This is a genomic window from Azospirillum oleiclasticum (assembly GCF_013423485.1).
In the GTDB taxonomy this organism is placed as follows: domain Bacteria; phylum Pseudomonadota; class Alphaproteobacteria; order Azospirillales; family Azospirillaceae; genus Azospirillum; species Azospirillum oleiclasticum.
The window spans coordinates 1-41,265 of the sequence record NZ_JABFFR010000049.1 but is presented as its reverse complement, the minus strand read 5'-3'; the positions used below and the strand labels follow the sequence as shown (position 1 = coordinate 41,265).

The window sequence follows — 41,265 nt, the reverse complement described above, 5'->3', positions numbered from 1 at the left end:
CGTCGACGATGGGGGAGGGCCGGGGTGGGGGCCCCGCGCGACGACTTTCAGCCGGTCGCGTCAGGCCGACTTCCACCAGCGGCGCGGCTCGACGTTGACCACCGGCTTGTCGGCCGGGATCTCGCGCGCCACCGCATGGATCTCCTTGTAGATGTCGACGCCGCCGGCCCATTCGCCGAGGCGGTCGCGCCACACCTTCCAGGGCTCCGGGTTGGACATCGGCGAGGCGATGTCCTCGGCCTTCTTCATCTCCTCGGCCGGCAGCTCGACCACGCGCACGCCGTGCTTGTGGAACAGCGTGCCGGGGCGCGGCGGGTTGGTGGCGCCGATCACCTCGTGCAGCGCGGCCTCGTGCGTGCCCTGGACATGGACCTGCGCGGTGTAGGCGGACTCCATGATGGCGTCCTGCAACCGGCCCTCGACGCGGTCGAAGACCTTGGCGTTCATCGCGGTGTGCTCGGTGCCGCAGAAGAAGCGGAGGTCGACCGCCTGCGAGACCACCGGCGTCATGTTGGCGTAGGCGACCGCGCCCATCCACGTCTCGGCACCGTCGATCAGGCCCTGGCGCAGGCCGTCCAGCGTCTCCTCCCAGGCGATCGGCACGGGGTTGAGCTTCAGCAGCTCCATCGCGATGCGGCCGAGCTGGGTGCCGGTGACGCGGTTCTTGGTGCCGGCGAGCTGCTCCAGCTTGGTGACGTTCGGCCGGTCCGCCCATTTCTTGCCCAGCATGATGCCGCGCAGTTCGCAATGGGTGAACAGGAACTGGATGTTGTGGCGCCGCTTCAGCGGCTCGCGCAGCAGCTTCTGGCTCGCTTGGCTGTAAAAGAAGTGATACTGGGACGCCCGCGACGGGAACATGAACGCGAAGTCGAGAACGTTGTAATAGGGCGCGTTGCCCGCCGAATTCTGCGTCGAGGCGGAGAAGATCTGGGTGATCTCCTGCTGCGTCTTCTGCACGCAATCAAGCTGGCCGCAGATCTGGTTGCTGCCGAGGAACTCCACGCGGATCTCGCCGTCGGTGCGGTCTTCGAGGTCGCGGGCGAAGAAGAGTTGGCCCGACTTCTGAATCTGCAGATTCTGCTCGTTGAAGCCGGACGCGCCGAACTTGAAGGTGTGCTTGGCCGGCTTGGAGAAGCGGCGGTTCGCCGTCGCCTCGGCCGCCTGCGCCAGGCGCGGCAGCGTCACCGGCCCCACCAGCCCGCCGAGCGCCAACAGCGTGGACGTCCAGCCGAACTGGGCGGCCAGCCGGCCCAGATCGCGACGCGAGAATTGCAGAGACTGTCTCATCGGTTTCCCTCCCATACCTGTGGACCAACCATATGCGTTGCCAGCGAACCATGCGAGCGACACATTTTGCTTATTTTGAAACGCTGTATTTCATCTTTACACAAACAGGTTCCCCGTGCAAGGATCGCGTTGTGAAAAGTTTCGCTGCAACGCAGCATCGCGAAAGAAGCTTTCGGGAGGGAGTGGAAGGCATGTCCAGCGACACAGCCTACGATTATGTCGTCATCGGTGCCGGATCGGCCGGCTGCGTCCTCGCCAACCGTCTGTCCGCGGACCCCGGCGCCCGCGTGCTGCTGCTGGAGGCCGGACCCAAGGACAGTTACCCGTGGATCCACATCCCGGTCGGTTACTTCAAGACCATGCACAACCCGGCCACCGACTGGTGCCTGAAGACCGAGCCGGACCCCGGTCTGAACGGGCGCAGCCTCGCCTGGCCGCGCGGCAAGGTGCTGGGCGGATCAAGCTCGATCAACGGGTTGCTGTACATCCGCGGACAACCGCAGGATTACGACCAGTGGCGCCAGCTCGGCTGCACCGGCTGGTCGTGGGAGGATGTGCTGCCGCTGTTCAAGCGCTCCGAGCACCAGGAGCGTGGCCCCGACGAGTTCCACGGCACCGGCGGACCGCTCAGCGTGTCCGACATGCGGGTGCGGCGCGACATCTGCGACGCCTACATCGCGGCGGCCGAGGAGCTGGGCATCCCCCGCAACCCCGACTGCAACGGGGCGATGCAGGAAGGGGCCGGCTATTTCCAGCTCACCGCCCGCAACGGGCGGCGCTGCAGCTCCGCCGTGGCCTTCCTGCGGCCGGTGCTCGACCGCCCGAACCTCACCGTGATGACCGGGGCCACCGTGCAGCGCCTTGTGCTGACCGGCAAGCGCGTGACCGGGGTCGAGGTGTGGGTGGACGGTGCCGTGAAGCGCATCGAGGTGCGGCGGGAGGTGGTGCTCTCCGCCGGGGCCATCCACTCCCCGCACATCCTGGAGCTGTCCGGCATCGGCCGCGGCGAGGTGATGCAGCGGGTCGGCATCCCGGTCGTCCACCATCTGCCGGGTGTGGGCGAGAACCTGCAGGACCACCTGCAGGCCCGCTCCATGTACCGCAGCAGCGTGCCGACCCTGAACGACGAGGTGAACAATTTCTTCCGCAAGATGCTGATCGGGGTGGAATACATCCTGTTCCGCCGCGGCCCGATGAGCATGGGGGCGAGCCAGGCCTACATCTTCGCCCGCACCTCGCCGGCCATGGACACGCCGGACGTGCAGTTCCACATCCAGCCGCTGTCCAGCGACAAGCCGGGCGAGGGGCTGCACCGCTACTCGGCCTTCACCGCGTCGGTCTGCCAGCTCCGCCCGGAGAGTCGGGGGAGGCTGGAGCCGCGCTCGTCCGACCCGCGGCAGGCGCCGGCCATCCACCCCAACTACCTCGCCACCCACACCGACCAGCGCACCATCGTGGAGGGCATGAAGCTGGCCCGCCGGCTGGCCGCCACCAAGGCGCTGTCGCCCTTCATCGTCGAGGAGCTGGACCCCGGCGCCAAGGTGAAGACGGACGAGGAACTGCTGGTCCACGCCCGCAACACCGCCACGACCATCTACCACCCCGCCGGCACCTGCAAGATGGGGGTGGACGCGATGGCGGTGGTGGATCCGGCGCTGCGCGTGCACGGCATCGAGGGGCTGCGGGTGGCCGACGCCTCGATCATGCCGACGCTGGTGTCGGGCAACACCAACGCGCCGACCATCATGATCGGCGAGAAGGCGTCCGACCTGATCCTCGCCGCAGCCCGGCACGCCAGCTACGCGGCGGCGGCGTAGGGGGGGCTGCGTCCGGCCCCCACCCAACCCTCCCCCATCTGGCGACGGGGGAGGGCTTTTCTTCCCCCTCCCCCGCGCAGTGGGGGAGGGCCGGGGCGGGGGCCCCGCGCTTAACCTCACCCCAACTCGAAACTGGTGATTCCGAACACCCGGTCATCCCGGATCGGCCGCACCGGGCCGGTGTACATGCGCGCCGTCTCGAACGCCGGCGCCAGCCCGCGCGACCGGGCGAGGTCCACCGCGGCGGCGTTGGGCTCCGGCACGTCCAGGAAGACCGGGCCGTCGCCCGGCGTGGCGGCCAGCGCGTCGAACAGCGCCCCGGCGGCGGTCCCGTCCAGCGCGAACAGCGGCCCGACCTTGCGTCCGGTGACGCTGGGGCGGATCACCCCGAACCCCGCCAGCGCCCCATCGCGCAGCAGCGCCAGCGCGTGATGCCCCGGTGCCGACACCCAACCCTTCAGGAACGCCGCCCGCTCCGCCGGAAAGCAGGCCGCGTCGAAGGCCAGCACCGCCTCCCACGGCACCGCGGCCAGCGGCACCACCGTCCCGGCCCCGGATCCGGGCGCGGCGCCCGCCGGCACCCCGCCGAATCGCACGTTGCGGTGGGCGTAGGCGAAGCCGGAGCGGCGGTAGTTGTCCTGCTGCGCCACCACCCCGTCCAGCCCGACCGTGCGCGTTCCGGCATGCGCCAGCCCGGCGCGCCAGGTCGCCATGCCCAGCCCGGACCCGCGATGCTCCGGCCGCACGATGTAGAGGCCGAGGAAGGCGAAGGCGTCGCCGTAGGTCACCACCGACACGGCCGACACCGGCACCCCGTCCAGCAGCCCGACGAAGAACCCCTCCGGATCCTGCGTCCGGAAACAGGCGGCGTCCCCGGCACCGGGGTTCCACCCCTCCGCCTCCGCCCAGGCGAGGATGGTGCCGACCTCGTCGGCCGTCGCCGTCCGCACCGTGAAACCATCCACCGCCATGCCGTTGTCCTCCAACGCTCAGAGCAGATCGCGCAGCATCGCCACCAGCGGCACGTCGGCCGGCGGCATCGGGTAGTCGCCCATGCGGTTGGGATAGACCCAGGCGAGCGTTTGTCCCTCCAGCGGCGCCACGTCCCCCTCCCACACCCGGCAGACGTAGAGCGGCATCAGCAGGTGGAAGCTCTCGTAACCGTGCGAGGCGAAGGTGAAGGGGGCAAGGCAGCTCGCCGCCGTGTCGATGCCCAGCTCCTCGCGCAGCTCGCGCACCAGGGCCGCCTCCGGCGTCTCGTCGGCGTGCACCTTGCCGCCGGGGAACTCCCACAGCCCGGCCAGCGCCTTGCCCGGCGGCCGCTGCGCCAGCAGCACCCGCCCGTCGGCATCCACCAGCGCCACCGCGGCGACCAGCAACACCGGCTTCGACCCGGCGGGAGGGGTGGAGGAGGGATCGAAGCAGGACATGGGGGTTCCGTGTGCGTCGAGGGTGCCTAGGCCCGGTGGGCAACGCTCAGCTCGCCACCTCGCCGTTGAGCGCGCGCCAGCGGGCGGCGCTCAGGACGTAGAGGTGGCCGGGCTGGACGCCGCCGCGCAGCATGAAGTCGTAGTCGTGCACGCCGCGGTGCTCGAAGCCGGCCTTCAGCAGCAGCCGGCGGGATGGCCGGTTGTCCAGCAGGGTGGCGGCGTTGAGCGACGGCAGGCCCAGCACGGTGAAGCACAGGCGGATCACCGCGGCCACCGCCTCGCTGGCGTAGCCCATGCCCTGATAGGGCACGCCGATCCAGTAGCCGATCTCGCCGCGCTCCAGATTGACCTCGATGCCGCCGATGGGAAGATCCTCGTCGGCCTCGGCGATCAGCAGGCAGAGCGCGCGGCGCTCGACGCGGTAGGCCTCGGCCGCCTCCACCCACTCCCGTCCGTAGGCCGGGCTGTAGGGGTGCGGCACGTTGGCGAGCCACTGCGCCACCGCCCAGTCGCCGATCAGCGGCGCGAAATGCTTCACGTCCTCCACCCGGTAGGAGCGGAGCACGAGCCGCGGCGTCTCGATCCGGGCGGGGAGGGGCGGAACGGGGATGGGGTGGTGCATGCGGGGGCTGCCGGTCAGCTTCGGTAGCTGCCGTTGATGTCGATGTAGCCGTGCGTCAGGTCGCAGGTCCACACCGTCGCCTTGCCATTGCCGAGCCCGATGTCCACCAGGATGTCGATCTCCTTGCCCTTCATGTGGGCGGCCACCGGCGCCTCGTCATAGCCCGGCACCTCCATCCCGTCGGCGCAGATCAGCGTGCCGCCGACGGAGATCTTCAGCAGGTCGCGCTCGGCCCGCTCGCCGGCCTTGCCCACCGCCATCACGATGCGGCCCCAGTTGGCGTCCTCGCCGGCGATGGCGGTCTTGACGAGCGGCGAGTTGGCGATGGTCAGCGCGATGCGCTTGGCGGCGGCGTCGCTGTCGGCCCCCACCACGTCGATGGTGACGAACTTGGTCGCCCCCTCGCCGTCGCGCACGATCTGGTGCGACAGGTCGCGCATCACCTCTTCCAGCGCCCGGCGGAAGTCGGCGAGTGCCGGGTCGGCGGCGTCCGTCACGACGGGGTTGCCGGCCTTGCCCGTCGCGAACAGCAGCACCGTGTCGCTGGTGGAGGTGTCGCCGTCCACCGTCAGGCTGTTGAAGGTGCGCTCGGTCAGCGCCGACAGCATCGCCTGGAGCGCCGGGGCCGGGATGGCGGCGTCGGTGAACAGGAAGCCCAGCATCGTCGCCATGTCCGGCGCGATCATGCCGGAGCCCTTGCAGAAGCCGCTGATGGTCACCGTGGTGCCGCCGATCTCGGCGGTGCGCACCGAGCCCTTGGGGAAGGTGTCGGTGGTCATGATGGCGCGGGCCGCCGCCTCCCACACCGCGCTGGTGTTGGCGAGCGTGTCGGCCAGCCCGCCCAGGCTGCGGGCGATGGCGTCGGGGGCCAGCGGCTGGCCGATCACGCCGGTGGAGGCGGTGAAGACCGCCAGCGGGTCGCAGCCGGCGATGCCGGCCGCCGTCTCTATGGTGGTGCGGGTGGTGACGTCGCCCGCCTTGCCGGTGAAGGCGTTGGCGTTGCCGGCGTTGACCACCAGCGCCCGCGCGGTGCCGCCCTTGAGCGAGTCGCGGCACATCACCACCGGGGCCGAGCAGGTCAGCGACTTGGTCAGCACGCCGGCCACGGTGGTTCCCTCGTCCAGCACCGCCAGCAGCAGGTCGTCGCGCCCCTTGTAGCGGATGCCGCTGTTGGTCACGGCCAGACGCACGCCGGGGATCGGCGGCAGTGTCGGGAAGGCGGCGGGGGCGAGCGGGGAGACGGGGAGGGCCATGGCGCGCGGTCTCTCGGGCGAGGGGTCGAACCGCAGCACCATAGCAAGCTGGCGGCGCCTGTCACGCGTGCCGTTGGCGGGGCCGGCCTGCGGCCTTGTTCAGGCAAAATTTACCAGCGCCGGCCATACCGTGGGGCCCAGTCCCCGCAAGCCGGCCGGAGCGATGATCGACCCAAGGACCGCGGCCGCCCTTCAGGAGTTCCTCGCCAACCCCGGCCTCGACCCGTCGCTGCTCGACCTGTTCCTGCTGTTCGGCCCGAGCTACGGTCAGCGGCAGACCAGGGCGCCGCTGACCGTCGCCTTCCATGATTTCTGGCCGGAGTTCGACAAGCGCGAGAATTTCTTCACCGAGATCCTGTCGCACCGCTTCGCGGTGACGGTGGTGGAGGACGGGTGCGACCTCGCCATCGTCTCGGTGTTCGGCACCCGCCACCGCGAAATGCGCGCACGCCGCAGCCTCTATTTCACCGGCGAGAACCGCCGGCCGCCGCTGGACGCCTTCGACATGGCGGTGTCCTTCGACCGCATCGATGACCCCCGCCATTTCCGCCTGCCGCTCTACGTGATGCACGCCTTCGAGCACATGCGGGAGGGGGCGACCGCGCATTTCTGCCAGCCGCTCCTGCCGCCGGTGCCGCCGACGCGCGACGAGTTCGCGGCGCGCAAATTCTGCGCCTTCCTCTACAAGAACCCGCACGGCACCCGCCGCAACGACTTCTTCCAGGCGTTGCACGCGCGCCGTCATGTCGATTCGGTGGGCTGGCACCTGAACAACACCGGCAGCGTGGTCAAGATGGGCTGGCTGCCCAAGATCCGCGTCTTCGCCAAGTACCGCTTCGCCTTCGCCTTCGAGAACAGCAGCCACCCCGGCTATCTGACCGAGAAGATCCTGGACGTGTTCCAGGCCGGCGCCGTCCCCCTCTACTGGGGCGACCCGGACGTGACGCGCGACGTGGTGCCGGGCAGCTTCATCGACGTGTCCCGCTTCGCCGACGACGAGGCGGCGGTGGCCGCGATCCTCGCCCTGGACGACGATTACGACGCCTATCGCCGCTGCCGCGGCGTCTCGCCCTTCGTCGGCGCCCCGGATTTCCACTTCGACGCCTACCGGCTGGCGGAGTTCATCGAAAGCCGCCTCTAGGCGGCCATGCAGGGGGTGCGGCGATGAAGCGTGTGCTGCTCAACTACGCCGACGGCGCCTTCACCCAGGCGCAGGCGCACAACAGCCGGACGGGGCTGGAGGTCGGCGGCTTCGACGGGGTGGCGTCGCTGGGGCGGCAGCACCTGCCGGCCGATTTCGTCGCCCGCAACCGCCACATCCTCGACCAGCCGCGCGGGGCCGGCTACTGGCTGTGGAAGCCCTTCCTGATCTGGACGCTGCTGCGCGAGCATCTGGACGACGGCGACATCCTCTTCTACAGCGACAGCGGCGCCCACTTCGTGCACAGCGTCGATCCGCTGGTGGAGGTCTGCCGGCAGAGGCACGACCTGCCCATCCTGCTGTTCACGCTGGAGGACCAGCACCGCGCCCGCGTCTGGACCAAGCGCGACTGCTTCCACTACATGGGCCTCGACCACCCCGGCTTCACCGAGGCGCCGCAGATCCTGGGCAGCTTCGCCGTGATCGAGCGGGCGCCCTCCACCATGGCCTTCGTCGCCACCTGGCTGCATTTCGCCGAGGACGAACGGCTGATCACCGACGCCCCCAACGCCTGCGGCCTGCCCAACCACCCCGGCTTCCGCGACCACCGCCACGACCAGAGCATCCTCAGCCTGCTCGGCCACAGCCGCGGGGTGGCGACGCTGCCCGACATCTCCCAATGGGGCGACGGCCGCCGCCCGCCCGGCATCCCGCGCATCATGGAGCACACGCGCTGGCGCGAGTAGCCGGCGTTGACGCTGCCGCGCGTCCGGCGGCATCTTGCGCCGGCCCGCCCACCGCCCGCGTTTGGATAAGGACCCGATGACCGACACCGCCGGCCGCAGGCTCAACATCGTCGTGCCCTACCGCGACCGGGAGGCGCATCTGCGCCGCTTCGTGCCGGCGATCGCCGCGTGGTTCGCCGGGCTGGACCGGCCCATCGACTACCGCGTGACCATCGTGGAGCAGGACGTGGGCCTGCCCTTCAACCGCGGGGCGCTGAAGAACATCGGCTTCCTGCTGGGCGAGCGGACCAGCGACTACACCTGCCTGCACGACGTCGATTACCTGCCCCTCGACGCCGACTATTCCTGGGCCGAGGTGCCGACGCCGATCCTGTGGTACGGGGCCGAGCGCCGGCCCGTCGCCCCCGGCACCTCCGACCGCACGGTGACGACCGACCTGGACAGCAGCATGGGCGGGGTGCTGCTGATGCCCAACGCGGTGATGCGGCAGGTGGACGGCTACTCCAACGCCTATTGGGGCTGGGGCTTCGAGGATTTCGACTTCTCGCTGCGCATCCGCGCCCGCCGCATCCCCACCGACCGGCGCAAGGGCCGCTTCGAGCCGCTCGACCACGAGAACGACGGCTTCACGCCGGACGCCGCCCCGTCGGAGATCGCGCTGGTCAACCGCCAGCTCTTCCAGGCGCTGTGGTCCACCGGCTCCATCCCCAAGGGCGACGGTCTGTCCACCCTGACCTACAACGTGCTGGAGCGCCGGCTGTGCGATCTGGCCGGCGAGGCGGTCGCCGACCGCTTCCAGATCGTCCGCGTCCGCCTCGGCCATCGGCCGCGGCCGGACCAGCTCGCCGCCGCGCGGACGGGCTGACCGCCCGCGCGGCCACCACCCACCGCGGTAACCCGGCCGCGCCGGGGCGCCCCCAAGGCGTCGTGTCGGCGGCTCGATTGCCCGGCTTCAATCGGGGGCCAGCGGGTTTCCGTCCGGTTCTCGGGGATGGTCATGGCTGTGGCGACACGACTCCAGTCGAAATGGTTCCGCGACAACAGCAGGCTCCAGCACTGTCTGGTCAGCGACCCGCACCATGTGCTGCGCGGGGCGACCGGCGAGCATGTCTCGCTGATCCAGGGGGCGCTGTCGATCCTCGACGGCAGCCGCATCGCCGACGATGAGCAGAAGCGCCACCTCTACGGCCCCACCACCGAGAACGCGGTGCTGGAGTACAAGAAGCGGCGGCGCATCATCAACCTGCTCTACCAGACCCAGGCCGACGCCATCGTCGGCAAGATGACGATCCGCCGCCTGGACGAGGAGATGAAGGCGCAGGAGCGGTCGCGCTCGCACCTGATGTTCGCCGTCGGCGTCAGCCTGCCCGAGCCGCGCATGGTCATCCTGTCGGAGACCGCGAACCGCGACTTCGTCGGCTGGGCCAACCAGATGGTCAAGCTCTACAGCGGCAAGGTGGTGAAGGTCGACGCCGCCACCGACCCGGCGGAGGAGGTGAAGCGCATCCGTCAGGCGGTCAACACCGCCGGGGCCGGCGGCCTGCTGATCCTCAGCGTCGGCCACGGCGTCTGCATCCCGCAATTCGGCGAGCAGGGGACCTTCGACCTGGCGCCCAACGCGGCCATGCGCGTGCTCGGCAAGAACTACAACGAGAACGAACCGAAGGACTTCGTCAGCCCCTATTACGACGACAAGCCGGCTGCCAACACCGGCCTGAAACCCCTGTCGCAGAAGGACAAGGACGAGCGCGACCAGACGCCCGGGGCGCAGCGCCGCCTGAAGAACTGGGCCCTGTGGCAGGAGGTCTGCAAGATCTTCGTGGACGGCAAGCTCAGCGCCGTGGTGCTGCTGACCTGCCGCATCGGCGGGGCGCCGCTGTTCCTGCAGAAGATCGCCGGGCAGTGGCGGACGAAGATGATCGCCTACAAGGATCAGGTCGGCTGCTACCAGACGGCGTCGGGACGTTTCCGCACCATCCTCGGCAAGGACAAGGACAAGACGGCTCCGCCGCCGCCGCCCCACACCAACACGCCCTGGGGCGAGATCACCATCCCGCTGTCGATGACCGACATGGTGGTGATCGACCCGCCGGCAGCGCCGAAGACGCCCTGAGGCCAAAGACGCCGCAGCGCCCTTGCGCCCTCCGTTCCCCGCCGCGATGATCGCGCGCGGAGGTGGCGATGTCCCTGGTGGGTGTGTGCGTGCTGGCCAGCGTGGTGGGGGTGCCGGCGCTGCTGATGCTGGCGGCCCTGGTGCAGGGTGCCCGCGCCGCGCGGTCGGTGCGCGTGGAGGCCCTCCGGTCCGGGGCGGAGCCGCAGCCCGCCCCGGACCGGAGGTCGTGATCACTTCGCCGGAGCGGGCGCCGGGGTCTGGGCGGGCGCCGGGGCGGCGGGGGCCGCCGGGATCGGGCTGCCGTCCATCTGGAAGGTCTCGATGGTGGCGCCGTTGCGCAGGCCGTCCACCAGGGCGGTGACGATTTCCTTGCCCAGCTCCTGCTCGAGCTGCGGCTTCACCTCGTCCAGCGTCGGCTGCGGCTGGGTGCGCTTGTCCTCGACGCGGATGACGTGCCAGCCGAACTGCGTCTGCACCGGGTCCTTGCTGGTCTCGCCCTTGGCCATGGCGAAGGCGGCGTTGGCGAAGGGCTCCACCATCGTCTCGCGGGTGAAGTAGCCGAGGTCGCCGCCCTGCGCCGCGGCGGTCGGGTCCTTCGACTTCTCGCGCGCGATCTTGGCGAAATCGCCGCCCTTGGCGAGGTCGCCGATGATGGTCTTGGCCTCGGCCTCGCTCTCCACCAGGATGTGGGAGGCCTTCACCTCCTCCTGCGGCGGGTTGTGGGCGACATACTCCTTGTAGGCGCTCTCCAACGCCTGCGGGGTGATCTTGGCCTGCACCTGGCTCTGGATGTAGGCGCGCTGCACCGCGCGCTCCTCCGCCTTCTTGACCTCGTCCTTCACGTCCTGGGTCTGCTGCAGGTTGGCCTTGTAGCCGGCATCAGCCACCAGCTTCTGGTTGACGAGCTGCTCGACCAGCGCCGGGAAGATCATCTCCATCGGCATCTGCTGGACCTGCGGGGGAAGCTGGGCCAGCATGCGCGAGACGTCGGACCGGCGGATCTCGCCGCCGTTGACGCGCGCGACCACCGGGTCCGCGGGCTTGGCGGCCTGCTCGGCGGCCGTTGCGGGTGCGGTGGCGGGTGCGGGCTGCGGGGCGGGGGCCGGCTGCTGGGCGAAGGCGGCGGTGGCGATGCCGGCCGCCGTCATCGACAGCAGCACGGCGCGCAGGGAACGGTTCAACATCTCGGCGTTTCCTTGACGATTCACAGGTCGCGAACACGGCCTCAAGGGGCCATCCGCAGGCGGCCCGGTCCCGACTGGGCCGCGATTTAGCCGCATATGGTGGCGGCGGGCAAGCGGGCTGCATGAAATCGACGTCACCTGATGGTGAACGGCGCGCGATGGCGCATGCCGCACGCGATGGTGTGCCGCAGGACGGGGGGCTTGTCCGGCACCGGCGCTTCGCCACACTATGGGGGCATTGCCGCCGGCACCCGGACCGGCCGGCGTGCGTTACCGGTGTGACGGGCGGGCGTGCCACGCGTGGCAGGGACGGATCGGATGATGGCGGCGAGCTTCGACACCCATGCCTTCGTGAAGCGCCTGACCGCTGCCGGAATGCCGGAAGCGCAGGCCGAAGCCGTCACCACCATGATCCGGGAAGCGCGGGATGCCGACCTTTCGCAGATGGCCACGAAGGCGGACGTCGCCCAGTTGCGGAGCGACCTGCGCGCCGACGTCTCCGATCTGAAAGCCGACCTGATGAAGTGGCTGGTGCCCTTGCTGTTGGGCCAGGCCGCCCTGATCGCGGCCCTGGTCAAGCTGCTGTAGCCGGCCGCGGGCCCGCCGGTGCCGCCGCCGGGCAGGGTCTCGTTGACAGTTTCGGCCCGTGGGCCTATGTGAGACCGGTTCCAGGCCGGCCCTGATCTTAGCACTGCCCGAGGTTTGTTCATGTTCGGCGCCATCGCCCGAAAGCTGTTCGGCAACGCCAACACGCGCGTCGTCAAGTCGCTCCAGAAGACGGTCGCCCAGATCAACGCGCTGGAGCCGGACCTCGTCAAGCTCTCCGACGACGACCTGAAGGCCCGCACCCCCTGGCTGCGCGACCGGCTGGAGAAGGGCGAAAGCCTCGACGACATCCTGCCCGACGCCTTCGCCACCGTGCGCGAGGCGGCCAAGCGGGCGCTGGGGCAGCGGCATTTCGACGTGCAGCTGATGGGCGGCATGGTGCTGCACCAGGGCAAGATCAGCGAGATGCGGACGGGCGAGGGCAAGACGCTGGTCGCCACGCTCGCCGTCTATCTGAACGCGCTCAGCGGCAAGGGCGTGCACGTCGTCACCGTCAACGACTATCTGGCCAGCCGCGACAGCGAGTGGATGGGCCGCGTCTACCGCTTCCTGGGGCTCAGCGTCGGCTGCATCGTTCACGGGCTGGACGACGACGAGCGACGGCAGGCCTACGCCGCCGACATCACCTACGGCACCAACAACGAGTTCGGCTTCGACTATCTGCGCGACAACATGAAGTTCCGGCTGGAGGACATGGTCCAGCGGCCCTTCAACTACGCGATCGTGGACGAGGTCGACTCGATCCTGATCGACGAGGCGCGCACCCCGCTGATCATTTCCGGCCCCTCGACCGACAGCTCGGAGCTGTACATCGCCGTCAACCGGCTGATCCCGATGCTCGCGGCGGAGGATTACGACAAGGACGAGAAGCACCGCGCCGTCAGCCTGACCGAGGCCGGGCAGGAGAGGATCGAGGCGCTGCTGGCGGAGGCCGGGCTGCTGAAGACCGGCGGCCTTTACGACATCCAGAACGTGGCCCTCGTCCACCACGCCCAGCAGGCGCTGCGCGCCCACACGCTGTTCCAGCGCGACAAGGACTACATCGTCAAGGACGACAAGGTCATCATCATCGACGAGTTCACCGGCCGCATGATGGAGGGCCGGCGCTACTCGGAGGGCCTGCACCAGGCGCTGGAGGCCAAGGAAGAGGTGACCATCCAGCGCGAGAACCAGACGCTGGCGTCCATCACCTTCCAGAACTACTTCCGCATGTACCCCAAGCTGGCCGGCATGACCGGCACGGCGATGACGGAAGCGTCGGAATTCGGCGAGATCTATGGTCTGGAGGTCGTCGAGATCCCGACCAACGTCGGCGTCCTGCGCAAGGACCACGACGACGAGGTCTACCGCAAGGCCAAGGAGAAGTACGAGGCCATCGTCACCCTGATCGACGAGGCGCGCTCCCGCCAGCAGCCGGTGCTGGTCGGCACCACCTCGATCGAGAAGTCGGAGCTGCTGTCGGACTTCCTGAAGAAGAAGAAGATCCCGCACAACGTCCTGAACGCCCGCTACCACGAGCAGGAAGCCACCATCGTGGCCCAAGCGGGGCGTCCGGGGGCGGTGACCATCGCCACCAACATGGCCGGCCGCGGCACCGACATCCAGCTCGGCGGCAATGTCGACATGCGCATCCGTATCGAGCTGGCCGACGTGCCGGAGGGGCCGCAGCGCGAGGAGCGCATCGCCCGGATCCGCCGCGAGGTTGAGGAGGCGCGCGAGCTGGTGCGCCAGGCCGGCGGCCTCTACGTCATCGGCACCGAGCGGCACGAGAGCCGGCGCATCGACAACCAGCTCCGCGGCCGGTCCGGGCGCCAGGGCGATCCGGGCGCGTCCAAGTTCTTCCTGTCGCTGGACGACGACCTGATGCGCATCTTCGGGTCGGAGCGCATGGACGGCATGCTCCAGCGCCTCGGGCTGAAAGAGGGGGAGGCGATCATCCACCCCTGGATCAACAAGGCCCTGGAGAAGGCGCAGCAGAAGGTCGAGGCGCACAACTTCGAAATCCGCAAGAACCTGCTCAAGTTCGACAACGTGATGAACGACCAGCGCAAGGTCGTCTATGAGCAGCGCCGCGAGATCATGGATTCGACCGACCTCGCCGACACCGTGAAGGAGATGCGGCACGAGGTCGTCTCGGCGATGGTCGGCAAGGCGATCCCCGCCAACGCCTACGCCGAGCAGTGGGACATGGCCGGGCTGCACGAGGAGGTGCGCCGCATCCTCGCCCTCGATCTGCCGGTGCTCGACTGGCAGAAGGAGGAGGGCATCGCCGAGCCGGAGGTCGAGGAGCGCATCCGCGACACCGCCGACCGCAAATACGCGGAGAAGGTGGCGAACTACGGCCCGGAGATGATGCGGCATGTCGAGAAGAGCTTGGTTCTCCAGATCCTCGACCAGGAGTGGAAGGACCATCTGCTCCAGCTCGACCATCTCCGCCAGGGCATCAACCTGCGCGCCTACGCCCAGCGCGACCCGCTGAACGAGTACAAGCGCGAGGCGTTCGAGCTGTTCGAGACCATGCTGGTCCGCCTGCGCGAGCAGGTCACCAGCGTGCTGATGCATGTGGAGATCCGCGTCTCCGAACCGCCGCCCCCCGACCTGTTCGGCCAGGCCTCCGTGCCCATGCAGGAGGGCCGCACCGACCCGGCGCTCGTCATGGCCGGCGCGGCGGAGGCCGATGGCGCTGCGGCGCGCGCGGCCGGCGGTGGCGACCCCTGGGCCAACACCCCGCGCAACGCCCTGTGCCCCTGCGGCTCGGGCAAGAAGTACAAGCACTGCCACGGCAAGCTGGCGTGACGCTGTTCCGAAGCCCTCTCCCCTCGGGGAGAGGGTTGGGTGAGGGGGAAACGCGGCCACCGGTTTGCTTCCGGGCCGACGGATTCTTTGTCCGGTCCTGAAGGGCCGTAACGCCCCCTCACCCGGCGCTTCGCGCCACCTTCTCTCCGGAGGGGCGAGGGTTTCCTTGTCACCCCCGTTCCTTGACCGAAAGGACTACCCCCTATACCGTCGCATGCGCGATAAAACCGCGGTGCGCGCGGTAAGGGGAATGGTCGATGGACATTCTGATCACGCTGCTGGCCGGCCTCGGCTTCATCTTCATCGGCACGCATTATCTGACCGTGAACATGAAGCAGGCGGCCGGGCCGCGGTTCCGCCGCGTGGTCCGGCAGGCGACGGTCAGCCCGTGGCGCGCCGCGGCGGTCGGCATCGGCTCCGGCGCGATGATCCAGAGCACCAACGCCGTGACCTTCATCGTGGTCGGGCTGGTGTCGGCCGGCGCGGTCACCGTGCAGGCCGGCATGCCGATCGTCACCTGGTGCTACGCCGGCACCACGCTGCGGCTGCTGCTGGTCTCCATCGACGTGGCGCTGCTGACCTACGCGCTGGTGGCGGCGGTCGGCATCGCCTACTTCCTGGAGTATCACAAGTCCGCCTCCTACGGGTATCTGATCAACGCCATCATGGGGCTGGCGCTGCTGATGGTGGGCGTCGACCTCACCGCGCACGCCGCCACCCCGATCGGCCAGTCGCAGACCATGCGCGACGTTCTGGCGGTCGCCGACCAGTTCTATTACTGGGGCTTCATCGCCGGCACGCTGTTCGCCACCTTCATGCAGGGCATGACGGTGTCGATCATCGCCGTCGCCCTGTCGCAGGCCGGGGTGCTGGGGGTCGACCAGACCATGCTGATCGTGGTCGGCGCCAACGTCGGCTCCGGCATCATGAGCTGGATGCAGGGCTCCGCGCTGAAGGGGACGGAGCGTCAGCTCTCCGTCTATCAGGTGCTGCTGAAGGCGTTGGGCGCGCTGATCCTGCTGCCGCTGCTGTCGCTGGAGCATTTCGCCGGTGTGCCGACGGTGGCGGCGCTGGTCGGTGCCGTCACCGCCGACGCGGCCTTCCAGGTCACGCTCGTCCACTGGCTCTACCAGATCGTGGCGGCGCTGGCGGCCAGCCTGCTGAACGGGCCGATGTACGCCATCGTCCACCGCCTCAGCCCGCCGTCGGTGGAGGAGGAGCTGTCGCGGCCGGAGCATCTCTACGCCCCGCCGGTGGAGGATCCGGTGGCGGTGGCCGGGCAGGCCGACCGCGAGCAGCGCCGCCTGCTGCGCCGCCTGCCGGATTTCCTGGGCGAGCTGCGGCCGGAGGAGCATGACGGGAAGCCGACGGCCATGGCGGTGCTGCAACGCTCGGGCAAGGCGCTGGCCGGCGAGATCCGCGGCTTCCTGACCGAGGCGATGGCCTGCACCCCGCATGGCAGGGCCACCGACCGGCTCTACCAGCTGTGGAACGCCAACGAGGTGCTGGTCACCCTGCACGACGAGCTGGCCGCCTTCGTCAAGGCCATGCCCAAGCGCGGCAAGGACCCGGCGGCCGACCGGCTGATCGTCAATCTGACGGAGGGGCTGCACGCGCTGCTCGACGTGGTGGCGCTGGAGCTGGACGGCGACGAGCCCTTCGACCCGGAGATGCTGGCCCGGCTGACCGCCGACCGCTCGTCCATGATGCTGCGCGTGCGCGACGGCATCGCCAACCAGGACCCGCCGCTGCCCACCGACATCCGGCTCGCCCTGTGGAAGGCGACCGACCTGTTCGAGCGCATCAACTGGCTGCTGCGCCGCTACGCCTGGAGCCTCGGCAGCATCGCCCCCGCGGCGGAGGAAACGACCCCTGCCGCCCAGCCGGTGCCGGCCTGACAGGTCATCGCCCGAGGGATCGTCACGGCCGCCCGCGCGTTCCGTTCCGGTGACCAAGCCGAAGCGGAGCAGCAGGATGGCCGTGTTTCAGGAATTCCGCACCTTCATCAATCGCGGCAACGTGGTGGATCTCGCCGTCGGCATCGTCATCGGTGCCGCCTTCACCGGCATCGTCAACTCCCTGGTCCAGGACATCCTGACCCCGCCCATCGGCTGGGTCATGGGTGGCATCGACTTTTCCAACTATTTCATCGACCTGTCCGGCGGCCAGTACGAATCGCTGGCGGCGGCGCAGCGGGCGGGCGCGGCCACCGTCAACTACGGCAAGTTCCTGAACACGCTGATCAACTTCCTGATCGTGTCGGCCGCGCTGTTCCTGGTGGTGCGCCAGATCAACCGCCTGCATTTCCTGGAGGCGAAGAAGAACGAGGCCGTGCCGACGCGCCAGGAGGTGCTGCTGGCCGAAATCCGCGACGCGTTGCGCGAAGGACGGAAGGCGGGGTGATCAAATCCCCGCCACCCCCACCAGCACCAGCCCGACCAGCAGCGCCAGCAGCAGCGACGCCACCGCGGCCAGCCCGAGGGCGCGGCCGATGTCGGCGGGGACGGCGCGGGCGCGGCCGTCGCCCAGCCAGGGTTCGGTGATCACCACCCCGCCGTCGCGGTGCGGGCCGCCCAGCGACAGGCCGAGCGCCCCGGCCATGGCCGCCACCGGCCAGCCCATGTTGAGCGAGGCCGGCTTGCGGGCGTCGCGGCGCAGGGTGCGGAACGCCTCGGTCAGCCGGGCGCCGCCCAGCACACCGCCGGCCAGCGCCAGCAGCAGCGCCGCCAGCCGGGCGGGGATGGCGTTCAGCGCGTCGTCGAGCCGGGCGACGGTCAGCCCGAACTGCGCGTGCCGGGTGCCCGGCCGGCCCAGCGCCGAATCGGCGCCGTCCATGGCGATCCAGGCGAACAGGCCGGGCAGCCCCAGCAGCATGTACCAGAAGGCCGGGGCGACCAGCCGGCGGTCGAAGGCGCGGGCCAGATGCTCGATGGCGGCGCGCGCCACCCCGTGCTCGTCCAGCGCGTAGAGGTGCCGGCGGGTCAGGCCGGACACCGCCTCCTGCGCGGCGGGAAGCCCGCGCTGCTCCAGCGCCCGGCGCACCTCGCGCACCCGCAGCCAGGAGGCCCGGCCGCGCAGCCCCATGACCAGCGCCGCCAGCTCCAGCAGCCAGCCGCCGCGCACGGCCGCCGCCACCTCCTGCACGAGGACACCGGCGACCAGGGCGCCGGCCAGCAGCACCAGCCCGACCAGCGCGCCGCGCAGCAGCCGGTCGCGCGGGCTGCGCTCGGCCCGGTTCAGCCGGCGGTCGGCCGACGCGCACAGGCGCTGCGCCAGCCGCGCCGGGTCGGGCAGGAAACGGTCGGTCCAGCCGCCGAGCGCCAGATCGACCGCCAGTGCCAGCAGCAACAGGAACAACGGGCCGGGGCCGCCGAAGACGGTGCTGGCCATGGGGGCGGCTCCCGGCCGGAGGGGTGATGGGGGACGGGGGCGGAGTCGGCCCGGTCAGTGGGCGCCGGCTTTGCGCAGCAGGTTGGTGACGCGGGCGTTGCGCCCGTCCTCCGCCCAGCTCAGCGCGCTGCGGCCGGTGAAGTCCACCGCGTCGGCCCTGGCCCCGGCCTTCAGCAGCCGCTCGACGGCGGCGGCCTGGCCATGGCGGGCGGCGATCATCAGCGCGGTCATGCCCTGCTTGTTCTCCTGATCGACCTTGGCGTTCTTCTTCAACAGCATGTCGATCATCTCCGACTCGCCCTCCTGCGCGGCCCAATGCAGCGCGGTGTTGCCGACCCGGTCGGCGCGGGCCGGCTGCGCGCCACTGTCGAGCAGGAGCTGCACCATCTCCTGCTGCCCGGCGGTGACGGCGGCGACCAGCAGGGGCCGGCCCTGGCTGTCGCTCATGTTGGGGCTGTCGCCCTTGAGGACGAGCGCGCGGACCTGGTTCAGGTCGTTGCGGGCGACCGCCTCGACCAGCGTCGGCGCCTGGAACAGCGAGATCTGTGCCGCGGCCGGCAGGGCGGCGGTCACCAGCAGGGCGGCGGTCGCCAGGGCGATGGCGTGTCGTCGGGTCACGAGGCGGTTCCTTTTCTTTCCCGGTGCGACGTTGCGCGCAGTGTATCGAATGCCGCCATGGCTTGACCAGCGCGGGCAAGGGGACGACAAGCGGCGCATCGTCCCGCCCGCTGCCGAGGAGGTGCTCCGTGCCGCGCAACCCGCTCGCCCGCCACATCGCGCTGTTCCTGCTGGCGAAGGCCGTGCTGATCGGAGTCGGCCTGTGGTGGTTCCTTGCCAGCCAGCCGGAGCCGCGCGGCGCCATTCCGCCGCCGGCCGCCGCACCCCGGCCCTGATCCCACCGGCGATCCGAGGGAACCGTCGGCCCCGTTCCCGGTTACGGCTGGTGAACGGAGGATCGACATGGACACCAACAGCGACACCCAAGCCAACTCCGCCGCCTGGACCGGCGCCGACACCACGGGGCCGGCCATGGTCCGCGAGGCGGTGGGCGTGTTCGACACGCGCGAGGCTTTGCAGAACGCCATCGACGAGCTGTCGCTCGCCGGATTCGAGCGGCATGAGCTGAGCCTGATGGCCAACGACGAGACCATCCGGCGCGAGACCGGCGATGTGCCGGACACGGTGGAGGAGGCCAAGCACGACCCCGCCGTGCCGCGCCAGTCCTACGTCTCGCCGGAGGAGACGGGCAACGCCCAGGGCGTGGCGATCGGCATCCCCGCCTATGTCGGCGCGGTGATCGCCACCGGGGCGGTGCTGGCGACCGGCGGCACGGCGCTGGCGGCGGCGGCGGCCGCAGCGGCGGCCGGGGCGGCTGGCGGCGGGCTGGGCGGCATCCTGTCCGGCTGGCTCGGCGACAAGCGCAACGAGCCGCTGAGCCAGCATCTGGAGAAGGGCGGCATCCTGCTGTGGGTCAACCTGCGCAACGATGAGCGGGAGCGCGTTGCCCGCGACATCCTGGCCCGCCACACCAACCTGCCGGTGGATGTGCACGAGGTGCCGCAGACGGCGGCCGGCTGACGGCACTCGGCTGGTCACGGCCCGCGTGGACTTGCAAAAAAAGGCCGCTCCCGAACGCGGGGAGCGGCCCAGAAGTGGTGCCCTGGACCCGACCGGAACCCGGGATCGCTCCCGACGGCAGAGTCCGGCGCGGACCATAGCGCGTTTCCAGAATTCGGCATTATCATTTTGTGCGTATGCCAATGAGGCGCGATGCCGCAGCGGCACCGTGCCACGCGGCCGTCGCGACCATCGGCGGTCTTGACGGTCCCCGGCGGCTTGGGCATCAAGGCGGCCCCGGTGCGGCGCCCGCGCCGGCCGATCCTTCCCGAGAACAGAGGCCAGGACCAGCATGCGCGCCTTCGACGGCCAGCATTCCGACCGCGTCGCCATCAAGCGCACCCGCGAGCAGAAGGAGGTGCAGCTCCGCCAGCTCCGCGAGCAGTTCGCCGCGCTGAAGTCGCACGCCGCCCCCGCCATCCGCGAATCGATGGGCAAGCGGATCGCCGAGCTGGAGGCGGAGCTGGCCGGTCCGGCCCGCCGGCGCCCCTGACCGCGCGTCGCGTTCCATGACCGCCACGCCCGACACCCCGACCCCGCCGCCATCCCGCGCCCGCTTCCGCATCGCCGACCAGGCGTGGCTGCTGCTGATGCTGCCGCCGCTGTTCTGGGCCGGCAACGCCGTGCTCGGCCGCGCGGTGGCGGGGGAGGTGCCGCCGGTGGGGCTGGCCTTCTGGCGCTGGGCGGTGGGCACGGCGGTGCTGCTGCCCTTCGCGTGGCGGCCCCTGCTGGCCGACCGCGGGGTGCTGCTGGCGCACTGGCGCATCCTGCTGCTGCTGACCGTGGTCGGCATCAGCCTGTTCAACACCTTGATGTATCTGGGGCTGGAATCGACCACGGCGGTCAACGCGGTGATGCTGCAGACCGCCATGCCCGTGCTGATCGTGCTGATGAGCTTCGCCTTCTTCCGCGACCGGGTGACCGCGGCCCAGGCGCTGGGCATCCTGGTGTCGATCGCCGGCGCCCTGGTGCTGATCGCGCACGGCGACCTGGCGATGCTGCTGGGGCTGGGGTTCAACGCGGGCGACCTGTTCGTGCTGCTGGCGGTGATCAGCTACGCCGCCTACACGGCCCTGCTGCGGCGCCGGCCCAAGGTGCACCCGCTCAGCTTCATCGCCACCATCTTCGGGCTGGGGGCGCTGACCCTGCTGCCCTTCTACCTGCTGGAGACGGCGTCGGGGCGGCCCATGCCGCTGACGGCGCAGGCGCTGCTGTCGGTCGGCTACGTCTCGCTGTTCGCCTCGATCCTGTCCTACCTCTGCTACAACCGGGTGGTGTTGCTGCTGGGCGCCAACACGGCGGGGCTGTCCATCCACCTCGTCCCGGTCTTCGGCAGCCTGCTCGCCATCGCCTTCCTCGGCGAATCGCTGCACTGGTACCACGCGGTGGGCATCGCGCTGATCGCCGGGGGGATCGTGCTGGCGACGCGGCGGCGGGCAGGGGCGTAGCGCCCCCGCCCCCCAACCATCACCCCACATACCCCAACTGCCGCGGCACCCACAGCGCCAGCTCGGGGAAGACCACCACCAGGGCCAGCGCGCCGAGCATGGCGCCCACCATCCACAGCACCCAGCCGACGGTCGATTCCATGGCGATGCCGGCGACCCGGCAGGTCACCATCAGGTTCACCGCCATGGGCGGGGTGAACTGGCCGATGGCGAGGTTCATGGTGATCATCACGCCGAACCACACCGGATCCCAGTGGAAGGCGGCCATGATCGGGGTCAGCAGCGGCAGCAGGATCAGGAAGATCGACACCGCGTCCAGCAGCATGCCCAGCCCCAGCAGCGCGATGTTGAGCAGCAGCAGGATCAGCACCTCGTTGCCGGTGGCGTGCACGGCGGCGTCGGCCACCGCGTCGAAGGCGCCCATGGTGCTGCCGGCCCAGGCGAAGACGCTGGACAGCGCGATGATCAGCAGCACCACCGCCGACATCTCCGCCGCGTCGGCCAGCACGTCGAACAGCGCCCGCAGGGTGAGGGTGCGGTAGACGACGGTGCCGACCAGCAGCCCGTAGAACACCGCCACCGCCGCCGCCTCGGTGGGGGTGAAGGCGCCGGTGCGCAGGCCGCCCAGGATGATGACCGGGGCCAGCAGCCCCCACACCGCCTGCCGCAGGCTCCGCCAGAAGGGCGGGCGCGGGCCGGTGTCGGCCAGCCCGAAGCCGTGGCGGCGCGACAGCCACACCACCGGGGCCAGCAGCGACAGCCCGGCCAGGATGCCGGGGATCAGCCCGGCGGCGAACAGCGCCGGGACCGACGCCTGCGGCACCATCACGCTGTAGATGATGAAGGCGACCGAGGGCGGGATCAGGATGGCGGTCGCGGCGGCGGCGGCGATCACGCTGGCGGAGAAGGCGCGGGGGTAGCCGGCCTTCGCCATGCTGGGGATCATCACCGTGGCGACCGCCGCGGCGTCCGCCGGGCCGGAGCCGGAGATGCCGCCCATCACCATGCAGACGAGAACCGCCACCACCGCCAGCCCGCCGTTGCGGGCGCCGACGATGGCGGACGCGAAGGTGACGAGCTGCTTCGCCACCCCCGCCCGCTCGAAGATCAGCCCGGCCAGGATGAAGACGGGGATGGCGAGCAGCGGGTATTTGGCGATGCCGGCGTAGACGTTGGTCGGCACCGACAGGATGCCGAGGTTGGCCTCCATGATCGACAGGGTGCCGGCCAGCCCCAGCGCCACCGCCAGGGGTGCGCCCAGCAGCATCAGCGCCAGGAAGCCCAGGAACAGGATCGACGGGGCCATCAGCGGTTCCCCCGCAGCGCATCGACGATGCGCCCGACCACCCGCAGCGCCACCACCACCGACAGGGCCGGCATCCACACCGTGTAGAGCCATTGCGGGTTGCCGAGCGCCGGCGAGGTCTCCTCGAACCGCCACTGGTCGTAGGTCAGCCGCCCGCCGTACCAGGCGAGGAAGCCGAACATGACGAGAGCCGCCGTCCACACCACGGTTTCCGTCACCCGCCTTACGGAGCGGGGCAGGCGGTCGACCAGAAAGGTGATGCGGATGTGCCGGTCGGCCGCCACCGCCACCGAGGCGCCGAAGAAGGTCATCACCACCATCAGGAAGATCGAGTATTCCTCGGTGAAGGCGAAGGATACGTCGGTCAGGTAGCGCACCGCCACGTTGGCGAAGCTGATCACGCACAGCCCCGCCATGGCGAGCGCCGCCGCCGCGCGCTCGATGGTCACGGGGACGCGGGTCTTGGGCGGGGCCGTCTCCAGCCCGGCTTCCAGCAGGTCGCTGCTCATCGGATTTCAGCTCGTCGGAAAGGCGAAACCCCCTCCCCGGCGGGGAGGGGGCGGAAGGCTCACTTGCGCTTGGCGATGCTGTCCTCGGCCGTCTTCACCAGGTCGGGGCCGATGGTCTTGGCCCATTTGTCGAAGACGGGGCGGGTGGCGGTCTGGAAGGCCTTCTGCTGCTCCGGCGTCAGCTTCACGACCTCGACGCCCTGGGCCTGGATGTCCTTCAGCACGGAATCGTCGCCGCCGGCGATGCCCTTGCGGGCGAGCGCGATCTGCTCCTGCGCGGCCTGGAGGGCTGCGGCGCGCACGCCTTCCTGATCCTCCTTGGACCAGGATTCCCAGACCTCCTTGTTGACCACGAAGATCAGCGGGTCGGCGACGTAGCCCCACAGCGTCAGGTTCTTCTGGGCCAGCGTCGGCAGCTTGGCGGCGACGAACACCGACAGCGGGTTCTCCTGCCCGTCCACCGCACCGGTGGACAGCGCCGGCTGGGCGTCGGCCCAGCTCATCTGGGTGGGGTTGGCGCCGAGTGCGGTGAAGGTGTCGAGGAACAGCGGCGAACCCACCACGCGGACCTTCAGCCCCTTCAGGTCGTCCGGCGTGCGCACCGGCCGCTTGGAGTTGGACAGCTCGCGGAAGCCGTTCTCGCCCCAGGCCAGCGGCACCACGTCCTTGGTCGCCAGCAGATCGAAGAGCTGCTTGCCCACCGGCCCCTGCGTCAGCGCGTCGATGGCGGCGTAGTCCGGCATCAGGAAGGGCAGGGAGAAGAGGTTCAGCTCCTTCACCTGCGGCGACCAGTTGATGGTGGAGCCGACCGCCATGTCGATCACGCCCTGGCGCAGCGCGGTGAATTCCTTGGTCTGGTCGCCGTTCACCAGCGAGGTGCCGGGGTACATCTTCACGGTGATGCGCCCGCCGGTCTTCTCCTTCACCAGCTCCGCCCAGCGGTCGCCGCCGATGCCCCACGGGAACGGCTTGCCGAGCACGGTGGAGAGCTTGTATTCGGCCTTGTAGGCCGCCTCCGCGGCACCGGGCAGCACGAGGGCCGCGAGGGCCAGCCCGGCCAGCAGCGTCTTGAAGCTCTTCATGATCTTTCCTCCCTGGTCTTTCTCGGGAACGATTGAGGCGGCGATGGTACAAAGGCGCGCAGCATCCTACCACGCGGATTTTACCCATCGGCCATGCGGCCGGTGTCCGCAAGTCCTGGCGGTGGCCCTGGCGGTGGCCGCGCTGTGGCTGTGCACCCCGGTGGACGCGGCGACGCTGGGCGCCGACCCCACGGAGTGCGAGATCCAGGCGGCCCTGCTTGGCCGCGCCGGCCCCGGCTGCCCGCCGCCCGCCCCTCCCGTGGCGGCCCCCGTCCCGCTTCCCGCGGCCCCGACCGCGGCCCCGGTTCCGGCCCCGCCGCGCCCGGCGGTGACCGCCGCACCCTCCGCGCCGGCGACCCCGCCACCGGCCGCCACGCCGGCACCCCCGGCCCCGCTGGCCGCCAGCTTCCTGATCCGGTTCGATTTCGCCTCGGCCCGCATCCGGCCGGAGTCGCGGGCGGTGCTCGACCGGGTGGCGGCGGTGATGAAGGCGTCCGACGCGCTGGCCGTCCGCTTCCGCATCGTCGGCCACACCGACGCCCGCGGCACCCCGGCGTCCAACCTCGCCCTGTCGCGCCGGCGGGCGGACGCGGTGCGCGATTATCTCACCGCCCGCCACACCATCGACGCCGCCCGGCTGGAGACCGAAGGCGCTGGCGAAACCCGCCTCGCCGACCCCGCCCACCCCGACGCCGCGGCGAACCGCCGGGTGGAGATCGTCAACCTCGGCCCATAGCGGCCGCACCCGGATGCCGCCATGCCCGCCATCCCACCCGCAAGCAAAGGAGCCCGCTTCCGCTCCCTGATCTGGCTGATGCCGGCGTCCTTCGCGCCGCACATTCTGGAGGAGTTCGCCGCCGGCTTCCCCGGCTGGGTGACGGACACGCTGGGCAGCCCGATGAGCGCCGGCGGCTTCCTCCTCAACAACGCCGTCTTCATGGTGATCCTGCTGGGGCTGACCGCCTGGGCGTGGCGGCGGCCGTCACCGCTGCCGGCCTTCCTGCTGCTGTGCTGGGCGAGCGGCAACCTGTTCTGGAACTTCGTCTTCCATCTGGTGACGACGGTGGTCTACGGCCGCTACTCGCCGGGGTTGGTCACAGCGTTCCTCCTCTATGTCCCGGTGTCCGTCGCCGTCGGCCGTGCGGCGCTGCGCGAACGGGTGCTGCCGCCGGCGGCCTTCGCCGCCGCGACGGCGGTCGGGGCTGCGCTGATGCTGCTGGTGATCTGGGGCGGGCTGTTCGGGTTCGGCCACTGAGCCGCAGCGGGCACCGCGGCGGCGGCGGAAATACTCCTTTCGGCATAATGCCTTTCGGGGTAGTTTCCGGTGGTACCGGGTGGTACCGAACGCCCCGGCCGTCCGTATGGGGCCACCGCAACGAAGGACAGGAGGATTCGCAGTGAAGACCATCGCTCTCACCATCATCACGGCCGGCGTGCTGCTGACCGGCGGCATCGCGCTTGCCGACGACAACGCGAAGTGGGTCGCGCAGTGCCTGAAGGACAACGAGGGCGCCAAGGTGTCGGAAGCGGTCGTGCGCGCCTATTGCGTCTGCATGAACAACAAGATGGACGACAACGAGACGCGCAGCATCACCCAGTGGGAAAAGGCCAACCCCGAGGCCCGCAAGGCCTGCGAAAAGGCGGCCGGCTGGGAGTGATCGCCCGTCCGGTGGCGCGGTCGGCGGAGCCCCGCCGCCCGTCGCCGGGGCTCAACGCTCCGGTTCCGGCTTCATGCCAGCGTCCTTCAGCGCGTGCATCAGCGCCAGCACCACGGTGCTGATGTCGGGAAAGGACAGCGCCACGGCGCGGCGCTCCTCATCGATGCGCACGACGGTGGCGGCCTGCCGCCCGCCGGCACCCGGCAGCTCGTCGCAGGCGAGGTCAAGCCGCAGCCGGTCGCCGGGGCTCCATCCCAGCTCGTCGCGGTAGGGCTCGACCAGCAGCCCGCGGGTGGACCAGTTGACGGTGGTGAATCGCACCCCGTTCACCATCACCGTCAGCACCGGGTCCATGTAGCGGATCGCGCGCCGGTGTTCGACGCCGTCCGGCGGCTTGGCGCAGGTGTCGTGCTGTTCCAACCGGCGCTTGGCGGCCTGCTTGGTGCGGTCGTCCACCCCGTCGCGGGTGGTCAGCAGCACCGCCTGCACGCGGCGCTCCACCCCATGGCGGAAATCCTCGCCGGCGCCGAATCGGATGGCCTTGGCGAAATGCTCCTTGGCCTTGGTCAGCCGCTCGTTGCGGCCCTTCTCGTCGCCGGCGTGGGCGAGCCGCTCCGCTTCCACCAGCCGCAGATCCACGCACAGGCAATGGGAATCCCGCTGGACGGCCTTGGTGGTCTCGCGGAACTCCGTGGCGCGCTGGCTGGGAAACTCCTTCTCCTTCAGCAGGGCGGCCATCGCCTCGGCCATGGCGTCCACGCGGTCGGCGTCACCGCCCTGCGCCACCAGGCGCATGTTGCGCAGCGCCGTCTCCGCCTTGCGCAGCAAGGCGTCGATCAGCTTCCGGCGCTGCTCGGCGTCCATCACCGTCATGGTGCGCGCCCTCCGCGGGGCGGATTCTCCGCACCCCCATTCGTATGGTAACAAAATCCGCGTGGCCGGGGAAGACGGGCGCTGCCGTTCAACCGCCGTTCAGCCGCCGGTCAGGCGATGACGATCATGCCGTGAAGGTCACGTCCAGGAACATCATCACCACCAGCCCCACCATCAGGCCGGAGGTGGCGAGCTGCTCGTGCCCCTTGCGGTGGGTCTCGGGGATGATCTCGTTGGAGATGACGAACAGCATGGCCCCGGCGGCGAAGCCCAGCGCCACCGGCAGCAGCGATCCCGACAGCGTGACCGCCCCGACCCCCAGCAGCGCCCCCAGCGGTTCCACCATGCCGGTGGCGAGCGCGATGCCCACCGCGGCCAGCCGGCCATAGCCCAGCCCGGCCAGCGCCGTCGCCACCGCCAGCCCTTCCGGCATGTTCTGCAGGCCGATGGCCGTAGCCAGCGTCCAGCCGTGGCTGTCGTCCGCCCCGCCGAAGCCGACGCCGACCGCCAGCCCCTCCGGCACGTTGTGGATGGTGATCGCCAGCACGAACAGCCAGATGCGGCGGATGCGCGCCGTCACCTCCGGGTCCTGGTCGCTGCCGGTGACGAAATGCTCGTGCGGGACATAGCGGTTCATCGCCCACAGGGCGGCGGCACCCAGCAGGATGCCGATGATCACCAGACCGACCGCCGGCGCCCCCTTGCCGACGAGCTCCGCCGCCGCGTCGATGCCCGGCAGGATCAGCGAGAAGAAGGAGGCGGCCAGCATCACCCCGGCGGCGAAGCCCAGCAGCGTGTCGCCCAGCCGCTCCGACGGCCGCCCGAACGCCAGCATCGGCAGCGCACCCAGGCCGGTCGCGGCACCCGCCGCGGCGCTCGCCATCACCCCCGTCAGGATCGTGCCGTCCATGCCGTCAATTCCCCATCACGCGTGGGGAGAACCTAGCACGGGCGATCCGGGGTTCAACCGGCGGCGGAGCGGTCGGGGTCGAGCGTGAACAGCTCCTGCGGGCGGCCCACCCCACGCAGCAGGTAGCGGCCGACGGAGATCAGCCGCTCCCCGCATGCCGGTGCGGCCGCGGCGAAGGCGGAGGAGACCAGCACATCCTGGTCCAGCGAGCGGCACATGGCGGCGATGCGGCTGGCCTCGTTCACCGCCGGGCCGACCACGGTGAAGTCCAGCCGGTCGGCGCTGCCGATGTTGCCGTAGAACACCTCGCCCACGTGCAGGCCCAGGTAGAAGCGGGTGACCGGCGCGCCATCGGCCTTGCGCCGCGCGTTCACCACCTGGCAGCGTGCCCGCGCGTCCACCGCCGCGTCGAGTGCGGCGGTGCAGGCGGCCCCGCCCTCGTCCAGCGGGAAGATGGCGAGGATGCCGTCGCCGATGAACTTCAGCACCTCGCCGCCGTTGCCGCGGATGGCACTGACCAGCGCGTCGGCGTAGTCGTTCAGCATGGGGATGACGGTCGCCGGGTCGGCGGTGTCGGTGATCTTGGTGAAGCCCTGGAGGTCGCTGAACCACAGCACGGCGCGGATCGTCTCCGCCACGCCGCGGCGGATCTGGCCGCGCAGCACCCGCTCCCCGGCGTCGCGGCCGAGATAGGTTTCCACCAGCGTGCGGGCGATGCGCACCATGCCGCGGTTGTGGATGGCGACCGCCAGCGTCGCCACCAGCGGCCCCAGCGCCGCCACCTGGTCGTCGGTGAAGCCGCCGGGTTCCCGCGTGGTGAAGGAGGAGAAGACGCAATCCAGGTCGCCGACCACCGCGTCGGCGCCGAGATGGTGCAGCAGGCAGACGTAATCGGTGCAGCCGCCGTCCTGCAGCTCGTCCAGCTTGGGGAACTCGCCCCGCGCGTAGCTGTCGTCGAGCCGGCGCCGCAGCAGCGTGCCCCGCTCGTTGTAGAGGAGGAAGAAGGGGCTGCGCTCCCAATTGTCGGGGTTGTGATCCTCGGTGCGGTAGTCGGTCAGCTCGGCGTCGGTGCCGTCCATCCAGGTGACCACATGGCCGGCGATCACCGGGTGCAGCGTGTCGGTGCCGATGATCGCCCGCCAGACCGGAAGGCCGGCCTGCTTGAGCTGTTCGCAGAAACCGCTGAGCAGCGCCGACTCGTCGGCACCGCCGAGAGCCGCGGTGTTGATCCATTTCAGCAGGGCGACGAGGCGGTGTTTTTCCATGCGGCGACATTATAGGGCGGGAAGGGGGTGTAGACCAGATGCGCCGGAGGCTACCCGCGCAGCCCTGGGAACAATGGCGTACCGCCGCCGTCACAATGCGGGTGTTCTTGACAGTCGGCCGGTTGCGCATTCAGCGTTACAGTTATGTTGCAGTTGGACGGAGCGCCGGATGGCTGTCGCCTTTCTGCTGTTCATCACCGCCTGTGTCGGGCCGCTCGACCGCAGCTGCGGCTACAAATCGGTCGAACTGCCCTTCGCGTCGCCCCAGCATTGCGAGCGTTTCGGCCACATGGAAGCCGGCCGGATCGCCGCTTTCCTGGATGGGACGCTGTCCAGCGTCGAGGTGAATTGCCGGGTCAAGTCGGACAACACCGCCGACCGCGGGCCCGCGGCGTCGTTGACCGTCCTGTCCGACCGCTGACACCCCCAAGGGCCCGTCACCGGTCGCCCGCCGCCTCACACCGCGCGGCTGTGCTTGCCCGCACCGGTGGCGAGGTAGGTGTCGAAGCGGGCGGCGACGATGCGCATCAGCGGGCGGGCGGGTTCCGGCACGCTGACGCGGCGGCCCTCCACCACGGCCACCCCGTCGGCGGCGAGGTCCGCCATCCCGGACAGCACGTCGTCGAAGGCGTCGGCCCGTGCCCCGAAGCGGGCGGCGACGGCGGCGACATCGACCGTCAGGTCGCACATCAGCCGCTCGATGACGGCGCGGCGCAGCCGGTCGTCGTCGGTCAGCCGCAGCCCCTTGGCGGTGGCCAGCCGGCCGGCGGCGATGGCGTCGGCGTAATGGTCGAAGGGCACGGCGTTCTGCACATAGCCCTGCGGCAGCGCGCCGATGGAGGACGCGCCGAAGCCCAGCAGCACCTCGGCGTCGTCGGTGGTGTAGCCCTGGAAGTTGCGGGCCAGCCGCCCCTCGGCCTGGAGCACCGCCAGCTCGTCGTCGGCGCGGGCGAAATGGTCGAGCCCGACGGCGCGGTAGCCGGCCCCGGTCAGCGCCGCGGCGATGGCGGCGAACTGGTCCCAGCGGCCCTGGCCGTCGGCCAGCTCCGACTCGACGATCTTCTTCTGGTGGGTCTTCATCCACGGCACATGGGCGTAGCCGAACACCGAGAAGCGGTCGGCGCCCAGCCCCACCGCGGTCTCGGCGGAGCGGGTGACGCTCTCCACGCTCTGGCGGGGCAGGCCGTACATCAGGTCGAGGTTGATGTGGGTGATGCCGGCTCCGCGCAGCCAGTCCAGCGAGCGCTGCGTCACCGCAAGCGGCTGCACGCGGTTGATCGCCTCCTGCACCGCGGGGTCGAAATCCTGAACGCCGAGGGACGCGCGGTTGACCCCGGCCCGGCCCAGCGCCGCCGCCATCTCCGCGGTCAGGGTGCGGGGGTCGATCTCCACCGCGATCTCGGCGCCGGGCACGAGGTCGAAGCGCTCGCGCAGCAGGGCGATCAGCGATTCGAAATCGGCGGGGGCCAGCATGGTCGGGGTGCCGCCGCCGAAATGCACGTGGCGCACGGCCAGCCGGTGCGGGATGGCGTCGGCCACCATCGCCACCTCGCGCCGCATCAGCTCCAGATACTCGGCGACCGGCTGGTAGCGGGCGACGATCTTGGTGTGGCAGCCGCAATACCAGCACATGCGCTTGCAGAAGGGCACATGCAGGTACAGCGACCCCGCCTGCGCCGGCGTCAGCTCGCCCAGCCAGCCGCGGTAGGCGTCCGCCGCGACGTTGGGCGAGAAATGCGGGGAGGTCGGGTAGCTGGTGTAGCGCGGCACCCGCAGCCCGTCGTACCTGGCGAGCAGGGAGGGGGCCAGCAGGGACGGGGCGGCGGCGGGGGAGGAGAGGATGTCGCTCATGCCCGGCACGCTAACGCGCCGGCTGCCGCATCCTCCATGATCCACGTCAAGCGGCGTGTTGTCTCACCCGGCTTCGGGAGCGGTCACCGCCCGGCGCGGGCCAGCCGGTCCTCCAGATGCTCGTGCAGCAGGTCGAGGTTGCGGCGGTTGGCCTTGAAGGCGATGTCGAAGATGGTGCCGAGCACGGGGATGGAGCCGACCGCCCAGTCCAGCCCGACGTTGCCGATCATGCGGGCGACCAGGGATTTGGGCAGGCCGAAGCGGGCCGCCTCCCACACGATGTAGGCGGAGACCAGCGCGGTCGCGCTGTCGCCGACCACGGGAGCGATGCTGGCGATGCCGTCCAGCCCGATCGGGATGCGGGTGCCGGGGATGCGCCAGCGCGAATCCATCAGGCGCGTCAGCCGGCGCAGCCGTTCCAGCCGTTCCAGGTCGATGCCGTGGTCGGCGCCGGTGTCCGGACCGGGCATCGGCCGGTCCAGCGGCGGGGTGGCGAGGCCCGGGCGTCCGGTGTGGGGGCGTCCGGTGTGGGTGCGGGTGGTGGCCATCGGGATCGTCCTCGGGGGCGCGGGCGGCACGGTCGGTACAGGATCAACCCCGCGCCCCGGTGCCCGGTTCCACGCTCCGTCCGGCCTATCGCGTCGGTCGTGGGCGCGACGGTCGGAGGCGGGGCGTGGTCGGAACTTCGGTCGCGGTCCTGTATCATACTCACATGTTCAGCCGTACGGACACAGTCAACCGGCCGATGGAGCCGGCCGCCGCCTTGCGGCCGATGCGGCCATGGCCAGGACGGCGTAGCCCGCCAGCGCCGACGCGATCGAGCCCACCAGCACCCCCAGCCGCACCTCCACCGTGTAGAGCGGATCGGTGAAGGCGAGGTTGCCGATGAACAGGCTCATGGTGAAGCCGATGCCGGTCAGCAGCGACACACCGTAGAACTGCATCCAGGTCGTCCCCTCCGGCAGGGCGGCCATGCGGGTCCGCACCGCCAGCCAGGTCGCCAGCATCACCCCCACCTGCTTGCCCAGGAACAGGCCCAGCGCGATGCCGAGCGGGATCGGTTCGAGCAGGATGGCCGGGGTGATGCCGTCCAGCGGCACCCCGGCGTTGGCCAGCGCGAAGACCGGCACGATCAGGAAGGCGACCCACGGGTGCAGGGCGTGCTCCAGCCGGTGCAGCGGCGACGGTGCGCCGGGGCCGGGGCTCGTCTCCTTGGTCCGCAATGGGATGGCGAAGGCCAGCACCACCCCGGCCAGCGTGGCGTGCACGCCCGATTTCAGCACGGCGACCCACAGCACCAGCCCCAGCAGCATGTAGGGGGTGAGGCTGCGGGTGCCCATGATGTTCAGCCAGGCCAGCCCGAGGGCGGCCATCGCCGCCACCCCCAGCGCCGCCGGCGCCAGATGGTGGGTGTAGAAGGCGGCGATGATCACGATGGCGCCCAGATCGTCCATGATCGCCAGCGCCAGCAGGAAGATCCGCAGCGCGGTGGGCACCCGTGGCCCCAGCAGGGCCAGCACGCCGACCGCGAAGGCGATGTCGGTGGCGGCCGGGATCGCCCAGCCGCGCAACGTCTCGGGGTTGTCCATGTTGAACAGGATGTAGACCAGGGCCGGCACCGCCATGCCGCCGATGGCGGCGATGCCGGGCAGCATGGCGCGCTCGCGGCTGGACAGCTCGCCCACCAGGACCTCGCGCTTGATCTCCAGCCCGACCAGCAGGAAGAACACCGCCATCAGGCCGTCGTTGATCCACAGGATCAGCCCCTTCTCGATCCCGAAGCCGCCGACATGCACGCCCACGGGGGTGACGAGCAGCGTCTGGTACAGGGGGGCCGCCGCGGAGTTCGCCCACACCAGCGCCACCACCGACGCCGCCATCAGCATCAGCCCGGCCGAAGCCTCGTTGTGGAGGAAATCGCGTATGGCGGACAATTTCATCAGGGGACTCCGGTCTGTGGTCGTCGTGTCGGTCGGGCAATGGCTGGTCTTGTCGCAATGTTCATTGCACGCAGTAAACATTGCGACAATCAAGCGCAGGCCACTGTGCACGCGAAATGTTGAAGCCAGTACGACTCTATACCACTATTCTCCGAAAGGTTGCTCGGGCCTATGGCGGATCCCCCAGCTGGTATGGGCCGCCTGCCATAGTCCCAATTCTCGTCTGGTCATTCCGGTTCCGCGGCGCCATGACGGTGCCACGAAACGGGACGTCCGGCGAGCGGGCGTCGCGAAGAACGGCAGCCCGGACAACAAGGAAGGGGAGGAAACATGCGAACCCTGTATTGCGCCTGCTGCGGACGGCCGTTCCACCGCACCTCGCCGCGCGGCCCGGCGCCGCTCTACTGCTCGGCCGACTGCCGCGCCCAGATGCAGGTGCGCCGCCGCGTCTGGAGCGCGGCCGACCGTCTCGTCGACCGTAAGGCCGACCGCCGCGTCCGCGCGTTGCCCGCCCCGGCGTGAGGGAGGCGGATGTCCGCCGGCACTACTCGGCGGCGGGCTTCGGGGGTGCGTAGCCGATCATGGTGGGCAGCCGCTCGCTCATCTCCGCCACGCGGCCTTCCAGCCGGCCGAAGTCGCGGGCGGTCGGCATGCCGGTGATGCGGCCGTCGATCCGGGCGACCTCGACGCGCAGACCGGCGATCTGATCCGACTGTCGTTCCATCCGATCCGCCTGCCGCCGCTGCTCGGCCAGGATGTCGGTGGCCATGCGCAGCAGCAGGTCCGGCTTGCCCAGGATGTCGCTGTTGGTCATGCGCCGTGGCTCCGCCGACGGTGGTCCGGGTGATGACATCTTTTTGTACAACCGTGTGTTCATGACGCTCAATCCGTGGCTCCGGCGTGGCCTTGACCGCGCCGTTCCTGTTGTGGAACATAAAGGGAACATCATCAGCCGGGACCGGAGACCGCCCCCAATGTCCACCCCCACACCCGCCCGGCTTGCGGAGCTGCGCGCCACCATCCGCCGTCTGGAAGGGGTGGGGGCGGGGGGCGGGCGGGTGCTGCCGCTGGGGGTTCCGGCGGTCGATGGGGCGCTGCCGGACGGCGGCCTGCCCATGGGCTGCCTGCACGAGCTGGCAGCGTCCGACCCCGGCGCCGGCACCGCCTTCGCCGCGGCGCTGGGCGCCCGTCTGGCGGAGCGGACGGGGGGGCCGGTGCTGTGGATCCTGGGCGGGCGCGACCTGCACGCGGCCGGGCTGGCCGCCTATGGCCTGACGCCGGACCGGCTGATCGCCGTGCGCGCCACCCGCACCGCCGACCTTCTGTGGGCGATGGAGGAGGCGCTGCGCTGCCGCGGTCTTGCCGCCGTGCTGGGGGAGGCGGCGGCCCTCGACCTCACCGCCAGCCGGCGGCTCCAGCTCGCCGCGGAGGCGGGCGGGGTGACCGGGCTGCTGCTGCGGCTGGACCCGCGCCACGCCCCGGCCGGCACCGCCGTCACCCGCTGGCGCATCGCCGCCGCCCCCAGCGAGGCGTCGGCGGAGGATGGGCCCGGCGTCGGGCCGGAGCGCTGGCGGGTGGAGCTGCTGCGTTGCCGCGGCGGCCGGCCGGGGGCCTGGACCCTGGAATGGCGCGGCCCCGGCTGGTCCGGCCCCGACTCGTCCAGCCCCGACTCGTCCAGCCCCGACTCGTCCAGGACATCGGAGGCGGCCGTACGCGCGTATGCGCTGGCCCATGTGGCGTGAGGGCATGGCGCGACCGGAGCTTTTTTCCGTCTCTGGAATCCAACGGATTACTCAGTTATGGTCGGTCGTGCCGACCTTCGGTGATGCCCGCCCGACCGGAATGGACCGCCCCATGCGCCATCTGCTGATCGCCTGTCTCGCTCTCCTTCTGGCCGCGGCGCCCGTGGCCGCGTACGCCCAGAGCGCACCGCCGCCCGCCGTCGGCGTGCCGGCGCCGCCCGAGTCGAAGCCCTTCGACTATTTCCCCCTGGTCATCGGGGCCGGCGCCATCGCCGGCGTCGTCGGCTTCAACCTGCTGGCGCTCGGCGTCGGCGCCCTGCCGGGCGGCATGGCCTACGCCACCCCCGCCGGTGCGGCCGCCGCCGTGATGGTGCCGGCCGAAATGTCGGTGGCGATGAGCCGGGTCTATGCGACGACCGCGGCGGTCGCCGGCGGCCTGCTCGCCTATTACCTCTACGCCCCCTGAGGAGGCCGCCATGCGCAAGGCCGCTGCCGTCGTCCTGTCCGCTTCGCTCGCCCTGGCTCCGCTGGCCGCCCATGCCCAGACCGCGACGCCGACCGCCCCGACCACCCCCCAGGTGGCGGAGGAGGCGGCCGTGCCCGCCAAGTCCTCCGGGGTCGATCCGCGCCTGCTGGTGGCCGGTGCCGGTGCCGTGATGGGCATCCTCGCCTTCAACATCCTGTCCGCCCCGCTCGGCACCGTGCCGCTGGCTGGTGCTGCGCTGGCCCCGGTGCCGGTGGACATCGCGCTGGGCAGCCGGCTGATCGCCGCCATGTCCGGTGCCGCGGGCGCCGCCGCCGCCGCGGTGGCCTGGGACCAGGCCACCGGCGAGCAGCATGATTATGGCCGCATCCTGGCCCTGTCGGCGGGCGCGCTGGGCGGTGTCGCGATCGGCAACATGCTCTACGGCCCGCTCGGCACGCTGCCCTACTACGCCGGGTCCGGCGTCGCGGCCGGGGAGGGGGCGGGCCTCGCCTCCTCCGCGGCGCAGGCGGCGAGCCGGGTGTACGTCATCGCGTCCGGCGTGCTTGGCGCCTGGGTGGCGGATTACCTGTACGGGGTGAACTGAACCGGGAGGGCGGGCGCGGGTTTCCGCTTCATGAAGGCACCCCCGGCGGGCTAAGGTCGCCCCCCGGAGGATCCGCTTCACGGAAGAAGGCCCGACGCCCGCCATGCCCGAATCGTCAACCGACCGCCCGACGTCCGACCGCCCGACGTCCGCCAACATCTACGCCCTGTTCCGCAGCCGCTTTCCCGCCGACACCGGCCGCCCCTTCATCGAGGTGCCGGACGACCAGCCGGGCGGCCCGCGGGTGTGGAGCTACGCCGACCTCGACGCCGCCACCGGCCGTTACGCCCGCCTGCTCGCCGACCTCGGCGTGCGCAAGGGGGACCGGGTGGCGGTGCAGGTGGAAAAGTCGCCGGAGAGCATCGTCCTCTACCTCGCCACCGTGCGCGCCGGCGGCGTCTATCTGCCGCTGAACCCCGCCTACACCAGGGCGGAGGTGGAGTATTTCCTGACCGACGCCGAGCCGCGCGTCTTCGTCTGCCGGCCGGAGACGGCGGAGACGCTGGCCCCGGTCGCCTCGGCCGCCGGTGTGGCGGCGCTGCTGACGCTGGGGACCCATGGCGACGGCACCCTGCCGGAGCGGGCGGCGGCCGGCGACCCCGCCTTCGACACGGTGCCGGCCGGGCCGGACGACCTCGCCGCCATCCTCTACACCTCCGGCACCACCGGGCGCTCCAAGGGCGCCATGCTCAGCCACCGCAACCTGTCGTCCAACGCGCTGACGCTGCACGCCTATTGGGGCTTCCGGCCGGACGACGTGCTGCTGCACGCGCTGCCCATCTTCCACACGCACGGGCTGTTCGTCGCCACCAACTGCGTGCTGCTGAACGGCGGTGCCATGATCTTCCTGGCGAAGTTCGACGCCGACGCGATGCTGCGCCACCTGCCGCGGGCGACCGTGGTGATGGGGGTCCCCACCTTCTACACCCGCCTGCTGGCCCACCCCGGCCTGACGCGGGAGGCGACGGCGCACGTACGCCTGTTCGTGTCCGGCTCGGCGCCGCTGCTGGCCGACACGCACCGGGAGTTCTCGGCGCGTACGGGCCAGGCGATCCTGGAGCGCTACGGCATGACCGAGACGGGCATGCTGACCTCCAACCCGCTGGACGGCGAGCGCATCCCCGGCACCGTCGGCTTCCCCCTGCCGGAGGTGGAGCTGCGGGTGACCGGCGAGGGCGGGGCGGTGCTGGGCACCGACGAGGTCGGCACCATCGAGGTGCGCGGCCCCAACGTCTTCTCCGGCTACTGGCGCATGCCCGAGAAGACGAAGCAGGAGATCCGCGAGGGCGGCTGGTTCATCACCGGCGATGTCGGCAAGGTGGACGGGCGCGGCTATGTCCACATCGTCGGGCGCGCCAAGGACCTGATCATCTCCGGCGGCTTCAACGTCTACCCCAAGGAGGTGGAGACGGTGATCGACGCCATCCCCGGCGTGTCGGAATCCGCCGTGGTCGGTCTTCCCCATCCCGATTTCGGGGAGGCGGTGGCGGCCGTCGTCCAGCGCCGCGCGGGCTCCGACGCACCAGCCGAGGCGGACGTGGTCGCCGCCTGCAAGGAACAGCTCGCCAACTTCAAGGTGCCCAAGCGCGTGTTCTTCGTGGACGAGCTGCCCCGCAACAGCATGGGCAAGGTCCAGAAGAACCTGCTGCGCGACCGTCACGCCGACGTGTTCGGCCGCGCCTGAGGCGGAGCCTCAGCGAGGTGCCGAGGCGGCAGCCTCAGTAGTTCGTGGCCCAGTCCGGAAGGGGGGAGGAGGCTTCGGCCTCCCCGTCCTCCGGCGGCATGCGCCAGGACGGATCCTCCACATGCAGCGGAAGCTGCCGGGCAAATTCGGCCGACTGCTCGGCGCGGCGCCGTTCCAGTTCGCGGGCGGCCAGATGGGCGGCCAAGGGGGCGGGCAACATGGCAGGCCTCCTTCATCGTTCTCGGAGGGCTTGCCGGCGGCCACCTGGACGCCCGCGTACCCGTTCCGACCTGTGTTCCCAGACTATGCAGGGTCCCAGACTATGTAGGGTCCCAGACCCAGACTATGTAGCAAGATTTGGGCCTGATGTGATCCACGTCAGTTTTCCGCAAATTTCCCAACAACTCATGAATCCGCAACGTGGCGCGACGCGCGGTGGTTCCCACCGCCGCCGTTCGGCGCCATAGTGGCGCCCGCCTGTGGCAAGCCTGCCGCGGGTGACCGTCGGACGAGCGGACCCTGCATCATGACTGCCCAAATCTGCGCCACCTGCCTCAAGCCCGAGCATCTGTGCGTGTGCGACGCGATCGAACCGGTGGACAACCGGGTCTTCGTGCTGATTCTCCAGCACCCGCAGGAGAAGCGGGAGCTCCTGGGTACGGCGCAGATCGCGCATCTCCAGCTCAGGAACTCGGCCGTGCGCATCGGGCTGTCCTGGCCGGGGCTGAAGCGCATCCTGGGCCGTGAGGTCGACCCGCGGCGCTGGGGTGTGCTCTATCTCGGCACCGCCAAGCAGGGGGCCGACCAGGATGCCAAACAGGGTGCCAAGCCGGGGACGAAGCCGGGCGCCAGGCCGGAGCCGGGCGGCGCGGCGCCGAAGCCCCCGCTGGCCGTGGTGGACCGCAACGGCAAGCCGGTGTCCGGCGCCGACGCGGTGCTGGCCGGGCTGGAGGGCATCATCGTGCTTGACGGCACCTGGAGCCAGGCAAAGACGCTGTGGTGGCGCAACCCGTGGCTCATCAAATGCCGCCGCCTGATCCTGCACCCGCCCATGCGCTCGCTCTACGGACAGGCGCGGCGCGAGCCGCGGCGGGAGAGCGTGTCGTCGCTGGAGTCCGCCGCTTTCGTGCTGGCGACGCTGGCGAAGGACCCCGCGCTCTACGACCGGCTGCTGCGCCCCTTCGCCACGCTGCTGACGAGGATCAAGGCCCCCCGCCCGGGCCCGGCGGCCTCGGCTGAGCCACCCGAAGCGGCGGCATCGGCCGACACGGACGGCGCGGAGGCCTGACGCCGGGTCAGGTCAGCCCGAACTCCCGGCGCAGCGTACGGCCGGCGGCTTCCGCGAAACTCCGCAGCGCCGCCTCACCCACACCGTTGCGCGCCGCCGCGGACATGCCGAACAGGGTGATCACCACGAAGTCGGCGATCTCCTCCGCGCGGTCGGGCGCCTCGATCGCAATGAAATCCCGGACGGCGTCGCGGCCCGCCCTCTGGGCGGCGGAGGCCAGCGCGCGGGCGTCGGGGTCCGCGCTGTTGCGCGTCCCGTCGATCACCAGGCAGCCGGCGGCGCCGTTCCGCGTCGGGTAGAGCTGCGCCGCGCGCATCAGCGTGCGCTCCAGCACCTCGGCGGTGCTGCCGCCCTGGGCGCGGGCGTGCAGGAAGACGTTGGCGTCGCCGGTGGCGTAGCGCTCCAGCACGCGCTCGAACAAGCCCGCCTTGTTGCCGAAGGCGGCGTAGAAGCTCGGCGGCTTGATGCCCAGAGCCTCGCTCAGCTCCGCCACCCCCACCGCGTCGTAGCCGCGGGCGTGGAACAGCCCCATCGCCGTCTCGATCGCCCGGTCCACGTCGAAGGTGCGGGGCCGTCCGCGCGCCCCGGAAATTTTTGTAGTCATCGCTAAAAAATTCCCTTGCCGCTGTCCCCGGTCCTGTATATATAGCGGCCACTACAAAACTCCCAATACAAAAACTCAAGGAGCCGGTCATGGCTGGGTTCAGCGACAAGAGCATTCTCGTCCTCGGCGGCAGCCGGGGCATCGGCGCGGCCATCGTCCGGCGTTTCGCCGCGGATGGCGGCACCGTCACCTTCACCTACGCCGGCTCGAAGGACGCCGCCGAGGCGCTGGCCGCCGAGACCGGGGCCAAGGCGCTGCGCGTGGACAGCGCCGACCGCGACGCGCTGGTCGCCGCCGTCGCCGCCCAGGGCCCGCTCGACGTGCTGGTCGCCAACGCCGGCACGGCGATCATCGGCGACCCGCTCACCTTCGAGCCCGACGCCGTCGACCGGATGATCGACATCAACGTCCGGGCGCCCTACCACGCCGCCGTGGAGGCGGCGCGGCGCATGAGGGACGGCGGGCGCATCATCGTCATCGGCTCGGTCAACGGCGACCGCGTGCCGTTCGCCGGGGCGGCGGCCTACGCGCTCACCAAGTCGGCGGTGCAGGGCATGGTGCGTGGGTTGGCGCGCGACTTCGGCGACCGCGGCATCACCGTGAATTCGATCCAGCCGGGGCCGGTCGACACCGACATGAATCCCGCCGACGGGCCGTTCGCGGACCAGATGCGGGGCTTCATGGCGATCAAGCGCTACGCCCATGCCGACGAGGTCGCCGAGCTGACCGCCTTCATCGCTGGCCCGCACGGGGCGATGATCACCGGTTCCATGCAGACCATCGACGGCGGTTTCGGCGCGTGATCGGGTTCCGCGTGTGACTCGGTTCCGCGCGTGAAGGGGGCCGCCCTGCGCCGGACGCGGCGCGGGGCGGCGTGCGTGCACACTGGTGCTGCGCGCTCCTGCGGCCCATCTTGTCGCTGCCATTGACCATCCGCCGGAAGCGAGCCCGCCCATGACCCGTTCCTTCGTCCCCTTCACCGTGACCGTCTGCGGCATCGAGGAGCTGTCCTCCTTCGGCGCGGCGGGGGTGACGCATGTGCTCTCCATCCTCGACCCCGACCACCCCGAGCCCACCGCCTTCGGCGAGTATGGGGAGCATGAGCGGCTGGAGATGCGCTTCCACGACATCATCGAGGAGACGCCGGGCATGGTGGCGCCCACCCGCGCCGATGTGGAGCGCATCCTGGCCTTCGGCCGCGACCTGCTGGCGGAGCCGGCCGGCTGCGGCCATCTGGTGGTGCATTGCCACGCCGGCATCTCCCGCTCCACCGCCTCGCTCACCATGATGCTGGCCCAGGCCAAGCCGGAGCTTCCCGCCGCCGACGCCATGGCCGCCGTGGCCGGCATCCGCCGCAAGGCCTGGCCCAACCTGCGCATGATCGAGTTCGCCGACGAACTGCTCGGCCGCAACGGCGACCTGATCGCCGCCGTCCGCACCCGCCACCGCGCCTACGGCACCGAACGCCCGGAAATGGTCGACTACATGCGCGCCAACGGGCGGGGGCGCGAGGTGGAGGGGCTGTAGAGGCTCACCGGAAGTTCCGTCCATCCGGGAACGCCCGTTCCGGCGGTGGCCGCCGCACCTCGTCGGCCCGCGCGATGGCGCCGTCCAGCACCACCGGTTCGAGCGGCCGGTCGGCGGTCAGGTCGGAGAGGTGGCGGGTCAGGTCGAGCAGACGTTCGACCTTCAGGTGGATGACCGCGCCGTCGCGGCCGGCCTTCTCCACCCGGCCGGTGGCGGCCAGCAGGCGGGCGGTCAGGACGGCGCGACGGTGGCGCTCGAAGATGTCGGGCATGAGGACGAGGTTGGCGACGCCGGTCTCGTCCTCCAGCGTCACGAAGATCACGCCCTTGGCGCTGCCGGGGCGCTGGCGCACCAGCACCAGACCGGCCACGGTCAGCCGCCGCCCGTTGCGCGATGACGCCAGCGCCGCGGCCGGCGCGATGCCGGGGTCCAGCCCGTCGCGCAGCAGCGCCATGGGGTGCGCCTTCAAGGACAGCGACAGGCTGGCGTAGTCCATGACCACCTGC

Annotated in this window: 47 protein-coding genes; 26 read left to right on the top strand and 21 right to left on the bottom strand. The window is 70.7% G+C overall.

Translation table 11 applies throughout. The features are described 5' to 3' along the window. Positions 1-60 precede the first annotated feature (60 nt). Complete coding sequence (locus HL658_RS32560) at positions 61-1,287, bottom strand: TRAP transporter substrate-binding protein (RefSeq protein WP_180285190.1); 1,227 nt, start codon at positions 1,285-1,287, stop codon at positions 61-63. Between the two features lie 191 nt (positions 1,288-1,478). On the opposite strand from HL658_RS32560, the gene HL658_RS32555 reads away from it, so the two are divergent. Continuing rightward, positions 1,479-3,104, top strand: a complete 1,626-nt coding sequence (locus tag HL658_RS32555; RefSeq protein WP_180285191.1) for a GMC family oxidoreductase — start codon at positions 1,479-1,481, stop codon at positions 3,102-3,104. A 116-nt stretch (positions 3,105-3,220) separates the two neighbouring features. Here HL658_RS32555 and HL658_RS32550 read toward each other — a convergent pair whose 3' ends face one another. Genes HL658_RS32550 through argJ form a run of 4 tightly spaced genes read right to left on the bottom strand, consistent with a single transcriptional unit; the run spans position 3,221 to position 6,409 of the window. Further along, positions 3,221-4,075 carry a GNAT family N-acetyltransferase gene (locus tag HL658_RS32550; RefSeq protein WP_180285192.1) on the bottom strand — a complete coding sequence of 285 codons (855 nt, stop codon included), beginning with the start codon at positions 4,073-4,075 and terminating at the stop codon, positions 3,221-3,223. A gap of 18 nt (positions 4,076-4,093) precedes the next feature. Beyond that, positions 4,094-4,534: a (deoxy)nucleoside triphosphate pyrophosphohydrolase gene (locus HL658_RS32545; protein ID WP_180285193.1), complete on the bottom strand. Its 441-nt coding sequence runs from the start codon at positions 4,532-4,534 to the stop codon at positions 4,094-4,096. 46 nt (positions 4,535-4,580) lie between these two features. Continuing rightward, the gene (locus HL658_RS32540; RefSeq protein ID WP_180285194.1) at positions 4,581-5,156 is read right to left on the bottom strand and encodes a GNAT family N-acetyltransferase; all 576 of its coding nucleotides are present in this window, start codon (positions 5,154-5,156) and stop codon (positions 4,581-4,583) included. 14 nt (positions 5,157-5,170) lie between these two features. Beyond that, positions 5,171-6,409 carry a bifunctional glutamate N-acetyltransferase/amino-acid acetyltransferase ArgJ gene (argJ, locus tag HL658_RS32535; RefSeq protein WP_180285195.1) on the bottom strand — a complete coding sequence of 413 codons (1,239 nt, stop codon included), beginning with the start codon at positions 6,407-6,409 and terminating at the stop codon, positions 5,171-5,173. Between the two features lie 163 nt (positions 6,410-6,572). Here argJ and HL658_RS32530 point away from each other — a divergent pair, with 163 nt between their 5' ends. The 5 genes from HL658_RS32530 to HL658_RS32510 all read left to right on the top strand — a co-directional run bounded on the left by HL658_RS32530 (position 6,573) and on the right by HL658_RS32510 (position 10,639). Further along, positions 6,573-7,550: a glycosyltransferase family 10 domain-containing protein gene (locus HL658_RS32530; protein WP_180285196.1), complete on the top strand. Its 978-nt coding sequence runs from the start codon at positions 6,573-6,575 to the stop codon at positions 7,548-7,550. Positions 7,551-7,573: 23 nt separating this feature from the next. Next, positions 7,574-8,296, top strand: coding sequence for a hypothetical protein (locus HL658_RS32525; protein ID WP_180285197.1), 723 nt, complete (start codon positions 7,574-7,576; stop codon positions 8,294-8,296). Between the two features lie 76 nt (positions 8,297-8,372). Beyond that, positions 8,373-9,161, top strand: a complete 789-nt coding sequence (locus HL658_RS32520; RefSeq protein ID WP_180285198.1) for a galactosyltransferase-related protein — start codon at positions 8,373-8,375, stop codon at positions 9,159-9,161. A gap of 138 nt (positions 9,162-9,299) precedes the next feature. Next, positions 9,300-10,409: a peptidoglycan-binding domain-containing protein gene (locus tag HL658_RS32515; RefSeq protein WP_180287706.1), complete on the top strand. Its 1,110-nt coding sequence runs from the start codon at positions 9,300-9,302 to the stop codon at positions 10,407-10,409. A 68-nt stretch (positions 10,410-10,477) separates the two neighbouring features. Beyond that, on the top strand, positions 10,478-10,639 hold the full coding sequence (locus HL658_RS32510) for a hypothetical protein (RefSeq protein WP_180285200.1): 162 nt from the start codon (positions 10,478-10,480) through the stop codon (positions 10,637-10,639). Here the strand turns inward: HL658_RS32510 and HL658_RS32505 are convergent, their stop codons facing one another. Continuing rightward, a complete protein-coding gene (locus HL658_RS32505; RefSeq protein WP_180285201.1) occupies positions 10,640-11,593 on the bottom strand; it encodes a peptidylprolyl isomerase in 954 nt (317 codons plus the stop codon). A 318-nt stretch (positions 11,594-11,911) separates the two neighbouring features. Here HL658_RS32505 and HL658_RS32500 point away from each other — a divergent pair, with 318 nt between their 5' ends. From HL658_RS32500 to mscL, 4 genes are all read left to right on the top strand, one after another. Further along, entirely contained in the window at positions 11,912-12,181 is a 270-nt protein-coding gene (locus tag HL658_RS32500) for a coiled-coil domain-containing protein (protein WP_180285202.1), read from the top strand. A gap of 120 nt (positions 12,182-12,301) precedes the next feature. Then, the gene (gene secA, locus HL658_RS32495; protein WP_180285203.1) at positions 12,302-14,995 is read left to right on the top strand and encodes a preprotein translocase subunit SecA; all 2,694 of its coding nucleotides are present in this window, start codon (positions 12,302-12,304) and stop codon (positions 14,993-14,995) included. 257 nt (positions 14,996-15,252) lie between these two features. After that, complete coding sequence (locus tag HL658_RS32490; protein WP_180285204.1) at positions 15,253-16,893, top strand: Na/Pi symporter; 1,641 nt, start codon at positions 15,253-15,255, stop codon at positions 16,891-16,893. A gap of 76 nt (positions 16,894-16,969) precedes the next feature. Then, positions 16,970-17,398 (top strand): large conductance mechanosensitive channel protein MscL, encoded by a 429-nt coding sequence (gene mscL / locus HL658_RS32485; RefSeq protein ID WP_196242357.1) that lies wholly within the window; start codon positions 16,970-16,972, stop codon positions 17,396-17,398. On the opposite strand, the gene HL658_RS32480 is transcribed toward mscL, so the two are convergent. Beyond that, on the bottom strand, positions 17,399-18,385 hold the full coding sequence (locus tag HL658_RS32480; RefSeq protein ID WP_180285205.1) for a CobD/CbiB family cobalamin biosynthesis protein: 987 nt from the start codon (positions 18,383-18,385) through the stop codon (positions 17,399-17,401). 54 nt (positions 18,386-18,439) lie between these two features. Then, the gene (locus HL658_RS32475) at positions 18,440-19,003 is read right to left on the bottom strand and encodes an ankyrin repeat domain-containing protein (protein ID WP_343055404.1); all 564 of its coding nucleotides are present in this window, start codon (positions 19,001-19,003) and stop codon (positions 18,440-18,442) included. Between the two features lie 128 nt (positions 19,004-19,131). Between HL658_RS32475 and HL658_RS32470 the strand changes: the two genes are divergently transcribed. The 4 genes from HL658_RS32470 to HL658_RS32455 all read left to right on the top strand — a co-directional run bounded on the left by HL658_RS32470 (position 19,132) and on the right by HL658_RS32455 (position 21,450). After that, positions 19,132-19,278, top strand: coding sequence for a hypothetical protein (locus HL658_RS32470; RefSeq protein ID WP_180285207.1), 147 nt, complete (start codon positions 19,132-19,134; stop codon positions 19,276-19,278). Between the two features lie 67 nt (positions 19,279-19,345). Then, a complete protein-coding gene (locus tag HL658_RS32465; RefSeq protein WP_180285208.1) occupies positions 19,346-19,963 on the top strand; it encodes a hypothetical protein in 618 nt (205 codons plus the stop codon). A gap of 331 nt (positions 19,964-20,294) precedes the next feature. Next, positions 20,295-20,495 carry a hypothetical protein gene (locus HL658_RS32460; protein WP_246338147.1) on the top strand — a complete coding sequence of 67 codons (201 nt, stop codon included), beginning with the start codon at positions 20,295-20,297 and terminating at the stop codon, positions 20,493-20,495. Between the two features lie 16 nt (positions 20,496-20,511). Then, positions 20,512-21,450, top strand: coding sequence for a DMT family transporter (locus tag HL658_RS32455; protein WP_180285209.1), 939 nt, complete (start codon positions 20,512-20,514; stop codon positions 21,448-21,450). A 19-nt stretch (positions 21,451-21,469) separates the two neighbouring features. Here HL658_RS32455 and HL658_RS32450 read toward each other — a convergent pair whose 3' ends face one another. Genes HL658_RS32450 through HL658_RS32440 form a run of 3 tightly spaced genes read right to left on the bottom strand, consistent with a single transcriptional unit; the run spans position 21,470 to position 24,347 of the window. Then, entirely contained in the window at positions 21,470-22,756 is a 1,287-nt protein-coding gene (locus HL658_RS32450; protein ID WP_180285210.1) for a TRAP transporter large permease, read from the bottom strand. After that, complete coding sequence (locus HL658_RS32445; protein WP_180285211.1) at positions 22,756-23,265, bottom strand: TRAP transporter small permease; 510 nt, start codon at positions 23,263-23,265, stop codon at positions 22,756-22,758. The genes HL658_RS32450 and HL658_RS32445 overlap by 1 nt, the downstream gene beginning before the upstream one ends. Before the next feature lie 59 nt (positions 23,266-23,324). Beyond that, positions 23,325-24,347: a DctP family TRAP transporter solute-binding subunit gene (locus tag HL658_RS32440; protein ID WP_180285212.1), complete on the bottom strand. Its 1,023-nt coding sequence runs from the start codon at positions 24,345-24,347 to the stop codon at positions 23,325-23,327. 133 nt (positions 24,348-24,480) lie between these two features. Here HL658_RS32440 and HL658_RS32435 point away from each other — a divergent pair, with 133 nt between their 5' ends. From HL658_RS32435 to HL658_RS32425, 3 genes are all read left to right on the top strand, one after another. After that, positions 24,481-25,083, top strand: coding sequence for an OmpA family protein (locus HL658_RS32435; protein WP_343055403.1), 603 nt, complete (start codon positions 24,481-24,483; stop codon positions 25,081-25,083). Positions 25,084-25,104: 21 nt separating this feature from the next. Then, positions 25,105-25,602, top strand: a complete 498-nt coding sequence (locus HL658_RS32430; protein WP_180285214.1) for an HXXEE domain-containing protein — start codon at positions 25,105-25,107, stop codon at positions 25,600-25,602. 142 nt (positions 25,603-25,744) lie between these two features. Then, positions 25,745-26,005: a hypothetical protein gene (locus HL658_RS32425; protein ID WP_343055402.1), complete on the top strand. Its 261-nt coding sequence runs from the start codon at positions 25,745-25,747 to the stop codon at positions 26,003-26,005. Between the two features lie 51 nt (positions 26,006-26,056). On the opposite strand, the gene HL658_RS32420 is transcribed toward HL658_RS32425, so the two are convergent. The 3 genes from HL658_RS32420 to HL658_RS32410 form a co-directional block, all read right to left on the bottom strand. Then, a complete protein-coding gene (locus tag HL658_RS32420) occupies positions 26,057-26,878 on the bottom strand; it encodes a hypothetical protein (protein WP_180285215.1) in 822 nt (273 codons plus the stop codon). 124 nt (positions 26,879-27,002) lie between these two features. Further along, positions 27,003-27,788, bottom strand: coding sequence for a ZIP family metal transporter (locus HL658_RS32415; RefSeq protein ID WP_180285216.1), 786 nt, complete (start codon positions 27,786-27,788; stop codon positions 27,003-27,005). Positions 27,789-27,841: 53 nt separating this feature from the next. Next, the gene (locus tag HL658_RS32410; RefSeq protein WP_180285217.1) at positions 27,842-29,053 is read right to left on the bottom strand and encodes an adenylate/guanylate cyclase domain-containing protein; all 1,212 of its coding nucleotides are present in this window, start codon (positions 29,051-29,053) and stop codon (positions 27,842-27,844) included. Between the two features lie 169 nt (positions 29,054-29,222). Here HL658_RS32410 and HL658_RS32405 point away from each other — a divergent pair, with 169 nt between their 5' ends. Then, positions 29,223-29,474: a hypothetical protein gene (locus HL658_RS32405; RefSeq protein WP_180285218.1), complete on the top strand. Its 252-nt coding sequence runs from the start codon at positions 29,223-29,225 to the stop codon at positions 29,472-29,474. Between the two features lie 35 nt (positions 29,475-29,509). Here the strand turns inward: HL658_RS32405 and hemN are convergent, their stop codons facing one another. From hemN to nhaA, 3 genes are all read right to left on the bottom strand, one after another. Then, entirely contained in the window at positions 29,510-30,904 is a 1,395-nt protein-coding gene (hemN, locus tag HL658_RS32400; protein ID WP_180285219.1) for an oxygen-independent coproporphyrinogen III oxidase, read from the bottom strand. Between the two features lie 83 nt (positions 30,905-30,987). After that, positions 30,988-31,452 (bottom strand): DUF4112 domain-containing protein, encoded by a 465-nt coding sequence (locus HL658_RS32395; protein ID WP_246338145.1) that lies wholly within the window; start codon positions 31,450-31,452, stop codon positions 30,988-30,990. Positions 31,453-31,638: 186 nt separating this feature from the next. Further along, positions 31,639-32,844, bottom strand: a complete 1,206-nt coding sequence (nhaA, locus tag HL658_RS32390) for a Na+/H+ antiporter NhaA (RefSeq protein ID WP_180285220.1) — start codon at positions 32,842-32,844, stop codon at positions 31,639-31,641. A 330-nt stretch (positions 32,845-33,174) separates the two neighbouring features. On the opposite strand from nhaA, the gene HL658_RS32385 reads away from it, so the two are divergent. Continuing rightward, positions 33,175-33,366, top strand: coding sequence for a hypothetical protein (locus tag HL658_RS32385; protein ID WP_180285221.1), 192 nt, complete (start codon positions 33,175-33,177; stop codon positions 33,364-33,366). A 22-nt stretch (positions 33,367-33,388) separates the two neighbouring features. Here HL658_RS32385 and HL658_RS32380 read toward each other — a convergent pair whose 3' ends face one another. Next, positions 33,389-33,658: a hypothetical protein gene (locus HL658_RS32380; RefSeq protein ID WP_180285222.1), complete on the bottom strand. Its 270-nt coding sequence runs from the start codon at positions 33,656-33,658 to the stop codon at positions 33,389-33,391. A 160-nt stretch (positions 33,659-33,818) separates the two neighbouring features. On the opposite strand from HL658_RS32380, the gene HL658_RS32375 reads away from it, so the two are divergent. The 4 genes from HL658_RS32375 (at position 33,819) to HL658_RS32360 (ending at position 37,340) form a co-directional block, all read left to right on the top strand. Further along, positions 33,819-34,586, top strand: a complete 768-nt coding sequence (locus tag HL658_RS32375; RefSeq protein ID WP_180285223.1) for an ImuA family protein — start codon at positions 33,819-33,821, stop codon at positions 34,584-34,586. A gap of 112 nt (positions 34,587-34,698) precedes the next feature. Then, positions 34,699-35,052, top strand: coding sequence for a hypothetical protein (locus HL658_RS32370; RefSeq protein WP_180285224.1), 354 nt, complete (start codon positions 34,699-34,701; stop codon positions 35,050-35,052). A gap of 10 nt (positions 35,053-35,062) precedes the next feature. After that, positions 35,063-35,656 carry a hypothetical protein gene (locus HL658_RS32365; protein ID WP_180285225.1) on the top strand — a complete coding sequence of 198 codons (594 nt, stop codon included), beginning with the start codon at positions 35,063-35,065 and terminating at the stop codon, positions 35,654-35,656. 103 nt (positions 35,657-35,759) lie between these two features. Next, on the top strand, positions 35,760-37,340 hold the full coding sequence (locus HL658_RS32360) for a malonate--CoA ligase (RefSeq protein ID WP_180285226.1): 1,581 nt from the start codon (positions 35,760-35,762) through the stop codon (positions 37,338-37,340). 34 nt (positions 37,341-37,374) lie between these two features. Here the strand turns inward: HL658_RS32360 and HL658_RS32355 are convergent, their stop codons facing one another. Next, positions 37,375-37,560 (bottom strand): hypothetical protein, encoded by a 186-nt coding sequence (locus HL658_RS32355; RefSeq protein WP_180285227.1) that lies wholly within the window; start codon positions 37,558-37,560, stop codon positions 37,375-37,377. Positions 37,561-37,866: 306 nt separating this feature from the next. On the opposite strand from HL658_RS32355, the gene HL658_RS32350 reads away from it, so the two are divergent. Beyond that, positions 37,867-38,628, top strand: coding sequence for a tRNA-uridine aminocarboxypropyltransferase (locus HL658_RS32350; protein WP_180285228.1), 762 nt, complete (start codon positions 37,867-37,869; stop codon positions 38,626-38,628). Between the two features lie 7 nt (positions 38,629-38,635). On the opposite strand, the gene HL658_RS32345 is transcribed toward HL658_RS32350, so the two are convergent. Then, positions 38,636-39,232 carry a TetR/AcrR family transcriptional regulator gene (locus HL658_RS32345; RefSeq protein ID WP_180285229.1) on the bottom strand — a complete coding sequence of 199 codons (597 nt, stop codon included), beginning with the start codon at positions 39,230-39,232 and terminating at the stop codon, positions 38,636-38,638. A gap of 89 nt (positions 39,233-39,321) precedes the next feature. Between HL658_RS32345 and bdcA the strand changes: the two genes are divergently transcribed. Both bdcA and HL658_RS32335 read left to right on the top strand, forming a co-directional pair. Continuing rightward, positions 39,322-40,035 (top strand): SDR family oxidoreductase, encoded by a 714-nt coding sequence (gene bdcA / locus HL658_RS32340; protein ID WP_180285230.1) that lies wholly within the window; start codon positions 39,322-39,324, stop codon positions 40,033-40,035. A 151-nt stretch (positions 40,036-40,186) separates the two neighbouring features. Further along, positions 40,187-40,759, top strand: coding sequence for a tyrosine phosphatase family protein (locus tag HL658_RS32335; protein ID WP_180285231.1), 573 nt, complete (start codon positions 40,187-40,189; stop codon positions 40,757-40,759). A 4-nt stretch (positions 40,760-40,763) separates the two neighbouring features. Here HL658_RS32335 and HL658_RS32330 read toward each other — a convergent pair. Continuing rightward, positions 40,764-41,265 (bottom strand): OB-fold nucleic acid binding domain-containing protein (locus tag HL658_RS32330; protein WP_343055401.1); only part of this gene is annotated, 502 nt, incomplete at its 5' end.

What these genes read in the sequence shown, in the direction of transcription:
- HL658_RS32560 (WP_180285190.1), bottom strand. Translation starts at nt 1,287, where the DNA reads ATGAGACAGTCTCTGCAATTCTCGCGTCGCGATCTGGGCCGGCTGGCC.
- HL658_RS32555 (WP_180285191.1), top strand. Translation starts at nt 1,479, where the DNA reads ATGTCCAGCGACACAGCCTACGATTATGTCGTCATCGGTGCCGGATCG.
- HL658_RS32550 (WP_180285192.1), bottom strand. Translation starts at nt 4,075, where the DNA reads ATGGCGGTGGATGGTTTCACGGTGCGGACGGCGACGGCCGACGAGGTC.
- HL658_RS32545 (WP_180285193.1), bottom strand. Translation starts at nt 4,534, where the DNA reads ATGTCCTGCTTCGATCCCTCCTCCACCCCTCCCGCCGGGTCGAAGCCG.
- HL658_RS32540 (WP_180285194.1), bottom strand. Translation starts at nt 5,156, where the DNA reads ATGCACCACCCCATCCCCGTTCCGCCCCTCCCCGCCCGGATCGAGACG.
- argJ (WP_180285195.1), bottom strand. Translation starts at nt 6,409, where the DNA reads ATGGCCCTCCCCGTCTCCCCGCTCGCCCCCGCCGCCTTCCCGACACTG.
- HL658_RS32530 (WP_180285196.1), top strand. Translation starts at nt 6,573, where the DNA reads ATGATCGACCCAAGGACCGCGGCCGCCCTTCAGGAGTTCCTCGCCAAC.
- HL658_RS32525 (WP_180285197.1), top strand. Translation starts at nt 7,574, where the DNA reads ATGAAGCGTGTGCTGCTCAACTACGCCGACGGCGCCTTCACCCAGGCG.
- HL658_RS32520 (WP_180285198.1), top strand. Translation starts at nt 8,373, where the DNA reads ATGACCGACACCGCCGGCCGCAGGCTCAACATCGTCGTGCCCTACCGC.
- HL658_RS32510 (WP_180285200.1), top strand. Translation starts at nt 10,478, where the DNA reads ATGTCCCTGGTGGGTGTGTGCGTGCTGGCCAGCGTGGTGGGGGTGCCG.
- HL658_RS32505 (WP_180285201.1), bottom strand. Translation starts at nt 11,593, where the DNA reads ATGTTGAACCGTTCCCTGCGCGCCGTGCTGCTGTCGATGACGGCGGCC.
- HL658_RS32500 (WP_180285202.1), top strand. Translation starts at nt 11,912, where the DNA reads ATGATGGCGGCGAGCTTCGACACCCATGCCTTCGTGAAGCGCCTGACC.
- secA (WP_180285203.1), top strand. Translation starts at nt 12,302, where the DNA reads ATGTTCGGCGCCATCGCCCGAAAGCTGTTCGGCAACGCCAACACGCGC.
- HL658_RS32490 (WP_180285204.1), top strand. Translation starts at nt 15,253, where the DNA reads ATGGACATTCTGATCACGCTGCTGGCCGGCCTCGGCTTCATCTTCATC.
- mscL (WP_196242357.1), top strand. Translation starts at nt 16,970, where the DNA reads ATGGCCGTGTTTCAGGAATTCCGCACCTTCATCAATCGCGGCAACGTG.
- HL658_RS32480 (WP_180285205.1), bottom strand. Translation starts at nt 18,385, where the DNA reads ATGGCCAGCACCGTCTTCGGCGGCCCCGGCCCGTTGTTCCTGTTGCTG.
- HL658_RS32465 (WP_180285208.1), top strand. Translation starts at nt 19,346, where the DNA reads ATGGACACCAACAGCGACACCCAAGCCAACTCCGCCGCCTGGACCGGC.
- HL658_RS32460 (WP_246338147.1), top strand. Translation starts at nt 20,295, where the DNA reads ATGCGCGCCTTCGACGGCCAGCATTCCGACCGCGTCGCCATCAAGCGC.
- HL658_RS32455 (WP_180285209.1), top strand. Translation starts at nt 20,512, where the DNA reads ATGACCGCCACGCCCGACACCCCGACCCCGCCGCCATCCCGCGCCCGC.
- HL658_RS32450 (WP_180285210.1), bottom strand. Translation starts at nt 22,756, where the DNA reads ATGGCCCCGTCGATCCTGTTCCTGGGCTTCCTGGCGCTGATGCTGCTG.
- HL658_RS32445 (WP_180285211.1), bottom strand. Translation starts at nt 23,265, where the DNA reads ATGAGCAGCGACCTGCTGGAAGCCGGGCTGGAGACGGCCCCGCCCAAG.
- HL658_RS32440 (WP_180285212.1), bottom strand. Translation starts at nt 24,347, where the DNA reads ATGAAGAGCTTCAAGACGCTGCTGGCCGGGCTGGCCCTCGCGGCCCTC.
- HL658_RS32430 (WP_180285214.1), top strand. Translation starts at nt 25,105, where the DNA reads ATGCCCGCCATCCCACCCGCAAGCAAAGGAGCCCGCTTCCGCTCCCTG.
- HL658_RS32420 (WP_180285215.1), bottom strand. Translation starts at nt 26,878, where the DNA reads ATGACGGTGATGGACGCCGAGCAGCGCCGGAAGCTGATCGACGCCTTG.
- HL658_RS32415 (WP_180285216.1), bottom strand. Translation starts at nt 27,788, where the DNA reads ATGGACGGCACGATCCTGACGGGGGTGATGGCGAGCGCCGCGGCGGGT.
- HL658_RS32410 (WP_180285217.1), bottom strand. Translation starts at nt 29,053, where the DNA reads ATGGAAAAACACCGCCTCGTCGCCCTGCTGAAATGGATCAACACCGCG.
- HL658_RS32405 (WP_180285218.1), top strand. Translation starts at nt 29,223, where the DNA reads ATGGCTGTCGCCTTTCTGCTGTTCATCACCGCCTGTGTCGGGCCGCTC.
- hemN (WP_180285219.1), bottom strand. Translation starts at nt 30,904, where the DNA reads ATGAGCGACATCCTCTCCTCCCCCGCCGCCGCCCCGTCCCTGCTGGCC.
- HL658_RS32395 (WP_246338145.1), bottom strand. Translation starts at nt 31,452, where the DNA reads ATGGCCACCACCCGCACCCACACCGGACGCCCCCACACCGGACGCCCG.
- nhaA (WP_180285220.1), bottom strand. Translation starts at nt 32,844, where the DNA reads ATGAAATTGTCCGCCATACGCGATTTCCTCCACAACGAGGCTTCGGCC.
- HL658_RS32385 (WP_180285221.1), top strand. Translation starts at nt 33,175, where the DNA reads ATGCGAACCCTGTATTGCGCCTGCTGCGGACGGCCGTTCCACCGCACC.
- HL658_RS32380 (WP_180285222.1), bottom strand. Translation starts at nt 33,658, where the DNA reads ATGACCAACAGCGACATCCTGGGCAAGCCGGACCTGCTGCTGCGCATG.
- HL658_RS32375 (WP_180285223.1), top strand. Translation starts at nt 33,819, where the DNA reads ATGTCCACCCCCACACCCGCCCGGCTTGCGGAGCTGCGCGCCACCATC.
- HL658_RS32370 (WP_180285224.1), top strand. Translation starts at nt 34,699, where the DNA reads ATGCGCCATCTGCTGATCGCCTGTCTCGCTCTCCTTCTGGCCGCGGCG.
- HL658_RS32365 (WP_180285225.1), top strand. Translation starts at nt 35,063, where the DNA reads ATGCGCAAGGCCGCTGCCGTCGTCCTGTCCGCTTCGCTCGCCCTGGCT.
- HL658_RS32360 (WP_180285226.1), top strand. Translation starts at nt 35,760, where the DNA reads ATGCCCGAATCGTCAACCGACCGCCCGACGTCCGACCGCCCGACGTCC.
- HL658_RS32355 (WP_180285227.1), bottom strand. Translation starts at nt 37,560, where the DNA reads ATGTTGCCCGCCCCCTTGGCCGCCCATCTGGCCGCCCGCGAACTGGAA.
- HL658_RS32350 (WP_180285228.1), top strand. Translation starts at nt 37,867, where the DNA reads ATGACTGCCCAAATCTGCGCCACCTGCCTCAAGCCCGAGCATCTGTGC.
- HL658_RS32345 (WP_180285229.1), bottom strand. Translation starts at nt 39,232, where the DNA reads ATGACTACAAAAATTTCCGGGGCGCGCGGACGGCCCCGCACCTTCGAC.
- bdcA (WP_180285230.1), top strand. Translation starts at nt 39,322, where the DNA reads ATGGCTGGGTTCAGCGACAAGAGCATTCTCGTCCTCGGCGGCAGCCGG.
- HL658_RS32335 (WP_180285231.1), top strand. Translation starts at nt 40,187, where the DNA reads ATGACCCGTTCCTTCGTCCCCTTCACCGTGACCGTCTGCGGCATCGAG.